This is a genomic window from Microbacterium oleivorans NBRC 103075 (assembly GCF_001552475.1).
GTDB classification, from domain to species: domain Bacteria; phylum Actinomycetota; class Actinomycetes; order Actinomycetales; family Microbacteriaceae; genus Microbacterium; species Microbacterium oleivorans.
Map to the genome: position 1 here is coordinate 56,715 of NZ_BCRG01000003.1, position 54,264 is coordinate 110,978.

The 54,264-nt window shown below is 67.0% G+C and carries 61 protein-coding genes and 1 tRNA gene (2 of these 62 running past the window's edge); 40 read left to right on the forward strand and 22 right to left on the reverse strand.

Annotated features, from left to right (window positions below; genetic code table 11):
• Together MO1_RS04665 and MO1_RS04670 are read right to left on the reverse strand one after the other, a co-directional pair.
• Window positions 1-729: the 5' portion of a PepSY-associated TM helix domain-containing protein gene (locus MO1_RS04665; RefSeq protein ID WP_255209219.1), read on the reverse strand. It extends 675 nt beyond the left edge of the window; 729 of the gene's 1,404 nt are visible here — the first part of the coding sequence; it begins with the start codon at window positions 727-729; the stop codon falls past the left edge of the window.
• Window positions 730-827: 98 nt separating this feature from the next.
• Complete coding sequence (locus MO1_RS04670; RefSeq protein WP_060915331.1) at window positions 828-1,421, reverse strand: hypothetical protein; 594 nt, start codon at window positions 1,419-1,421, stop codon at window positions 828-830.
• Window positions 1,422-1,537: 116 nt separating this feature from the next.
• Here MO1_RS04670 and MO1_RS04675 point away from each other — a divergent pair, with 116 nt between their 5' ends.
• Entirely contained in the window at window positions 1,538-1,822 is a 285-nt protein-coding gene (locus MO1_RS04675; protein WP_060915332.1) for a hypothetical protein, read from the forward strand.
• 59 nt (window positions 1,823-1,881) lie between these two features.
• Here MO1_RS04675 and MO1_RS04680 read toward each other — a convergent pair whose 3' ends face one another.
• Window positions 1,882-2,163: a HesB/IscA family protein gene (locus tag MO1_RS04680; protein ID WP_060915333.1), complete on the reverse strand. Its 282-nt coding sequence runs from the start codon at window positions 2,161-2,163 to the stop codon at window positions 1,882-1,884.
• A 183-nt stretch (window positions 2,164-2,346) separates the two neighbouring features.
• On the opposite strand from MO1_RS04680, the gene MO1_RS04685 reads away from it, so the two are divergent.
• Window positions 2,347-2,799, forward strand: a complete 453-nt coding sequence (locus MO1_RS04685) for a hypothetical protein (protein WP_060915334.1) — start codon at window positions 2,347-2,349, stop codon at window positions 2,797-2,799.
• Between the two features lie 4 nt (window positions 2,800-2,803).
• On the opposite strand, the gene MO1_RS04690 is transcribed toward MO1_RS04685, so the two are convergent.
• Window positions 2,804-3,694, reverse strand: a complete 891-nt coding sequence (locus MO1_RS04690) for an AraC family transcriptional regulator (RefSeq protein WP_060915335.1) — start codon at window positions 3,692-3,694, stop codon at window positions 2,804-2,806.
• Between the two features lie 120 nt (window positions 3,695-3,814).
• Here MO1_RS04690 and MO1_RS04695 point away from each other — a divergent pair, with 120 nt between their 5' ends.
• The 4 genes from MO1_RS04695 (at window position 3,815) to MO1_RS04715 (ending at window position 6,759) form a co-directional block, all read left to right on the forward strand.
• Window positions 3,815-4,603, forward strand: a complete 789-nt coding sequence (locus MO1_RS04695; protein ID WP_036312445.1) for an SDR family NAD(P)-dependent oxidoreductase — start codon at window positions 3,815-3,817, stop codon at window positions 4,601-4,603.
• Window positions 4,604-4,680: 77 nt separating this feature from the next.
• Complete coding sequence (locus tag MO1_RS14795; RefSeq protein ID WP_174520546.1) at window positions 4,681-5,247, forward strand: hypothetical protein; 567 nt, start codon at window positions 4,681-4,683, stop codon at window positions 5,245-5,247.
• A gap of 19 nt (window positions 5,248-5,266) precedes the next feature.
• Entirely contained in the window at window positions 5,267-6,163 is an 897-nt protein-coding gene (locus tag MO1_RS04710; RefSeq protein WP_060915337.1) for a TolB family protein, read from the forward strand.
• Between the two features lie 95 nt (window positions 6,164-6,258).
• On the forward strand, window positions 6,259-6,759 hold the full coding sequence (locus MO1_RS04715) for a hypothetical protein (RefSeq protein ID WP_060915338.1): 501 nt from the start codon (window positions 6,259-6,261) through the stop codon (window positions 6,757-6,759).
• Here the strand turns inward: MO1_RS04715 and MO1_RS04720 are convergent.
• Window positions 6,756-7,886, reverse strand: coding sequence for a GDSL-type esterase/lipase family protein (locus MO1_RS04720; RefSeq protein ID WP_060915339.1), 1,131 nt, complete (start codon window positions 7,884-7,886; stop codon window positions 6,756-6,758). The genes MO1_RS04715 and MO1_RS04720 overlap by 4 nt on opposite strands.
• Complete coding sequence (locus MO1_RS04725; RefSeq protein WP_060915340.1) at window positions 7,883-8,440, reverse strand: TetR/AcrR family transcriptional regulator; 558 nt, start codon at window positions 8,438-8,440, stop codon at window positions 7,883-7,885. The genes MO1_RS04720 and MO1_RS04725 overlap by 4 nt, the downstream gene beginning before the upstream one ends.
• Window positions 8,441-8,488: 48 nt before the next feature.
• On the opposite strand from MO1_RS04725, the gene MO1_RS04730 reads away from it, so the two are divergent.
• The gene (locus tag MO1_RS04730; RefSeq protein WP_060915462.1) at window positions 8,489-9,016 is read left to right on the forward strand and encodes a DUF2716 domain-containing protein; all 528 of its coding nucleotides are present in this window, start codon (window positions 8,489-8,491) and stop codon (window positions 9,014-9,016) included.
• Window positions 9,017-9,210: 194 nt separating this feature from the next.
• Window positions 9,211-9,627: a hypothetical protein gene (locus MO1_RS04735; protein WP_167542023.1), complete on the forward strand. Its 417-nt coding sequence runs from the start codon at window positions 9,211-9,213 to the stop codon at window positions 9,625-9,627.
• A 30-nt stretch (window positions 9,628-9,657) separates the two neighbouring features.
• On the opposite strand, the gene MO1_RS04740 is transcribed toward MO1_RS04735, so the two are convergent.
• From MO1_RS04740 to MO1_RS04750, 3 genes are all read right to left on the reverse strand, one after another.
• On the reverse strand, window positions 9,658-9,945 hold the full coding sequence (locus MO1_RS04740; protein WP_060915342.1) for a transcriptional regulator: 288 nt from the start codon (window positions 9,943-9,945) through the stop codon (window positions 9,658-9,660).
• Entirely contained in the window at window positions 9,942-10,340 is a 399-nt protein-coding gene (locus tag MO1_RS04745; protein ID WP_060915343.1) for a hypothetical protein, read from the reverse strand. Before MO1_RS04745 ends, MO1_RS04740 begins: the two co-directional genes overlap by 4 nt.
• A gap of 247 nt (window positions 10,341-10,587) precedes the next feature.
• Window positions 10,588-11,244, reverse strand: a complete 657-nt coding sequence (locus MO1_RS04750) for a hypothetical protein (protein ID WP_036311928.1) — start codon at window positions 11,242-11,244, stop codon at window positions 10,588-10,590.
• Window positions 11,245-11,328: 84 nt separating this feature from the next.
• Between MO1_RS04750 and MO1_RS04755 the strand changes: the two genes are divergently transcribed.
• Both MO1_RS04755 and MO1_RS04760 read left to right on the forward strand, forming a co-directional pair.
• Window positions 11,329-12,312, forward strand: a complete 984-nt coding sequence (locus MO1_RS04755; protein WP_060915344.1) for a hypothetical protein — start codon at window positions 11,329-11,331, stop codon at window positions 12,310-12,312.
• Between the two features lie 46 nt (window positions 12,313-12,358).
• Window positions 12,359-12,601 (forward strand): hypothetical protein, encoded by a 243-nt coding sequence (locus MO1_RS04760; protein WP_060915345.1) that lies wholly within the window; start codon window positions 12,359-12,361, stop codon window positions 12,599-12,601.
• A gap of 9 nt (window positions 12,602-12,610) precedes the next feature.
• Here MO1_RS04760 and MO1_RS04765 read toward each other — a convergent pair whose 3' ends face one another.
• Window positions 12,611-13,582 carry a CPBP family intramembrane glutamic endopeptidase gene (locus MO1_RS04765; RefSeq protein ID WP_060915346.1) on the reverse strand — a complete coding sequence of 324 codons (972 nt, stop codon included), beginning with the start codon at window positions 13,580-13,582 and terminating at the stop codon, window positions 12,611-12,613.
• A 258-nt stretch (window positions 13,583-13,840) separates the two neighbouring features.
• Here MO1_RS04765 and MO1_RS14440 point away from each other — a divergent pair, with 258 nt between their 5' ends.
• From MO1_RS14440 to MO1_RS04780, 3 genes are all read left to right on the forward strand, one after another.
• Window positions 13,841-14,653, forward strand: a complete 813-nt coding sequence (locus tag MO1_RS14440) for an HNH endonuclease (RefSeq protein WP_217995485.1) — start codon at window positions 13,841-13,843, stop codon at window positions 14,651-14,653.
• A 150-nt stretch (window positions 14,654-14,803) separates the two neighbouring features.
• Window positions 14,804-15,124: a nucleotide pyrophosphohydrolase gene (locus MO1_RS04775; protein WP_060915347.1), complete on the forward strand. Its 321-nt coding sequence runs from the start codon at window positions 14,804-14,806 to the stop codon at window positions 15,122-15,124.
• Window positions 15,111-16,856, forward strand: a complete 1,746-nt coding sequence (locus MO1_RS04780) for a DUF2075 domain-containing protein (protein WP_060915348.1) — start codon at window positions 15,111-15,113, stop codon at window positions 16,854-16,856. Before MO1_RS04775 ends, MO1_RS04780 begins: the two co-directional genes overlap by 14 nt.
• 15 nt (window positions 16,857-16,871) lie before the next feature.
• On the opposite strand, the gene MO1_RS04785 is transcribed toward MO1_RS04780, so the two are convergent.
• Window positions 16,872-17,687, reverse strand: coding sequence for an endo alpha-1,4 polygalactosaminidase (locus tag MO1_RS04785; protein WP_060915349.1), 816 nt, complete (start codon window positions 17,685-17,687; stop codon window positions 16,872-16,874).
• Between the two features lie 47 nt (window positions 17,688-17,734).
• Here MO1_RS04785 and MO1_RS04790 point away from each other — a divergent pair.
• Window positions 17,735-17,806 (forward strand) — tRNA-Arg (locus tag MO1_RS04790).
• A gap of 216 nt (window positions 17,807-18,022) precedes the next feature.
• Here the strand turns inward: MO1_RS04790 and MO1_RS14855 are convergent.
• Entirely contained in the window at window positions 18,023-18,331 is a 309-nt protein-coding gene (locus MO1_RS14855) for a tyrosine-type recombinase/integrase (RefSeq protein WP_255209220.1), read from the reverse strand.
• 247 nt (window positions 18,332-18,578) lie between these two features.
• Window positions 18,579-19,151: a phage integrase central domain-containing protein gene (locus MO1_RS14860; RefSeq protein ID WP_255209221.1), complete on the reverse strand. Its 573-nt coding sequence runs from the start codon at window positions 19,149-19,151 to the stop codon at window positions 18,579-18,581.
• Window positions 19,152-19,631: 480 nt separating this feature from the next.
• Between MO1_RS14860 and MO1_RS04800 the strand changes: the two genes are divergently transcribed.
• Both MO1_RS04800 and MO1_RS04805 read left to right on the forward strand, forming a co-directional pair.
• Window positions 19,632-20,849, forward strand: coding sequence for a DNA cytosine methyltransferase (locus MO1_RS04800; RefSeq protein ID WP_060915350.1), 1,218 nt, complete (start codon window positions 19,632-19,634; stop codon window positions 20,847-20,849).
• 33 nt (window positions 20,850-20,882) lie between these two features.
• Window positions 20,883-21,950, forward strand: coding sequence for a restriction endonuclease, SacI family (locus tag MO1_RS04805; RefSeq protein ID WP_060915351.1), 1,068 nt, complete (start codon window positions 20,883-20,885; stop codon window positions 21,948-21,950).
• A 247-nt stretch (window positions 21,951-22,197) separates the two neighbouring features.
• On the opposite strand, the gene MO1_RS04810 is transcribed toward MO1_RS04805, so the two are convergent.
• Complete coding sequence (locus tag MO1_RS04810; protein WP_060915352.1) at window positions 22,198-23,901, reverse strand: DUF262 domain-containing protein; 1,704 nt, start codon at window positions 23,899-23,901, stop codon at window positions 22,198-22,200.
• A gap of 391 nt (window positions 23,902-24,292) precedes the next feature.
• Between MO1_RS04810 and MO1_RS14865 the strand changes: the two genes are divergently transcribed.
• The 5 genes from MO1_RS14865 (at window position 24,293) to MO1_RS04830 (ending at window position 32,284) form a co-directional block, all read left to right on the forward strand.
• Complete coding sequence (locus tag MO1_RS14865) at window positions 24,293-24,823, forward strand: relaxase domain-containing protein (protein ID WP_255209222.1); 531 nt, start codon at window positions 24,293-24,295, stop codon at window positions 24,821-24,823.
• Window positions 24,820-26,952, forward strand: coding sequence for an ATP-dependent DNA helicase (locus MO1_RS04815; protein WP_255209223.1), 2,133 nt, complete (start codon window positions 24,820-24,822; stop codon window positions 26,950-26,952). The genes MO1_RS14865 and MO1_RS04815 overlap by 4 nt, the downstream gene beginning before the upstream one ends.
• Window positions 26,953-27,314: 362 nt before the next feature.
• The gene (locus MO1_RS14585) at window positions 27,315-28,031 is read left to right on the forward strand and encodes a hypothetical protein (protein ID WP_157526352.1); all 717 of its coding nucleotides are present in this window, start codon (window positions 27,315-27,317) and stop codon (window positions 28,029-28,031) included.
• A gap of 483 nt (window positions 28,032-28,514) precedes the next feature.
• Complete coding sequence (locus MO1_RS04825) at window positions 28,515-29,327, forward strand: Hachiman antiphage defense system protein HamA (RefSeq protein ID WP_060915354.1); 813 nt, start codon at window positions 28,515-28,517, stop codon at window positions 29,325-29,327.
• Entirely contained in the window at window positions 29,324-32,284 is a 2,961-nt protein-coding gene (locus MO1_RS04830; protein WP_060915355.1) for a DEAD/DEAH box helicase, read from the forward strand. Before MO1_RS04825 ends, MO1_RS04830 begins: the two co-directional genes overlap by 4 nt.
• Window positions 32,285-32,479: 195 nt before the next feature.
• Here the strand turns inward: MO1_RS04830 and MO1_RS14445 are convergent, their stop codons facing one another.
• Window positions 32,480-32,674, reverse strand: a complete 195-nt coding sequence (locus tag MO1_RS14445; protein WP_255209224.1) for a helix-turn-helix transcriptional regulator — start codon at window positions 32,672-32,674, stop codon at window positions 32,480-32,482.
• A 56-nt stretch (window positions 32,675-32,730) separates the two neighbouring features.
• Here MO1_RS14445 and MO1_RS04835 point away from each other — a divergent pair, with 56 nt between their 5' ends.
• Window positions 32,731-33,399: a hypothetical protein gene (locus tag MO1_RS04835; protein WP_157526354.1), complete on the forward strand. Its 669-nt coding sequence runs from the start codon at window positions 32,731-32,733 to the stop codon at window positions 33,397-33,399.
• Between the two features lie 454 nt (window positions 33,400-33,853).
• A complete protein-coding gene (locus MO1_RS04840; RefSeq protein WP_255209225.1) occupies window positions 33,854-34,246 on the forward strand; it encodes an oxygenase MpaB family protein in 393 nt (130 codons plus the stop codon).
• Window positions 34,247-34,363: 117 nt separating this feature from the next.
• Here the strand turns inward: MO1_RS04840 and MO1_RS04845 are convergent, their stop codons facing one another.
• Entirely contained in the window at window positions 34,364-34,858 is a 495-nt protein-coding gene (locus MO1_RS04845) for a MarR family winged helix-turn-helix transcriptional regulator (RefSeq protein ID WP_036311955.1), read from the reverse strand.
• A gap of 150 nt (window positions 34,859-35,008) precedes the next feature.
• Here MO1_RS04845 and MO1_RS04850 point away from each other — a divergent pair, with 150 nt between their 5' ends.
• From MO1_RS04850 to MO1_RS04880, 7 genes are all read left to right on the forward strand, one after another.
• Complete coding sequence (locus MO1_RS04850) at window positions 35,009-35,815, forward strand: MBL fold metallo-hydrolase (RefSeq protein WP_060915357.1); 807 nt, start codon at window positions 35,009-35,011, stop codon at window positions 35,813-35,815.
• Window positions 35,806-36,219, forward strand: coding sequence for a nuclear transport factor 2 family protein (locus MO1_RS04855; protein ID WP_060915358.1), 414 nt, complete (start codon window positions 35,806-35,808; stop codon window positions 36,217-36,219). The genes MO1_RS04850 and MO1_RS04855 overlap by 10 nt, the downstream gene beginning before the upstream one ends.
• Before the next feature lie 205 nt (window positions 36,220-36,424).
• On the forward strand, window positions 36,425-37,249 hold the full coding sequence (locus MO1_RS04860; RefSeq protein WP_370670635.1) for an oxygenase MpaB family protein: 825 nt from the start codon (window positions 36,425-36,427) through the stop codon (window positions 37,247-37,249).
• A 33-nt stretch (window positions 37,250-37,282) separates the two neighbouring features.
• Window positions 37,283-37,687 carry a VOC family protein gene (locus MO1_RS04865; RefSeq protein ID WP_060915360.1) on the forward strand — a complete coding sequence of 135 codons (405 nt, stop codon included), beginning with the start codon at window positions 37,283-37,285 and terminating at the stop codon, window positions 37,685-37,687.
• A 52-nt stretch (window positions 37,688-37,739) separates the two neighbouring features.
• Complete coding sequence (locus MO1_RS04870; protein ID WP_060915361.1) at window positions 37,740-39,050, forward strand: HNH endonuclease signature motif containing protein; 1,311 nt, start codon at window positions 37,740-37,742, stop codon at window positions 39,048-39,050.
• 222 nt (window positions 39,051-39,272) lie between these two features.
• The gene (locus tag MO1_RS04875; RefSeq protein WP_060915362.1) at window positions 39,273-40,094 is read left to right on the forward strand and encodes an SDR family NAD(P)-dependent oxidoreductase; all 822 of its coding nucleotides are present in this window, start codon (window positions 39,273-39,275) and stop codon (window positions 40,092-40,094) included.
• A 25-nt stretch (window positions 40,095-40,119) separates the two neighbouring features.
• Window positions 40,120-40,455, forward strand: a complete 336-nt coding sequence (locus tag MO1_RS04880; RefSeq protein WP_060915363.1) for a YciI family protein — start codon at window positions 40,120-40,122, stop codon at window positions 40,453-40,455.
• A gap of 53 nt (window positions 40,456-40,508) precedes the next feature.
• On the opposite strand, the gene MO1_RS04885 is transcribed toward MO1_RS04880, so the two are convergent.
• Both MO1_RS04885 and MO1_RS04895 read right to left on the reverse strand, forming a co-directional pair.
• The gene (locus tag MO1_RS04885) at window positions 40,509-41,345 is read right to left on the reverse strand and encodes an alpha/beta fold hydrolase (RefSeq protein WP_060915364.1); all 837 of its coding nucleotides are present in this window, start codon (window positions 41,343-41,345) and stop codon (window positions 40,509-40,511) included.
• Window positions 41,346-41,890: 545 nt separating this feature from the next.
• The gene (locus MO1_RS04895; protein WP_036311982.1) at window positions 41,891-42,175 is read right to left on the reverse strand and encodes a hypothetical protein; all 285 of its coding nucleotides are present in this window, start codon (window positions 42,173-42,175) and stop codon (window positions 41,891-41,893) included.
• A gap of 129 nt (window positions 42,176-42,304) precedes the next feature.
• Between MO1_RS04895 and MO1_RS04900 the strand changes: the two genes are divergently transcribed.
• Window positions 42,305-43,348 (forward strand): DUF1266 domain-containing protein, encoded by a 1,044-nt coding sequence (locus tag MO1_RS04900; protein WP_060915365.1) that lies wholly within the window; start codon window positions 42,305-42,307, stop codon window positions 43,346-43,348.
• A complete protein-coding gene (locus MO1_RS04905; protein WP_082724368.1) occupies window positions 43,345-43,743 on the forward strand; it encodes a GNAT family N-acetyltransferase in 399 nt (132 codons plus the stop codon). The genes MO1_RS04900 and MO1_RS04905 overlap by 4 nt, the downstream gene beginning before the upstream one ends.
• A gap of 21 nt (window positions 43,744-43,764) precedes the next feature.
• Here MO1_RS04905 and MO1_RS04910 read toward each other — a convergent pair whose 3' ends face one another.
• Window positions 43,765-44,061: a rhodanese-like domain-containing protein gene (locus MO1_RS04910; RefSeq protein ID WP_036311988.1), complete on the reverse strand. Its 297-nt coding sequence runs from the start codon at window positions 44,059-44,061 to the stop codon at window positions 43,765-43,767.
• Between the two features lie 51 nt (window positions 44,062-44,112).
• Between MO1_RS04910 and MO1_RS04915 the strand changes: the two genes are divergently transcribed.
• Genes MO1_RS04915 through MO1_RS04945 form a run of 8 tightly spaced genes read left to right on the forward strand, consistent with a single transcriptional unit; the run spans window position 44,113 to window position 50,814 of the window.
• Complete coding sequence (locus tag MO1_RS04915) at window positions 44,113-44,745, forward strand: LysE family translocator (RefSeq protein ID WP_060915366.1); 633 nt, start codon at window positions 44,113-44,115, stop codon at window positions 44,743-44,745.
• 42 nt (window positions 44,746-44,787) lie between these two features.
• Window positions 44,788-45,657, forward strand: coding sequence for an aldo/keto reductase (locus tag MO1_RS04920; RefSeq protein ID WP_036312452.1), 870 nt, complete (start codon window positions 44,788-44,790; stop codon window positions 45,655-45,657).
• Window positions 45,658-45,697: 40 nt separating this feature from the next.
• Window positions 45,698-46,024, forward strand: coding sequence for a hypothetical protein (locus MO1_RS04925; RefSeq protein ID WP_255209227.1), 327 nt, complete (start codon window positions 45,698-45,700; stop codon window positions 46,022-46,024).
• A 39-nt stretch (window positions 46,025-46,063) separates the two neighbouring features.
• Window positions 46,064-46,228, forward strand: coding sequence for a hypothetical protein (locus tag MO1_RS14705; RefSeq protein WP_036311993.1), 165 nt, complete (start codon window positions 46,064-46,066; stop codon window positions 46,226-46,228).
• Between the two features lie 36 nt (window positions 46,229-46,264).
• Window positions 46,265-47,065 carry an MOSC domain-containing protein gene (locus MO1_RS04930; RefSeq protein ID WP_060915368.1) on the forward strand — a complete coding sequence of 267 codons (801 nt, stop codon included), beginning with the start codon at window positions 46,265-46,267 and terminating at the stop codon, window positions 47,063-47,065.
• Window positions 47,066-47,107: 42 nt separating this feature from the next.
• Complete coding sequence (locus tag MO1_RS04935; protein ID WP_060915369.1) at window positions 47,108-49,435, forward strand: acyltransferase family protein; 2,328 nt, start codon at window positions 47,108-47,110, stop codon at window positions 49,433-49,435.
• A 26-nt stretch (window positions 49,436-49,461) separates the two neighbouring features.
• The gene (locus MO1_RS04940) at window positions 49,462-50,478 is read left to right on the forward strand and encodes a Gfo/Idh/MocA family protein (protein WP_060915370.1); all 1,017 of its coding nucleotides are present in this window, start codon (window positions 49,462-49,464) and stop codon (window positions 50,476-50,478) included.
• Between the two features lie 36 nt (window positions 50,479-50,514).
• A complete protein-coding gene (locus MO1_RS04945) occupies window positions 50,515-50,814 on the forward strand; it encodes a Dabb family protein (RefSeq protein WP_060915465.1) in 300 nt (99 codons plus the stop codon).
• 6 nt (window positions 50,815-50,820) lie between these two features.
• Here MO1_RS04945 and MO1_RS04950 read toward each other — a convergent pair whose 3' ends face one another.
• The 3 genes in view from MO1_RS04950 to MO1_RS04960 are tightly spaced (at most 30 nt apart) and all read right to left on the reverse strand, a layout consistent with a single transcriptional unit that may run on beyond the window.
• Window positions 50,821-51,912, reverse strand: a complete 1,092-nt coding sequence (locus MO1_RS04950) for an alkene reductase (RefSeq protein WP_060915371.1) — start codon at window positions 51,910-51,912, stop codon at window positions 50,821-50,823.
• 30 nt (window positions 51,913-51,942) lie between these two features.
• Entirely contained in the window at window positions 51,943-54,006 is a 2,064-nt protein-coding gene (locus MO1_RS04955) for an ABC transporter ATP-binding protein (protein ID WP_036312008.1), read from the reverse strand.
• Window positions 54,003-54,264, reverse strand: the end of a protein-coding gene (locus MO1_RS04960; RefSeq protein ID WP_036312010.1) for an ABC transporter ATP-binding protein. The gene runs 1,466 nt beyond the window's last position; 262 of the gene's 1,728 nt are visible here — the last part of the coding sequence; the start codon falls outside the window, past its right edge; it ends in the stop codon at window positions 54,003-54,005. Before MO1_RS04960 ends, MO1_RS04955 begins: the two co-directional genes overlap by 4 nt.

Here is a 54,264-nt window from a genome sequence, read left to right on the forward strand (position 1 = left end):
CTGCCCCCCGAAAGTCGACCACGTGATGCCGGTCGCCGACAGGAACACGGCGCCGAGCGCGATCCAGATGCCGAGGGACGTGTGCCAGCTGAAGAAGCGGCGGTACCCCGTGTGCTTGAGCGACGGCCGCACGAAGTCCTTCTTCGTGCGCGCGGTGCGGATGCGGATGATCCAGAGCGCCACGCCCGCGATCACGACGATGCCGAGCCAAGATGCCGCGAGCTCGCTGTACATCCGGCCGGGGTCGCCCAGCCCGAGGCTGCGGTGGAAGTTGCTGATCGTGGTACGCAGCGGCAGCGATCCGCTCGTGCCGTAGACGGTCTCGTCGCCGCGGATCTCACCCGTGCCGGGGTCGACGAACACGGCGCGGGATTCGCTCTCACCGAGCCCGTCTTGCGCGAACATGACGCGCGTCGTATCGCCGGGCTTGGGGGCGGGGCGCACGGCCGACAGGGTGGCGGCGGTTCCGACATGGGCCTCGGCGATCTCGACCTGTTGGCCGAGCGTGAGGGGCGCGTCGGTCACGGGTGCGTGTAGCTGACGCGCGTAGACGCCCTGCTCGATCGTCGGGGCGAGGGCGTAGAGGCCGCCGCTGAGCGCGGCGACGAGGATGAAGGGTCCGACGAGGATGCCGGCGTAGAAGTGCAGGCGCACGAGGAAGGCGCCGAACCAGCCCGGACGGCGGGTGGTGCGCGGGGGAGCGGGAGGGGTGGACAGCGTGGCGGTCATGATCGCTTTCGAACGGAGAGGAGGCAGCGGAAAGGCGCGCCGGAAGACGGCGCGGCGCACCGCGACATCCCTCATCGAGAGCGGGACGGCGGCGCGCGTCAGATCAGGAGTGCGCGCGGAGGACCGCGACCGGCGGCGACCCGGAGGACGACCGAGCGGAGCACCGGAACGACCGACACCGACGCGAGCGCGGGACGGTCGAGCGCTCCGAGTGCCAGGACGGCGACGAGGATGCGGCGACGCACCCAGCGCGCGACGTCGGCCGCGAGGGCGAGTAGGCGCTGCGCGGCGCGTTCGCCGCGGTGCAGGACGGTGACGGTCAGGAGTGCGGCGACGCCGTGCATCGCCCACATGAGGGGATCGGCGCAGATGGCGGCGGTGGTGCCCCCGGCATCCGTCATCAGGGTCATGTGGTGCCCGTGGCCCCCTGCCGTCGGCGTGACGGCGCCGAGGACGAAGAGGGTGTGAAAGAGCAGCTGGCTGCCGGTCACGGCGAGGGCGAGTCGGATGAGCGAGAGGCGCCGCCCGGCGAGGGCCGTGCAGACGGCGACCGACAGGACGAACGGTACGGCGATGCCGAGCCAGCCGGGGACCTGTCCGCCACCGGCGACGTGCGAGATGAGGGCCGCCCAGGTGGCGACGGATGCTGCGAGTGCACCGCGAGCAACGCGGGAGACTCGGGAGGGGCGCACGGCTCCATTGTCGCAGGGTCGGTGACGCAAACGTGATCGGCGTCACTGCGCAACCCCTGGGGACCACATCTCCTGCGGGATTACCGTGGAAGGACTTTCACCGGTCGGAGGACACCATGACGAACTACGCGCAGCGCAACGAAGCGGTCCAGCGGAAGCAGATGGGCTCGGGCGCGTTCATCGCGATCTTCATCAGCATCGTCTTCCTTGTGGTCGCGGCGGGCTTCGTGATCCTCGGGATGCTGTTCCTCACCATCCCGAAGCCGGTCATCGTGCTCGGCATCGTGATGCTGCTCGGCGCCGTCGTGCTTCTCGTCGTCGCGGTGTCGTGCATCGTCGCGTCGGTGCGTGCGCTGATGCGTCCGGCGCAGGCGAAGGCGCGCGTCGAGCGACTCGCCTGAGGCGAACGCACGAAAGCCCCGGACCGTTCGGTCCGAGGCTCTCGCGAAAGTCTGAGGTGTCAGACGGCCTGCGCAAGCGCGAAGCCGACTGATCCGTCCTCTTCAACGCGGGCGTCGAGGATGCGGTCGTTGAGCGCGACGCTCGCGGCCGGGTCGACGAAGACACGGGCACCATCGGTCTCGACGACGGTGTCCCCGTCGGCGGGAGCGGGTGCGAGAGAGAGGGCGTACCCGTTCTGCGGGTCGGATGCCTCGGCGATCCGGAGTCCACCGGTCTCGGTGGGGATCTGCGTAGCGAGGCTCTTGACGGCGGTGCTGGCGTTCTCGGTGAGTGTGAGCATGATGCTCCCTTCCGTGGAGTGCGTGCGTGAGCGGGCCACGATTCCGAGAATCGGATGCCGGTGCAACCTCCGACGCACCTTCGGCTCGCACTCACACGGTTTACGGAGGTTCATCCGCCCGGTGTACGCCGGGTCATCACTCGGGCCGATTCGCCCGCGGGCCGTGGCGGATTGACTCGAGCCATGCCTCACACCACTTCATCCCGCCGTCTCCGCCTCGCTGCGGCAGCGGGCCTCGTCGCTCCGCTTCTCGTCCTCGCGCTCGCCGCCTGCAACCCGATGGACGCCATCGAGAAGGTGCACTCGGAGGAGTTCGCCGACCGCGCCGCCGCGTCGAAGGGCTGGGTCGGGATTGCCCTGCCGTCGTGGATCCCCACGGACGCGAAGACGATCAAGAACACCGCGACGACGAACGAGACGAACGCGGTCATCTCCATCGAGGGCGGCAGCGAGCCGGAGGGGTGTACGGAGACCGACCGCCGAGGACTCCCGTTCGACAGTCGGTACGGCAGTCTCGGCGAACCGCTGCCGACGACCGTCTTCGCATGCGGACCCTACGAGGTCGTCGCAACCGAGACCGGCTGGCTCGGCTGGTTCAACGTGAAGAAAGAGGGGCAGACGCCCCAAGACGCGTGAGCGATCAGCTCGCCCGCATCCGTTCGCGCAGGTCTGTCGCGTCGGAGGCGGGGGAGCGTCCGTAGGCGGCGCGGTAGTCGCGCGAGAAGTGCGACGCGCTGATGTAGCCGACGGTGGCGCCTGCCTGCGCGGCGGTGTCGCCGTCGGCGATCAGCAAGCGCCGGGCCTCACCGAGGCGGAGCCGCTTGAGGTACCGCATCGGCGTGAGGCCGGTCAGTTCGCGGAAGTGCCGGCTCAACGTGGTCGGGCTGGCGCCGACGGATGCCGCGACGCCGTCGAGCGTCCACGGCTCGGCGAGCCGGCGGGTCAGTGTCGTGATCGCCGCGTTCACGATGTCGGCGTTCGCGTGAGCCGCCGTCCCGAGCAGCCGCCCCGCCTGGTCGCTCTGCAGCAGGCGCACGACGAGCTCGCGGTTGAGCAGCGGCGCGAGCACGGGTGCTTCGTCGGGCGCGTCGAGGAGGGCCAGCATCCGGTCGACGACGTCGGCGATCTCGGCCGTCATCGTGCCGAGGCGATCCGGTGCCTCCGGCGCGGCGGTGCGAGGCAGTTGCGCGGCGACCTCGGCGACGGCCGTCGGGTCGAGTTGCCAGTTGACCGAGACGAAGTCACCCGATGCGCCGGTCTCGGTGACGCGGGCGAACAGGGGCAGGTCGACGGGTGTGATGAGGAACCGTTCGGGCCCCCACTCCTGCTCGGTCGCGGCGTCGTCGCCCGAGACCTTGCGTCCCGTGAGCACGACCGACAGGCACGGCTTGTACTGGACGAACATCGTCGGACTCGGCGCCGTCGTCCGCCCCAGGATCAGCCCGAGCGCCTCGGCTCGATGCGGGCGGTCGATGTGACGTCGCACGCGTTCGGCGCCACGGTCGAAGCTCGCCCTGATCCGTTGATCCATGTGTTCATTGAAGCGGATGCCGGTGGCCGCCGGCCCGCCCGGGCGAACACGCAGCGGATCAGGCAAGCATCCGACCGGATCAGGCAACTCGATCGGGCTGTCGACCGTCAGCGTGGAGTCATGACCACGAATCTCCTGTCCCTTCCTCGCGACCAGCGTCTCGCCGGCCGCACCGCCATCGTCACCGGTTCGTCGAGTGGCATCGGCGAAGCGATCGCTCATGTGCTCGCGGCATCCGGTGCTCACGTCGTCGTTCACGGGCGCGACGTCGACCGTGCCGAGGCCGTTGCGGCGGCGATCACGGGTGGTGGGGGCGCGGCATCCGTCGTCACGGGCGACCTCGCGGAGAGTCCCGCTGCTGCGCGTGCGTTCGCCGCGCAGGCCGCCGAGGCGCTGGGCGGGTGGGTCGACGTGCTGGTGAACAACGCCGGAATCTTCCCGATCGGGCCGACGCCGGAGCTGTCCGACGACGATGTGGCCGCGCTCCTCGCGACGAACGTGCGTGTGCCCCATGACCTCGTCGGCGCTCTCGCTCCCGGCATGGTCGAGCGGGGGTCGGGCGCGATCGTGAACATCACGTCGTGGATGGCGCACGTCGGCACGCCGAACGTCGGGTTGTATCCGGCGACGAAGTCGGCGCTCGAGCATCTGACGCAGGCGTGGGCGGCGGAGTTCGGGCCGCGTGGTGTGCGGGTGAACGCGGTGGCGCCGGGCGCGACGCTCACCCCGGGGAACGCCTCGGCGCTGGAGATCTTGAAGATGATGACGGCGGTGTCGCCCGCGGGTCAGCCCGGGCGGCCGATCGACATCGCGCACGCGGTGCGCTTTCTCGCGTCGGACGAAGCGTCGTACATTCACGGGCAGGTGCTCAGCGTCGACGGGGGGATCGTCGCGGCCCGGGTCGGGTGACCGGCCGCCGGTCGTCGGGCGGGGTCCGCAGGTGAGATGGTTGTCCTCTCGACGAGAAAGAGGCGACCGTGGCACGGATGAGGATGCAGGCAGTCGGCGTGCTGGCGATGGCCGCTTTGCTGCTGGCCGGATGCGCCCCCGAGCCGTCGCCGTCGCCGTCGCCGTCGCCGACGGCATCCGTGTCGGTTCCGTCGCCGTCCCCGACGCCGACGGAGACTCCGGCGCCGAGCGACCCCGCGACCCCCTCGCCGACTCCGACGCCCACTCCGACGCCGACGGGTCCGCCCGCGACACGTCCCGTCGAGCCGCCGACCGACACCGATCCCGACGGTGATCCGGATGCCGCCGGGATGACCGCCGTGCAGGCCGGACAGCTTTGCGCCGCCGAGCAGACGAACGGGCAGGGAGCCGGCGATAAGCAGGTCGGCCAGCCGAAGGTCTACGAGCGGACGGTGTCGCCGCGCTGGTACGTCACCATCCTCGCCGAGAACGAGTTCGGGCAGTACTACCAGGAGTGCATCCTCGGCGGCTCGGTCGAGAACCCGGAGTGGTCGCTGACGCAGGGGACACCGAAGGACGAGATGACGCCCGCGTACATCGAGAAGCAGCGCACGCAGAACGAAGAGTTCGACGACGATCACTGACCGACGGTTACGGTGAAGCATGGCCATCACCGTTTTCCCGCCGCGCGACTTCGCCCTCGACGGGCAGCGGTGCCGCGTCCACGTCTACGACGTCGTGACCGGCTCCGACCGAGTCGTCTTCGAGACCGACGAAGTCCTGCTCGAGGCGCCGAACTGGGCGCCGGAGGGTCTGCTGCTGAACGGCGGCGGGGTGCTGTGGCTACTCGATCCGGATTCGTCGGGGGAGGACTTCGTCGAGGTGCCGTTCACTGGCATCCCGCCGATCAACAATGATCACGTGCTCGTGCCGAAGTCGGGCGACATCCTGCTGTCGGCGAACGACGGGCAGATCTACCGCGCGCCGCGGACCGGCGGTGAGGGAACGCGGATCACCGATCCGGCCGATCCGTTCATGCACTTCCTGCACGGGGTGAGCCCGGATGGGGCGTGGATCGCGTACACGGCGCTGTCGATCGAGGACGGCGAGGTGCTGTCAGCGGACCTCCGGACGGCGCGGATCGACGGGTCGGAGGACGTCCCGTTGACGACGGGTGAGGTCGCAGACGGGAGTGAGTGGTCGCCGGGTGGGTCGTGGATCTACCTGAACACCGAGCAGTTCTCCGAGACGCCCGGGCACGCGCAGATCGCGCGGATGCGACGGGACCGTTCGGGTCTCGAGCAGCTGACGTTCGACGACCGGGTGAACTGGTTTCCGCACCCGTCGCCGACGGGCCGCGACGCGGTCTACATCAGCTTCCCGCCCGGGACGAACGGCCACCCGGCGGATGTCGAGGTCGAGCTGCGGCTCGTCCGGGGTGGGCACTGGCGGCATCCCGAAACCGTCGCGACGGTGTTCGGCGGGCAGGGCACGATCAACGTGAACAGCTGGACGTCCGACGGGTCGCGGTTCGCGTACGTCGACTATCCGGTGGGCTGAGTCGGCGTCAGCAGTGGCTCGGCTCGGGAGTCATTGACGTGGACAACCGGCGGGTGTAATCATTCCTCAGACGCAATCTTTGGGGAGATGAGCGGATGACTGCATACGCGGTGGGGCAGCGAGCGGTACGGACCGACTTCTCGGTGCTCGACAACAACGAGAATGCCGTGGCGAAGTCGCTCGGCGTGATTACGGAGTTGATACCGGCTGAGGCGATCGCCGCGTTCCTCGCCCTGCGGTCGGCGATCGCTGCGCTGGGGCCGGAGAACGATGCGGTGCGGGTTCAGCTGGACGTGTGGGTCGCGATGGGGGTGGCTGCGCTCGTCACTATCGCGTTCGCGTTCATCGGCGCGGCGTCCGACCTGCGCAACGCGACGGATACGCAGAGGCCGAAGAAGATCGCCAAGGTCCTCGCTCATGGGATCGGGTTGTCGCTGCTGTTCGTCGTGTACGTCGCCGCGCTTCCTGCCAACCCCCTGCAGGCCCTCTACGGGATCGACCCGGCATGGGGCGGCCTGGTGGCGGTCGTGATCACGATCGTCTGGGGCGTCATCAAAGCGGCGATCGAGGCCGCGCGGCCGCCCGCGGGCGCCTAGACGGAAACGAGCGCCATCGCCGCGAAGCGCTCGCCGATGAGGCGGTGCGCCTCGGGGCTCGGGTGGAGCCGGTCGGGGAGTGGGTGGGCGGCGGCATCCGCTTCGCCGTAGAGGGCGAGGCCGTCGACGAGGTGCAGGTTCGGATCGTCGCGGTGCGCGTGGACATCGGCGAGGGCGTCGCGGATGACCTCGAGGGTGAGGCGTCCGCCGGCAGTGTCGCCGGGGGTTCCCGCGGCACCGAACAGCAGTGTGCCGGTGGCGAAGGACTCGGGGTCGATGGTTCCGGGGCCGGGGGTGTTCTCGTGGATGCCGCACCAGATCGGCGTGATGAGGTGACGTGGCGTGTCGGGGTGGCCGTCGCGGATTGTGTCGAGAAAGCCGTGGACGGCGGGGACGAACGCGCGCAGCCGCATCGCGTCGGCGTTCACGACGTTGATGCCGAGCGCGACGCTGATGACGTCGGCGGGGGTGTCGCGGATGACGCGCGCCACGAACGGGTCGACCTGGGCGCTGCCGCCGACGCCGAGGTTGCGGAGGTCGAGCCCGGCGCGGCGGGCGGCGAGCGAGACCCACGTCGAGCTCGGCTGCGTCGCGTTCGAGCCCTGGCTGATCGAGCTGCCGTGGTGCACCCAGCGCGGACGCGCGGTCGTGTCAGCGGACGCGGGGGCGTCGGCGCGCAGCGCGATGAGCTCGATCGTCTCGTTGTGCGGCAGCCAGAGTTCGACCAGCTTGTCGCGCGGGTCGAGTCCATCCACGGCGATGCGCTGGGCGGGTCCTTCGACAAGCTGACGGATGCCGGTGGCCGGATCGGTGTCGAGGGTGTCGCCGCCGTCGAGCTCGACGCTGTCGTGCAGGGCGCCGTCGATGCGGATGTCGACGCGCCCGCGCGGGCGGCTGAGTCCGCGGAGCGTGGCGCGCGTCGCACGGAGGTCGAGGTCGAGGCGGGACGCCGCGGTCCGAACCGCGATGCGCGCGCCGGCGGGCTGCGCCTCGACGCCGAGGAGCTGCGGCTCGGGGTACTGGGTGCGGACCCACGCGGGCAGGCGGTGCAGTCGCAGGCCGCGGTCGGTGGGTTCGAGTTCGGCGAGTCCGCGGACGGTCGTGGTGTCGAGGGTGATGTCGATCATGCGGGGTCCTTCGGCGTCCAGGTTTGGAGGGCGCGGTCGAGGGCGTCGAGCGCGCGGTGCCAGGAGGTGTCGATGGTCTCGTCGCGGTGCGCGAACGACGAGGCGGATTCGAGGGCGAGGTAACCGGCGATGGTGGCGCTCGCGAAGCGCACCGCGTGCACGGTCTCGCTCGCAGGCAGGGCGTAGTCGGCGAGCGAGCCGACGACGAGCGCCGAGATGCGGGATGCCGCCGGCCCGGTGATCTCGTTGCGTTCGACCGGCTGCGAGATCATCGCCCAGCGCGCCGGGCGCGCGGCGGCGTAGGCGCGCTGCGCGTTCGCCAGCTCGCGCAGGGTGGGCGCGTCGCCGATGGTGTCGGCGAGCTCGTGGAAGACGGCGGCCTGCACGGCGCCGCGGAGCGCGGCGAGGTCGCGGACGTGGGCGTAAAGACTGGCGGTCTGTACGCCGACGCGGCGCGCGAGTGCCGACATCGAGAGCGCGTCGGGGCCGTCGGTGTCGACGAGGTCGAGTGCCGCCCGGGTGAGGGCGTCGGGGGAGAGGTTCGCGCGGGGCACGAAGAGTTAACCTACACCCTTTAGGTTTCTAGTCGATAGCGTGTGAAGGTGATCGGTGCATGGGAACCTCTGACGGACGACGAGAACGATCGCGCGTGGGACGAGTTCGACGCGCGATTCCGTTTCGTCCCAACAGGCGGCGAGGCGCGACCCGCAATCGAAGACCCGGATCCGTCAATCACCTTCGATCTCGAGCCGCTCCGCGCAGCGGGAGCTCCCGGACTTTTTCGCGCCTCCTGGGACTCGGTGGAAGCGAGCGCGCGACGTGCCTTCCTTAGCGCCTTCGGGGATGACGTCGCGTTGCTGGTCCTGGACTGGAACCACAATGGCTACCGGCTACGCCCTGCCGAAGATGTTCCACCCCCGATCGCTCCGGACGGGTTTCCCCTGCTGCCCTCCGTCCTTCCCGATGGGGACTATTACATCCACGCGACCCCCGATCTCAAGGAAGGCACCTTCGCTCATCCGTGGGAGCCCTCGTTGTGTGTGTTCGGCCCGCAGATGGTCCGCATGCTCGGGGCGGAGCTGAGGACGTGGTTGCCTGTCCTTCGCGAGCGCGGCGCACAGGCGGCTTGATACAACGGCGCTGAGGCTGGCTGATCGCGCGTGCAGCAGTCAGGGCCACGGCGGCCTGCACGGCACGCCGACGCGGCGCGCGAGCGCCGACATCGAGAGAGCATCGGGCCCGTCGGTGTCGACGAGGTCGAGTGCCGCCCGGGCGAGGGCGTCGGGGGAGAAGTGTGCGCGGCAATCCGACCTAGGGTGGACTCGTGGCAGCAGGATCCGTGACGCGGTTCGTCTTCGCCGGCCTGATCGGCGCGGCAACGGGCGTGGTTCTCGCCGCTGTGACGGTTGTGAGCGTCTATTGGCCTGAGGCGACCCCGTGGGGAGTGATGCTCTATGGCGCCCCCTACGGCGCGGGGATCGGCGCGACGGTGGGCTTCGTCGTGTGGATGCTCACGCGACAGGCCGTCAAGGTCGGCGACCGACTCGGCTCCCGTCGGTCGGGTGCGTTCGTCGCCGCTGTCGTGGCCGCGGCGGGCTGTGCGACGCTCGGCTACGTCACGTTGGAGGCGGGCGTTACCGCCGTGGCCATCTGGACCGCGGTGGCTGTCGCGGTGGTGGCGGCGAGTGGTTCCCTCGTTGAGTCTTCGATCCGCATTCGCGAGGGCTGTAGCGCGTCGTAAACCTGCGGCGTGAAGATCGTGACCGATCGCTCAGCTCAGCCCGTACTTCCGTAACCCCTCGAGCAGTGCGCGGAACTCGCGGATGCCGTCGGGCGTCGCGCGGACGATGGTGTGGGCGACGCGGCCGGTGCGTTCCTTCCTGACTTGCACGAGTCCGCGGTCGGCGAGGAAGCCGACGCTCCGCGAGATGTCGGGGATGCTCAGCTCGGTGAACTCGACGAGCGCCGGGTAGTCGGCTTCTTCGACCTGGCAGAGGAAGCCGAGCACCTTGAACCGGGGGACGACGAGGAGTTCCCGTTCGTTGACCTCCGGCCTCACCGACGCATGCCTCGCATGAGAGCGACGAGGATTGCGAACAGGGCGACCGGCACTGCCGGCGCGAGCCAGGTGACAGCGGCCGGATGCGGCGCGAACTGGAAGAGGTTCCAGCCCGTCACGATCGTGATGACGGCGACGAACACGGCGGCGGGTTGGGTGATGCGGGACAGGCGCGGCTGATTCCGCCGCCCGGTGCGCAGGGCCGTGAAGGTGACCGTGACGAGTGCCGCGAAGGCGACGAGGATGAGTGCCGTGGCCGATCCTGTGGCGGCGCCGACCCCGCCGAGGTAGGCGACGAGCGGCATCCCGATCAGCAGGGTGAGGTCGGATGCCGACCAGCGCCACCGGGGCGCTGCGGGGATGTCGGCGGGTGTCGCGTAGCGGTGATCGTCCATGGTTCCTCCTTCCCTTCCACGGTAGGAAGTCACTTGCAGATGTGCAAATAGGCGACGGATCGACGCGTGACGGAATCAGCGCGCGAAGAACATCCGGGATGCCGCGCCTGTCACAGCGACCTCGTCCACCGGGTGGGTGTGGGCGGGCGCCGGCCTACTGGCGGTTCTGACGGCCGGTGTCGGCCTGGCAGTCCGCCGCCAACGTTCACCGGGAACAGGCCTCACGCGCTGAGCGGAACCGCGCCGGTCAGGTGGTGCCCGGCTTCCACGGGAACGGGTTGAAGATGAAGTTGGTCTCGAGGGTGAAATCGCCCTGCCGCATGCCGCTGTAGACGAGGTTGTACAAGTCCTGCGGCGGCGTGCCTACGTAGTTGTTGGGGAATGCCTCGGACAGGTATGCGTCGCGGACGACATCGAGGTAGCCGGCCGCGGCATCCTCGTCACCCCGGTCGAACGCGGCCTTCGCGGCCTGCACGTTCGCGAACTCGAAGTACGCCCAGATCCGGTTGGCCGTCGTGACCTCAGCCCAGTTCGGTCCGTCTTCGGGGCGGTCGTAGTAGCCGGGGTCGGCGGGGAAGGAGTACCCCTGGGGGAGCGGGAAGGGGAATGCCGTCGCCGCATCACGGTAGTACTCGAGGATGCCGTCGAGGTCGCGGTGCAGCATGTGGTGTGGGTTCGCCTGCATATAGGTGTGGGCGTATTCCTGAGGCGACACCGGCTCGGACGGCAGACCCTCCCAGCCGGAGAGGTTCGAGGTGGATGCGCCGCTCATGTCAGCGGGCTGCGCCGCTGCAGGGGACTTCTCGCTCGTCGCGGTGATCTCCATGGCGGTGCACCCACTGAGCGCACCGCTGAGTAGAAGCGCCGTCGCGGCGAGGGCGGTGGTCGTCGAGGCACGGCGCATGGGGTGAGTTTCGCAGAGGAGCCGAGCCAGCGCTACGCCCGATGAGATGAAAAGACGACCCGGCCCGCATGCGAGCATGGCCGCATGAACGAGGACGACGACTTCCCGCGGCTGCACGGCCAAGCGATCGACCCCGCGGTTCTGGCCGAAGAAGGTGAGCCCTTCGACGACCTTGTCGCGCGGCACGGAGGTGATCCGATTCCGGTTCCGCAGCCAAACGGCTGGCGGGTGCTGAGGCAGCGCGGTGACGCGGTGGAGATCGGGGCGCCGATCGACGCCGACCGGCGGCTGTGGCAGCTAGCGTCGGTGCGCCCGGGGGAGGAGGTCTGGCTGATCGAGAAGCCCGAGCCCCTGCGCGCGAGCTACGCGGAACGCCGTCGTGGACTGACCCTGCGGTGGCCGGCCGTGGTGCGGCGAGACGCGGGACCGGACGGCTTCGCGATCGACATCGTGAACACCGGTGAGGTCCGGTGGGAGCCGGAGGGTGATTCGTTCGACGTGGTCGGCACGGTGGCGGCGGTGGGCGATGCGTCGATCTACATCGGCTGGGCGACGATGGGAGGCGTGCGCGGCGTGCCGCTCGAGCCGGGTGAGTATGCGCGCGTGCCGGTGCGCATCGAGGAGTCCGCCTGGGCAAGGCTGGCACCCGGCGAGCATGAACTGCACGCGCTGCTGGTGCCGTTGACGGTGAAGAGCGAGCCGCTACGGATCGACGTCGCCCCGCAGACGATCCGCAGCGCTCAAATGTCGAACCGCTCGCGGGACACTGGGCGGCACCGGCGGGCGATGGAGGACGATCTTCGTCGACAGCGGGCGATCCAGGATGCCGCACCCCGCCTCGCCGACATCGTCGCCGCCATCCGCGCGCCGCAGACAGAAGAAGACGCGGTCTCGGCGATCGCGAACGTGCTCGGCGTGGACTCGGTCGCAGCTGAGGCGGTTTTCGAGGCATCCCTCAGCGACCTGCATCCTTCGTCGGCGGAGCGCCGGCGGGAGCGGATCGCGCACACCGAGCGGAGTCTCGAACGTGAGAGCTCCCGCGAGGTCCGCCGCACGGGGGAGGCGTGATGTCGTGCCCGCGGCTTAGCGTCGAGTCACGAGGAAGGAGCACGTGATGACCGAGCAGAAGAAAGAGACCCCGGTCGCGGTCTGGTATTTCATCGGGGCGACCTTCGCCGGCGCCCTGCCGAACGTGTTGTTCCGCGACCTGGATGTCTGGGTCCGCGTGCTGTTCGTCGTCGTAGCGGTGTTGCTGCTCTTCGCCGGGTTCGTGCAGTTGCGGCGGGAGACCGGGTGGGGCAAGAAGCCGACCGGTGAGTACCCGCCCTCACCCCCGGGGCCGCCGAACGACGCCTGAGCGCGTCCGTCAGGCGCCGGTCTGCGGGAGGCGTGACTTCTTGAACTGGCCGAGGGCCAGCAGCAGGAGGATGATGCTGGCGCAGGCGAGCCAGCCGGGCCAGCTCAGCGGGGATGCCGCGAGCGGCTGCAGGTCGGGCGTCGACACCAGGAACGCGAATCCCGCGGCGGCGTTGAACGCGCCGTGGCCGAGGACAGCGGGCCACACGTTGCCAGATCGCAGGCGCAGCCAGCCGAGGAGGATGCCGAAGCTGAGGCATCCCATCGCCATCAGGCCGACCCCGAAGAGGTTGGGCTCGGCGAAGTTGTAGCCGAGCAGGATGATCGGCGCGTGCCAGAGGCCCCAGATCACGCCGCTGATGAGCAGCGCCGGCCAGGTGCCGAGGGGGCGGAGTGCGGAGAGCAGCCAGCCGCGCCAGCCGAGCTCTTCGCCGAACGCCAGGAACGAGTTGATCACGGCGCCGACCGGGATGAAGGCGAGCTGGGTGATGACGAGCGCCGCCACCGGGATCTCGATGTCCGGCGTGCCGGCCGCCTCGAGTTGAGCGTCGATGGCCGCGGCGAAGCCCGAGAAATTCACGAGGTCGAGCTGCAGCGCGCCGGTCGCAGCGGCGATGAACGTGGCGAGCACCGGCACCACGACAGCGATGGCGAGTCCGATGCCGAGCAAACCGAAGAAGCGGCCGAGGGGCTTGATCGGGACGAGGGCGAGCAGGCGCCAGGCCCGCCGTCCGGCGGTGCGTCGCAAGAACAGGGTGACGATGAGCGCGGCGACCGCCGGCGTGAACATCATCACCGGCAGGAGCAGCGGTGCGATGGGGGTGGCGAGGCCGTCACCCGTCCAGAGGGGGAGCGTGACGAGCCAGGCGAGTCCGCACGCGATGACGGTGAACGCGATGACCGCGATCCACGGGACGGTCGTGGTTCCGCGGGTGCCCGGAGTGGTGGGGGCGGATGCCGCGGGTGTGGGGTCCGTGCTCATGGTGAGGTGGCCTCCTGGTGGCGAGGTGCTTCCGCCGGTGTGTTCGATGGGTGAGCGGTCCGGATTGGGTGTGCCTCCGGGCGCGTCCCCTCTCCAACGTAACGTCGATGGCCGATGCGCGGATGCAAGACGACGGCGGCTGGATAAGGTGAGCTGCTGATCCTCGTATCGGATGAGCTCTTCACAGCGGGGGATCTGATGGTTGTTTTGTCGACGGCGCCTTTCGATATCTGGGCAGTCGCACTCTGGCTGCTAGCTGTGGTCGCTGCGATCTTGCTCGTGGTCGGGGTTATCGCGGGCGCTCGTGCTGCTCTGCGACGACGGACACGCCGACGGGTCGCCGAGTCCAGCGCCGCTCTTGAGATGCTCGGGCGCTTGAATCACCGTTTCGAAGAAGCTGTTGCGCCCCTGCCGCCGATCTCGTTCTCGTTCGAGGTGCGGCTCGATTCAAAGCCGAAGTTCGACGCCTTCGATCTCGGTCGTCGGTTTCGTGAAGAAGTGCTCCAACGTGAGCAAGCCATCGTTGAGCAGATGGATGTTCGACGTCAGGTACTGCGCCATTACCTGGACTACGAAGCGCGAGTGGGTGCCGAGGCGCTGCCACGACTCGGTCGAAGCGAACGGGCTGATGTCGCGAAGACGCGCTTCGACGCGGTTGAGGAACAGCTCTTCACGGAGATACTCCTCGAGCGGCCGACTCCTCAGGCGCGGATCGTCGGAGTGGCGCGCTACACCAGCCCGCAGGGACGCAACTCGTATGAGAAGTCGTACATATGGGGTTTCGATGATCTGCGCCAGGAGCTGGGCCTTGCCCGCGAGGATCGGGAGAGACGCTCGACAACGCAGTTCCTTCGCGATCGCGAGCGATCTCTCCTAACGCCGAAGATACGCATCGACGTTCTCCAGCGAGATGGACGCCGTTGTCGCGCCTGCGGTGCCACCGCCGACGATGCGACGCTTCACATCGACCACATCATCCCTATTTCGCGCGGCGGCCTGACTGAGATGTCCAATCTGCAGGTTCTTTGTCAGTCCTGCAATTTGGGCAAAAGCAATCGTTTTGTCGGCTGAATAGGGGATCCAGTCCTTGCAAACGAAGCGAAGACCGACGCGGCACCCGATCAGGACGTTCGACGAGTTGCCAAGTACGCCGATGCGATTCCCGAGGCTGTCGTCCTGTACCGCTGACCCGCTCCGAAACTCGCTGATAGCGTCGGTCGTGTGACGAGTGAGCAGGTCAGACGTGCGCTGCACGAGTTCGTGGAGGAACGCGATTGGGCTCAGTTCCACTCGCCGGCCAACCTCGCGAAGAGCGTGTCGATCGAGGCGGCTGAGCTCCTCGAATGCTTCCAGTGGAGTGATGACGCGGATGCCGAGCGCGTTCGTGAGGAGCTTGCCGACGTCGTGACGTATTGCATCCTTCTCGCCGAGAAGCTGGGTCTTGATCTCGACGAGATCGTGCTCGAGAAGCTTCAAACGACAGCGCAGAAGTATCCCGTCGACCGCGCGAAGGGGACCAGCGCCAAATATGACGCCCTTTGAGATCGAGCGCTTCCCGTTCGCGAAGAACGCAGCGGATGCGTGGGCGCGAGCGGACGAGCGTCGTCGCAACTGGCCTGTGGTCTATGTGCTCGATGGCGCTGGCAAGGCGGGTACCTCATCCGTCTACGTCGGCGAGACGGTCAACGCGGGATCCCGGATGCGGCAACACCTCGCGAGTCCCTCGAAAGCGAACTTCCGCCAGGTGCGGGTGGTCTTCGACGAGACGTTCAACAAGTCCGCGTGCCTCGACCTCGAGTCGCACCTGATCAGATGGCTGGCTGGCGACGGTCAGTTCGAGGTGGTCAATGGTAATGAGGGGATCGTCGACGCTCGCTACTACGAGCGCGAGATCTATCGCGAGAGCTTTGCCGACATCTTCGACCAGCTCCGCTCGGAGGGCCTGTTCCGACAGACCATCCCCGAGATCGAGAACAGCGACCTCTTCAAACTGTCGCCGTTCAAGGTGCTCACCCCCGAGCAGGCCAGCGCCGTCGAGAACATCCTCGACGGGCTTTTCGAGGATCTCGCCGTCGGGGGGACCTCGACGAGCGTCATCGAAGGTCATCCGGGTACGGGCAAGACGATCGTCGCGATCTACCTCATGAAGCTTCTCGCCGACATTCGCGACTACAGCGATGGGGTCGATTTCGAGCCCGATTCGGTGTTCGCCGAGCACTTCGTTCCCGAGAACCGACAACTTCTCAGTGATCTCCGGATCGGCATCGTCGTGCCGCAGCAGTCGCTTCGCGAGTCGATAAAGCGGGTCTTCCGCAAGACGCCGAAGCTGAGCCAGGCGCAAGTGCTCACCCCGTTCGATGTGGGCACGTCGGCTGAGGAGTGGGACATCCTCCTCGTCGACGAGACCCACCGGCTGAACCAGCGTGCGAATCAGTCGTCCGGGGTGAACAACAAGCGATTCACGAGCATCAACCAGGACCTGTTCGGCGCGGACGATCTGTCGAAGACGCAGCTGGACTGGATCCGTGCCAAGAGCCGTCACCAGATCTTCCTACTCGACGCGGAGCAGACAGTCCGTCCCGCCGATCTGCCGCTTGCCACACTGCGCGGCATTCTCGAGCGGGCGAAGGCGGACAACCGCGCCTTCCACTTGATGACCCAGATGCGCGTCGCCGCAGGATCGGATTACGTGGCCGGCATCCGCGGCCTGCTCCGCGGTGAACCGTCGCCGGACGCGCTTCGCGAGCTCGGCGAATACGACCTCCGGTTCTTCGACGACCTGGGGGAGATGCGGCGCCAGATCCTCGCCAGGAACGGGGAGCACGGGCTCGCCCGACTTCTCGCCGGATACGCGTGGAAGTGGCGGAGCCGAAAGGACCGGTCTGCCTTCGACATCGAGATCGGCGACGTGCACCTGCGGTGGAACAGCACCGACAAGGACTGGATCAACCAGCCGACGTCGGTGAACGAGGTCGGATCGATCCATACCGTGCAGGGTTACGACCTGAACTATGCGGGCGTGATCATCGGTCCCGACCTTCGGTTCGACACGGCAAGCGGACGGCTCTTCGTCGATCGCACGTCGTATCACGACACCAAAGGCAAAGAGAATAACAAGCAGCTCGGCGTCGTCTACTCCGACGACGACCTGCTGGTCTTCATCCGCAACATCTACGGGGTCCTGCTCACGCGCGGGATCCTCGGAACGTACATCTACGTCTGCGACCCGGGCCTGCGCGAGTATCTGAGCTCGCACATGCCCGTCAGTCAGTGACCGGGCGGTCGTTTCTTACTCACACGTCTCGAACACGTACGCCGGGTCGTCCGGTGTGACGAGATCGCGATCCCGCAGAACGACAGATGCCGGTGTCTCCGGGTCTGCGCAGACCTCGTTCCACGATCGGGGGAGGTTGTCGGTGTACTCGATGGCGAGGACGTGATCGCCGTAAACCTCGGTGTAGGCGGCGCACTCCTCGTAAACCGCGCACTCCTCGACGACGGCGAAGTCGAAGCCGGCGCGCGAGCGGAGGAGGGACGCGTCCTCGGCGGCGTTCTTCTGTCCGGTTGCGAGTCCGACGTCGTGGGCGGTGTCGACGAGGAGAGTCGCGAGGTTGAGCGCGTCGTCGCGGCTGAGGGCGCCGTCGGTGCGGGTGTACGTGTCGAGGTTGTCGAACTCGACGGCGTCGAACCCGTCGGACGCGCAGTCGCGGATCCACGGCCCGACGATCTTCGCGATCTCGTCCGCCTTGCGGGTGTCGAGAATGACCTCGTCCGGCCAGTCCGGGTCGATGACGGGCTGGCCGTCGTCATCGCGGAGCAGGAGATCATCGGGCCAGGCGTCGAGTTCGCCGGGCTGCGTCTGGAAGCCGTTGACGTAACAGACGGAGTAGAGGTCGTCGACGGATGCCGCGGCCCGATCGCGCACGACGATGTCGACGCCGTCGGGTGGGTCGTAGGCGCCGCCGAGCTGATAGTCGAGCTGACCTCCGGCGGCCGGAAGCTGCGGCCCGGCGGGCGGGTCGTGCGGCGGCGGCGAGTGGCCGGTGCATCCGGCGAGCAGGAATGCGGTCGCGGCGAGCAGGGGGAGTGCGCGCCGGAGGGTCATGTCGCGAACCTACCGGACGCCGGGGGATCGGTAGACTCGGCAGGCCAGCCTCTGTAGCTCAATGGAAGAGCAGTTCCGTCCTAAGGAAACGGTTGGGGGTTCGAGTCCCTCCAGGGGCACAGCCGTTTTTCACTCTAACCAGGTATTTCTTCTGAGGCCAGACCACTCGAAGAGCCGTTTTGCCCGCTTCTTGCCCGCATTCTGAAAACTCTGAGGGCAGATTCGAGGCAAAACCAAGGCGCTTCACAGCGCGTCTTTCGACGTCCCAGAACGCTGAAAACGAGCATTTCGAGCGTCCTGTGCCTCGTCGAGAAGCTGAGCAATCTGCTCTCGGGTTACGTCGGTCGCGCGTAGCGGGTCTGCGGACCGGTCGGCAGCGCGATCAACGGCATGGCGGCGTTGAGGCGCGCCGCGACGGCATCCAGATCGTCGTCGAAGAGATCGGCGTAGGTGTCGAGCGTCATCGCCGCCGACGTATGTCCGAGCATCCGCTGCACGGCCTTCACGTTCGCGCCCGAGCTGATCACGAGCGACGCGGCGGTGTGGCGGAGATCGTGGGGAGTGAGCCGCGGAATCGACGGATCGACCGCTTGCGCACGCCGCACGGCGTTCGCGAACCAGCCCTGCGCGCCCGAGTTGCGCATGTGGTTGATTCCGTCGCCGAAGAGCAGCCCTTCCGGACCTTTGCCGGCACAGCCTGATCGATCATCGGAGCGAGTCGCTCGGGGTAGGGGACGGAGCGCTTCTCGTGGGTCTTGGGCGTGCCGACGTGGATCTCGTAGGCGATCATCACCGCGTTCTCCTCGATGACGAAGCGTCGACGCAACCGGTTCACGCTGCGCACCCGCAGCCCCGTAGCCTCGCCCCAGCGCAGACCGGTGTAAGCCAGCGTCAAGACGAGGGTCGGATGCGCCGAACACGCCGCCAGCGTCGCCACCTGGTCATGCGAGAGATAGACGCGACGCTTCCCGGGCCCGTGGCGGGGGGATTACGAATATGGCGGGCCGGATTGTTCGCGAGACGCCGATCGTCGATGGCGACATCGAGGATGCCGGCGAGGACTCCCAGCGCGCGAAGAACGACGGTACGGGACTTCTGCGTCGCGAGGTCTGACACCCAATCCTGGACTTCAGAGCGCCGGATCGAAGAGATCTCCCGGTGAGCACAGACCGGTGCGACGTGGTTCTTCCACGCCTGCTGGAGCGTTATGTAATACGAGGGTTTCGACATCGGCGGCTGCTTGGAACGTAGCCAGCTGTCGGCGAACATCTGGACCGGCACCCGCGACGACGCAGGATCGATGTACTCACCCTTCGACTTCGACATTGTGACCATGGAGAGGTAAAGCTTCGCTTCGCGCATCGTAGTGAAGCCGCGCCTCTCCGTCTCGGTGTGATCCGGCTTGCGATAGCGCACGCGGTAGCGGCGGCCCTTCACCGTCTCGTACGGGGTGATGGTGCCCATCTTGACGTCTGATTCATGCCGGGTTGACGGTCGGTACCGGCCCAGTCTCGGACACTGGTCAAGAAGCCGTTAACGAGGCCGATGAAAGATGCGGACTGATGGCGGAAGACGTGGTCAACTGGCGTTGGGCCAGGGCAACTTCCTGTGACGCCGAGAGTGCGGCGATTGATCGCGTCTCCGTTCTCGCCGCTCATTCTTCATACACTCGGGCTAGCGTGCTCCTCTACGTCTTGCTTGCGAGCTAGCACTGGGCCGCTACCAGGAGCTGAAGACACCGGAGAGTCGTGTCGGCACGCGTACCGCGACGAAGTTCCGCCAGGGCGAGGCAAAAGGCTAGCGCCGCGACCAGTGGGCGGATTGCAGTGATGATGCCAATCGCTCGGCTTTAACAAGCTCACTGGCGCGAGCCCAACTCTCCTGGCGTGATCTTCCGCGCCGCCGCCTCCGGCCGGTGTCGTTGGGTCGCGATACGATTGCTTCATGCCCATTGACCCGCCTGTCCTCGATTCGCCTCGTGGATCGAAGATGCCGGTTATCAGCCTTTTTTCCGGCGCTGGTGGGCTGGATCTTGCAGTTGAGCGCGTCGCCGACACGCCGTTGCAGTCGCCGGTCGTCCCGTCGAACGGCCCCTTTCGGGTCGCGGTCGCGACAGACTACTCCGCGCAGGCGCTCGACACGCTAAGTCTTAACCTTCCGGGGACCGCAACCTGGCCCGGCGACATCCGGGACACCCCCACGTCTGAGCTTCTCCGCGTCGGGTCGATGTCTGCGGGCGACGCAGCTCTCGTTGTCGGGGGCCCCCCGTGCACGCCGTTCTCGAAGTCGGGTTTCTGGCTTGCTGAGAAGCGTGAGTCCCGTGACCCGAATGCTTCCCTTCTCGAGGAGTACGTTCGTGTAGTTGCGCAGGCGCGTCCCGAGGCTTTCGTGCTCGAGAATGTGCAAGCGCTCACCTATAAGACCCATCAGAAGCACTTCCAACAGTTGCTAGCCGCATTAGCTGACCTGGGTTATAACCCACAGTGGAAGACACTTCTTGCCGCGGACTACGGCGTCCCTCAACTCCGCAAGCGCGTATTCATTGTGGGCCGCCGCGACGGCCAGGCGTTCCGGTTTCCCGAACCGACTCACGCCGGTCCAAGCGAGACGACGCGGTCTTGGGACACTTCGAAGCTGTTCCACGTGAGCGCGGAACAAGCATTCGCTGGACTGAAAACCGTCTCAGAATCGAAAGAGCTGGTCGAAGGCAAGTACGGCCAGCTCGCCGCCGAGGTGCCTGCGGGGCAGAACTACCTCTGGCATACCCCTCGGTTGGGTGGACGGGACGAGTTCGAGTGGCGGTCCCGCTACTGGACCTTCTTATTGCGGCTTGCTCCTGACAAGCCAAGTTCCACGCTTCAGGCGCAGCCGGGGCCGTATGTGGGCCCGTTTCATTGGGAGAATCTCCGAAACGAGAACGGTGATTTGAGAGCCCGTCGCCTTCGTGTTCCGGAACTCCTTCGGTTGATGACTTTCCCCGACGACTTCCAACTCATCGGACGCCGGGCGGATGTCCAGCGGCAGCTAGGAAACGCAGTGCCACTTGAGTTGGGGAAGGCTGTTCTTCGAGCGCTCACCCTGCAGCTCGGATATATTGATGCCGAGACAGACAGCGACGATCAACTCGTCCGGTCGACGAGCGATGCAGTCCTGATCAGCTGACGTTCACGACGGGCTGAGAAAGGCCCCTCCCAAATGAGCCTCGACTATCAGGCCGCCGAGCAAACCCTTCTCGAAGCGCTGGCAATTGCCAAGAGCGATGTGCGACTACCGGTGGAGTGGACGAGTCACGCGAGAGCGGTATTTGACCTGGACGCTAAGACCTGGACGCCGGCGTTCGTCACCCTGCTCCTCGCGAAGGCGACGAACGATCGCATCGACACGATGAGCTTGAAGGCAAGTGAGGGCAACCCGACCGCCTACAGCGCACGCGGTCTATGCCACAAAATCGTGGTTCCAGCCGCGGCTGAGTATGGATTCTCAATTCGAAACACGGGTCGAGAGCCAATGAACAATCAGCCCTTCTTTCGATACGACCGCATCGACCAACTGGACCGCGTAAGAAAGGCGGCCGACCGAGAGTTCTTCGTAGACGTGGCACAGCAGGCCAACCATCTCGACGCGGGCGGGGCAATCCAGGCACTCGCCGCCTTCTTGCGAGAGGCTTTGGCGGTCGCTGCGGCCACCAAGCGCATCGCAGTCAAGGCGAACGGCCTAACTGCTAGCGGTGCCGAGACCGCGGTCAAAGACTTCTTACGTTTCGACGCGCCCGACCGTCCTCAAAGACTTCAGGCTTTCGCTGCCGCGTGCCTTGGGCTCCTCTACGAACGTGTGCAAACAAGACGAATCAACGACCCGTCGCGCGACTTCCCCGGTGACGTCCATGGTGTCATCGGTGGCAAGGTGGCTGTTGCGATGGAGGTTCGAGGTAAAGCTGTCGGAGCTTCTGACCTCAGCTCTTTCGCTCGCGACTGCGAGTCGGTAGGACTTGGTCGAGCCATTATGTTCGTGGACGCGCCGCTGCAGAGCGAGTTGGGGTCGCACGTCGCGATCAACAATTACCACATTCGAACGACGCAGGTTGCCGCGTTTACATCAGCCCCGGAGTTGCTTGCAGAGTCATTTCTCTGGGCAAAACTGTCCCTACCGGATGCCATCGAGACCTTCACAACGGACTATCTCACGAAGCTGCGGGAGATAGAGGTCACGGTTCCAACGCTCCAAGAGTGGGCTCGGGCCGTGGCTGTGGCACAAGCTCACTGACCCGTCCGCGCTCGCGGTTGGTGGTTCATACGATGGTCCTGCCTTCGTTCGCGGGGTTACCTCAGAATCGCCGTTTGTGCCCGCTCGGCGCAATACTGTAGTTCCGTTTGCAGCGCGCGAGCTGACAGCAATCAATTAAGAGCGCGAGTTAGCGGCGCCCGCCAGCCTCCGCGCTCGCGAATCGTCAGCGCACAGAGGCCCGCCGCTCCTTGGATCCGCCATCCGCGCCTCCGCGTGCTGAAGCCGTCTAGAGGGGCAAGCGCCAAATTTGATCATGCGCGAGTTCCGCCAAGAGTCTTGTTCGAGCCGAGATCTCGGCTGCGGTCCACTCAGTGCAGTCGAGAACTCCTCCAATGTCGTAGGCCAACCCCGGTCCCGCAAGGATCGCTCTCTTGTCGGCGAAGCTCTTGTCGTCCAATCGGCCATTGATCGCTTCGCTCACGAGGAGAAGATTGCCAACGACTCCCACGGTGTCGATACTCGCCCCGCGAGCGATTTCGCGCTGTGGCATGATGTGCTCGATCGTGAGGTGCTCCGTCGTCGTCGCCGGACGAGAGTGTCGCAAGAATCTCTCCAGGACGTACCGAACCAGCTTGCTATCGCGCGTTTGCTGATTGGTGAAGTGGAAACGTTCCTCAAATGCGAGGACGAACTGTTCCTTATCCGGCGATCGAGAGATCAGCTTGTTCCGAATATCGTCGAGCGCATTCGCTCGCGCCTGGGCATCGGGTCCTGCAGAGCTGAGGTCGCGGGCGGCCTTTGCGTACATTTCTGATACTCCTCCGCTACTCCGCAACTGGCTGACCACCGTGTGCTGAAAGTGGAATCGCTCGATCACTTGGAGCGTCTTCTTGAACTGAGACGCTCCGAGCTTTACAGCGTCGGTTCGAGCTCGCATGAGCGAAAGGAGTAGTGGGGCTGGCTGGACTATGCCGAAGATGGCGAGTGCCTCGAGGCTTCGACGGGCATCAGCTTCTTCGGTTGGCCAAACTCTAGATGAGGGCTCGATAGCCGCTCGATACAGAGGAGCATCCCGGGCCAGGGAGTCGAGCCTAGCCTTAGCCATCGTCTTCGACTTGACTTTCTGTTTGACGGCCGGGAACAGTTTTCGCTCGGCGACGTACTCTTCTTGCGAAAGCCACCAGTGGAGGATGAACCGATTGGGGTCGATCCTCTTCCGCGAGTCGCTCGCCTCCAGAGCCCCCCGCATCTGGTCCCATTTGGTCCGTGCGGTATCCGCGGCTGTGTTGCCGGTTCCGCGGAGTCGATTGAGAAGATGGTTCTTCAGCAAGTCGACGACCTCGAGGTCTTTACCTCGGCTATTCAGAGTCTCGAAGATTACGTACGCATCATCCTCGCTGCTGTGCTCGATCCAAATAACACGCAGCCCGAGCAGTCGGTCACGAAAATCGCGTAGCCAATCGAGCGGATTCTGTCTCTTTTGCGCTTCGTCATCAACGAGTTGTCGGATCGCATCCAGCGCTTTTGAGAGTGCCTCTTCCTCTTCGGAGCTGGGTTCGACGGCCCGGTCTGGAGGGCGTTTGAAGATGGCTTGGCTAAGGAATGGAGATGGCACTTCGGTCTGCAGCGTGAATTGACGCTCGTTGTTGCGATCCGCCTTCTCGAGATACCTGTGCACGCCGTCCGCCAGGTTGTCCTCTCCGAGTTCCTCAAACTTGTCGCGCAGGACTGCAAACATGATGGAGATCGTTGTTAAGCGCTGTTGACCGTCGACCAACCGCCGGATGGGACTTGTCGGATCGTGCCAGGCCACCATCGGGCCGATGAAGTAGCCGACGCTGTTGTCGTAAACGACGTCGCGCCAGAAGTCGTCCAAGTTCGCGGCATCCCAGCTATAAGGACGTTGGAAGCGCGGAATTACGTAGTAGTCGGCGCCGACATAGAGCTCCTCAACGGTGCGCTTATCGGGCTGGAAGTCGATTTCTGGCATTCGCTCTCCTTATGCTGGCGGCCGAGTCGATGCAGCGTTGGACGGCAAGACTCGGAGGCGCGCGACGACACTCAGCGTATCGGCAGGATGCGTTGGACTCAGAGGGGGTGCGTTCCTTGGAGACTCACTCCTCGGAACGCGAGAGCACCCCGCCAGCAGACAACCGGGTCAGAACTAAACTCCACTGCGAAAGACCAACGCGAGATAGAACGAATTCGAGGACGAGAGATCGAGCAATGCACGCAGGCACCCGGGGTGGGCGGCGACCTTTGACGCCGTCGTGCTACAGCTACCTGCAAGGCGTAAAAATACCTGGATAACGCGGAAAAGCCAGCCTACCCTGGCGGCATGCGCGGAGGCCTGGAGCGATGGAAGCGGGGAGTCGGATCCCGTGGTTCTCGGAACGCCATCGCGTACGCGCTCGAGGGCACGTGCGACGCCCATCTGTCCTCCACGACGGGCGCCAAAGCGCCGGTTCATCGTCGACAACGGCGTCATCACGACCGACCATCTGAACGCCGGCGGCCTGCGCGTCTGGCTCTCGGGATACGACCCGATCACCGGAGAGGAGCGCGGCCACCAGCGGCAGAGCCCCGACGCGGACCTGCTGCTGGACGGGACGCTGAACCACCCGAAGGCGTTCAGCCTCGCGGCGTTGCTGCATCCGGAACTCGCGGACGAGTTCGAGGCGCTGCAAGACCGACTGCGCGCACGCATCCTCCTCACTTGGCAGACTGAGCTCAATGCGCGGCGCGGGCATGGGGGACTCATCCGTGAAGAGATCACGCGCATCGAGGTCATCGAGCTGCAGCATCGCCGATCGCGCGCGCTCGATCCACACATCCGCCGTCACCTGTGGCTGAACATCAAGGTGCTCGGCGTGGACGCAAGTGGTCGAATCTCGATTCGCGTGTCGCGATGAAGCTGCACACGGTCATCAACGCTGAAGGCGAGCTCGCCGCCCGCACCGACCCCGCGTGGATCGCTGCGCTCGCCCGCCACGGGTACACGCTTGACGACGCGGGAGAGATCACCGAACTTGCCGGCGCCGTCCGTCCTCTCTCGCGCCGCTCATCGCAGATCGGGGCCAACCGCGCGCGTTTGATCGCGAAGTGGACGGCGGCGCACGGTGGTTCGGCACCGAGCGCCGAGGTGCTGCAGCAGATCGCCCGACGCGCGTGGGCGGTCGCGCGGCCGAACAAGCCGGCCGACCTCGACGAGGTGTCGTGGAGCGCGACGGTTCGCGACGAGATCGCGTCGATCGATTCCAACCTGCTCGCCGCGCGGGCACCGATCACGATCGCTCCGACGGATGTGCACGCGCTCGATCTGGATCTGCTCGCCGCTGCAGCGATCGTCGACGCGGACGCCCGGTCCACCTCGTGCGGCGGACGGTTCAGCACCTTCGATCTGCGCGCCGGCGCACTGCGCGCCCTCTCGCGTACTGGCATCGTCGCGCCGCGCGAAGAACTCGACGGGGTGATCGCTCAGATCTCGACCCGCGCGACACAGGTGGTCCACCGGCTCGTCGGGGAGGTGGCGCCGGCGCACGTGAAGGCCTTTATGGCGACCGAGACCGTGCGAGGGAAGATCCGCCTCGCCGGACGCCTCGACGCGCTCGCCCAGGCGGGACGGTCACTCCTGCCAGCCGAGCTGCGGCGGTTGTCGGAAAGCGAAGACATGTCGACACTTGACGCGTCGCAGACCGTCGCCGCGTGTGCGATCGCGGGGACCGATGGCCTCGTGACTGTCACCGGCCCCGCTCGCACTGGCAAGACGACGATGCTGCGCACGGCATTCGCAGCTCTCCGGTCGCAGAAGCGGCGGATGCTCGTCGTCGCTCCGACCCGGAAAGCGGCGTCGGTGGCTTCCCGCGAGATCGGGGCATCGGCGTCCAGTATTCATGCTCTGCTCGCTGACCACGGCTATCGGTGGGGCTCCGACCGGGCCGGTGCGATGGTGTGGGCGCGGCTCCGGGTGGGCGAGCTCGATCCCTCGACGGGCGCGGTCTATGCCGGACCGACGCAGTACGCGCTGCACGCTCGGGATCGGATCGTGGTTGACGAGGCGGGCATGGTGGAACTGCAGACGGCGAACGTTCTCGTCGAGCTCGCGCTCGAGAACCGCGTGGGACTCGCGTTCGTCGGTGACCCGCATCATGCCCTGCCCGTTGGGCACGCGGGGGCGATGGGCTCGGCGATCCGGTACGCCAACGCGGCCGTGGAGCTCGATACCGTGCACCGGTTTCGCGATCCGGAGTACGCGGCACTCACGCTGCGGCTCCGCGAAGCGAGCGATCGCGAAGGCGCGCTGGTGGTCGCGGGCGAGCTCGCCGAGCGCGGCCATGTCGTGCGGGTCGACCATCTTGACGCGGCCCGTGAGCGGATGATCGACGCCTACTTCGAATGGCACGCGAGCGGCAAGCGGGTGACGTTGGTGTCCGGCACCAACGCTGAGGCCGATGCCATCAACGACGCGATTCAGCAACGGCGCGTCGACCAGGGCGAGCTGGATCCCCGAGTGGCCGCGTGGGGCATGGGGGAGCAGCGCCTCCTTGTCGGCGACAGCGTGCAGACCCGACGCAACGATAAGTTTGCGGGAGTCGAGAATCGTGCGCAGTGGATCGTGCGCGATATCCGCGACGACTTCGTGGACCTTGTGTCGGTGGGCGACAGCGGCGAGCTGAGACGCGTGTCGGCCGAGTATGCGCGTGAGCACGTGCAGCTCTCCTACGCGTCGACGGTGCACGGTGTTCAAGGTGACACCGCCGACGCGTCAGTGGTCGGGCCAGACGTGGATGCCGCGGGGCTCTACGTCGGCCTCACCCGCGGGCGGGTGCATAACGCCGCGATCGTGGTCGCGCGGACGGATGCCGCGGCTCGCGAGGGCCTCGCCGAGTCGATGCACCGCGGTATCCCCGAGTTGACGATGCAAGATGCCGTGCGCTCGGCGGCGGAAGAGATGGGGCGAGCCGCACGGGACCGGCAGTCGGAGATAGCTATAGACCAAGTGGTCGCGGCGCCGCGTGCGGCGCGTGGACTCGGGCGATAGTGGCGGCCGAGTGGCGCTCGTTCGGCGTCCATCCGTTACCGGTGGCCATACACGCGCGGTCGGTAGATTCGCGGCCACGCCCGCGTAGTCTCCTGGTGTAGACCCGTGCACGACCGGCCTGCGCCTGGTGTCGTTGCGGCTGTCGTCCGTGGCCAGCTGCTGCAACCACCTCCAGCTTGCGGGGTTTTGGGGTGGGTCGATACTGTCCTGCCAGAAATCCAGATCGTCATTCTTGGATCAGGGGGACCGGCGAGGTTCGCCTAGCGGGCCCCTCGTAGACTTCGGCTACCAACGCCGCCACAAGAGTGCGCTGGAGCGCGATCGCTCGCATCTCGCGCCGCCGCAAGTATTACGCTCGCGACGTGACTAATCCGCGAGAGCTCAGAGATGAAGCCGAGACCGACACTTGGGCTCATCTGGCGTGGTGGCCGGCTGACTGGAGTCAGTTCATACCTGACCTCATTAACACCGCAGTTGTGGGTCTCGTCGTGGGTGTCATCGTTTGGCAACTGCAGCGCAGCGCTGAGAAGCGTTCAGCTCGAGTAATTGCGCGGGGCGTCTGGACCCACGCTCGTAAATCGGTGCTACTTGCTGCTGCCGATCCTTGGGTTCGTGGTATCCCAGAACTCGACTTCTGGAAGATGCAAACCGAAGGCCTCCAATCGGCAGCCGGCGATCTCGACCTGGTTTCCCTGCGAACCGCACTCCCCAGCAACATCGAAATCAAAGCCCTTAGTGAGATCGTGAGCGATGCGCCAGCACTCGAGCAGGCGACGAATGCGCTGCGCGAGGGAGTAATGATTCAACTCGCTATGCACTGCCAAGGCCGCCCGACCCGTACCTTGCGAGAATCGCGCGAGAGGTATTACAGCGAGGTGCTCGGCCTCGGCGATCCGGACCCGTTCTTGGGGACTGACTCACGCATTCCCGCAGATGCACGTGCTGCCATGTCACAAACGCTCAAGATCCCGATCGCGACGTACAAACGCACGCTAGAGGATTTTGAGGCGGCCTACGCCGTCTTGCATCACGCCGCCAACCGCGGCAACCCCAATAGGAGCGGAACAGGAGCCGACTGATCGAGTGCTGAGTGGTGATCCGGCATAGCGCGTGTACCTCGACGAGCGGCAAATCGTGGGTCACCTCATGGGTCTCTAACGAGGGTCAACCGCGGGCGGTCCGTGTCGATGCCCGCAAGGCGCCGAACATGGCGCGGAGACATCTGAAGAGCATCCGCGATGTCAGGGACCGTCACAGTCGAGCGGTACTCAAAACGCCGGTGGGTGCTTGGCGCTCCCGTGTTTCCAGCGTCCGGCGCCACACCTCCCATGTCGAGCGAGCGGTCCGAACGTTTCGTTCCTGGCGTGGTGCAGGATTGTCGGCCGCAAATGCGACGTCACGTCGCGCTTGTCCGGGATGATGTCAGGGAATACTCGAGACAATCCGGCCGGGTGAAACGGCTAGACGGTTCGGTTCCAATGTAATGGTGGGGCAGCTTGCTCTGGAGCGACTTCAGCAGAAGTCGGCGCTCGAGCATTCCGGATGTTTAATAGGGGCGTGTGATGCAGGAGCTAGAGGTCGACTTCGGGGACTTTGGGGAGGTCTTTTCAACGGCGCAAACCTCGCCGTTCACGGTGATCGAGATCGATTCCGACCAGGCGGCCGCGTTCGCGGAGCGTCTAGGCGTTCCAGTCAGGCGCTGCTATATCTCAGACGCGGCGCTGAAGGCGCGAGTTCAGGAGACGTCGACTGCTGCTCACGAGATCGTCGGCTCGAAATTTCCGGATCGCGGATCGACGATGGCTGGGGACTTCGGTGAGATCCTGACGGCGCTTTTCCATGCTTCGCGGGAGCATCCGGCGGGTGTTCTGGATCCGAAGAAGTGGAGGCTGAAGCAGGATCGGACGAAGCCTGCTCCTGGCTCGGATGTGGTGCAGATGATTCTCCCCAACTGGCCGGCCTCGTCGACGAGCGATCGGATTATCTGTGCTGAAGTCAAGACAAAGTCCACCAACGGCGCGTCGACGCCTATCCAGAGCGCGATCGCGGACTCGGAGAAGGATAGCTCGCGACGTTTCGTGAAGACATTGAATTGGTTGAAGGAGCGAGCACTCGATACCGGACTGTCGACCATTTCGATCGAGCAGTTGGACAGGTTCATCCACCCCGTTGACCACCCGGAGGCGACGCGTGAGTTCCGCGCGGTGGCCGTTATCTGCGCGAGTCTGGTCGCCGACGAGTTAGTGGATGTGGTGGCACCCCCGGCCGAGGAGCGAGCGCTAATCGTGATCTCGGTTCCAAATCTGAAAGACAACTACGAGCGGGTTTTTGGCGCTGCGATGCTGACCGCGGATGACTTCGAAGGCGACGTATGAGAGAGAACCTGGGTCGATGGATTGCGGACGCGGAAACGCAGCAGACGATCGAGGACTTTCGGTTGACGGGGCACCTCGGGCAGCTCGCTTACCTCCATGACCGCACGACGGACTTGTACTACTCACTCGTTGGTGAGCTCTTCGACAGGGTCCGGGCGGGCGGCGGGGACCCGCTGGACTGGGCATCCCTTGGTCGTGCGCTTGAGACGGCGAGCCGGGATCTTCGGGACGGTGCTCGTTCGGACGCCTTGTTCTTCGCGGCGGTCGCGTTCTTCCAGGGCGGATATCCTGCATCGGCGGTAATGACTATGCGGCTAGCCGACCCGCAGTTCTGGGAGGTGCAGGCCCAAGAGGCGGCGTACGAGCTCCTCAGTCGGCCTGTGAATCCTGCCTCGAGCTCGACCCAGCAGCTGGTTGCCGCGGTCCGGATAGGGAACATGCGCGCCGTCGATGAGATGGTCGCCGCCGCGCGGGAAGAAGCGGATCGAGCAATTGATGTTGGCCCTGACGAGTGGGTGGCGCACCGCCTCTACGCGGCAATGATCGAGCGTTTCCAGCGGACTAACCTTCGTGCCGTTCTGCCCGATGGGGCGGCGCGCCGGTGGGATCCTCTTGTGGAGTCGTTTCTGGACCGCAGGCAGCCGGTTTGGGACTTCTTTCCGTCGCAGATGGAGGCCATCGAAGCGGGCCTGCTCAGTAGTGCTGAGTCGTACTCGCTGCAGATGCCGACGGGAGCCGGGAAGACTGCGCTGACTGAAACGCTCATCTTCGACCACTTGAGTCGATCACCCGGGAGCAAGGCAGTCCTGCTGGTGCCATACCGGGCGTTGGCGCGCGAGCTGCGCGGAAGCGTCGGTCGGCAACTGACGGCAATGGGATTGCGATCACGGACGGTGTACGGGGGGACGGTTCCCGGGATCGAGGAGAGCGACGATCTCGAAGATGTCCGCGTTCTCATCGCCACGCCGGAGGCCCTGACCGGGCTCGCTGGCGCCAACCCGGAACTCCTAACGGAGATCTCGTTGGTCGTTTGCGATGAGGGGCACCTCCTCGACAGCGACTCCCGGGGAGTGGGGTTGGAGCTACTGCTCGCACGGCTGAAGGCGCGAGACCCGAGCCCGCGGATTGTGTTCGTGTCGGCGATTGTTCCCAATGTAGAAGAGATCAACACTTGGCTGGGTGGCTCAGATGCCACCGTGGTGCGAAGCGACTACAGGCCAGCAATTGCGGAGTTCGCGGTGCTCCGACCTTCGGGGGCGGGCCGACAACGCAAGATCGGGCTGGAGCTCCACGAGCCGTCCACATCCGTGCCTTCTCACACCTTGCCCGAATTCCTGGCTCTGGAGGATTTCCAGTTCACGAACTCAGCTACAGGTCGGCTGAACACCTACGACTTCGGGTCCACGAAGACTCAGGCTGTGGCCGCTGCACGAAAAGCACTGGCGCTTGGCCCGGTCGCGGTATTTGCGACCGAGAAGGGCGGAAATCGAGGTGTGATCGGACTTGCCAACGAACTCCTAAAGCAGATCTCTGCCGGCCTCGATCTCCCAAGACCGCTGGCCTACATGACGGACGGCTCGGTGATCGAGTCGGTGGTGGCGTACCTGGTTCGGGAGTATGGCGAGGACTGGGTAGGGACGCGGGCGCTTATGGCGGGCGCGATCGTTCATCACGGTGACGTGCCGCAAGAGACGCGGGAGGTTCTCGAGGAGCTAGTGTCGGAGCGGCGAGTATCGATGGTGTTGTGCACTAGCACGTTGGCCGAAGGAGTGAACCTGCCGCTGCGGACGATGGTGCTCTACTCCGTGAAGCGCAGCTCCGATGGGAGTGCACCCGAGGCGATGCTGGCCCGAGATATCAAGAATCTCGTTGGTCGAGCAGGACGGGCGGGGAGCTCTACTCGCGGGCTAGTGGTCTGCGCGAATCCCGAGGACTGGGCCCTGGTCAGTCCTGTTGCGGAGGGTCAGCCTGGCGAGTCTGTTGCGGGAGCGCTCATCACCCTCGTCAGGGCGTTGGAGGGCGCGCTTGCTCGCCAACAGTTGCAACTCACTAACGGAGTGCTCGAGGCCAGTCCGGTGTTGTTCTCGCTCGTGGACGGGGTTGACGCTGCGCTGGTCGAGTTGATTCGAGATGAGCTTGGCGCGGAACGGTTCGCGGGCATCGCGGAAGCGCTCGCTGCTGAGACGTTCGCTGCGGCACGAGCCACAGAGCAGGAGCGGCAGTTGCTGTTCAGCGTGTTCCAGCTACGCGCGGAACGCCTTATAGAGATGCGCTCGTCTGGGCGGCTTGCGCTTGCCCAGGGAACGTCGGCGCGTCCCCGTTTAGTCGACGCAGTGATCGATGATCTCCTCCCTCGGTTTGAGGAATGGGAAACCGTCGAGTCGCCCCTAGACCCTGACCTAATCCGGCTTTTCGTCGGGTGGGCGCTCGCGCAGCCAGGTTTCATCGGGGAATCAGAGACCGCGTACCGGCGGACGGAGGTGACCGACCTCGCCGCATCGCTGTCGGCGCTGATACTCGCCTGGTTGCAGGGCAAGCCGTTCACCGAGCTCGCGTCGCAGGCGGGGGTTGGCATCGACGCTTTGCTTCGAATTCACGCCAAGCTCGTCTTGTTCGACCTGGTGACACTCATAGAACAAGCCGTCGCGATCCTCGAGCAGCACCTGAATTCGCAGGGCGTCGCGCTAGCGCCCGCCGTCGCCGCCTTCCCTGACTTTTTGCGGTTTGGCGTTCCGACCGCCGCGGCGCGGGAACTGATGGCCAAGGGCGTCCGGCATCGGAGTGCCGCAGTGCAGCTCGGTGCGCACTCCTCGATGAAATCGATGACGAACCTCTTTTCAAGCCCATTGATGATCGCCCGGGAGCTCCTCGCGGCCACCGAAGTATGGCTTCCGCAATTGGGTGATCTGGTGTATCAGCGAACTGTCTCAGACCTGGCGATCAGGCAGAGCACCTAGCCGCGCTTCCTCTCATGTGGATCGGGATTCGCCAGCGACGCCGCAGTAGCGGATGCGACGTCACGACCGAGGTGGAAAGCCGATCCGACGACGCTGCGCGTACGCCTCCTCCGATTCGCCGAGACTCCTTGCTTACAAAGCGCCGTCCGCGCGAATATCCCGATCTTGCGCCGCCGCCATACGCGCTTCGTCCACTCACTCCGACGATCCGTCAGGCGTTGATCCCGAACGCCCGGAGCAGGGGAATGCGGGGATCATTCGGCGCGGGCCGAGCTGGATGGTGGGGATGGTTCCGTTCTCGATGCCGAGCTTGATCGTGCGGCAGTCGACGCCGACCAGCTTGGCCGCGTCCTTCATCGTTAGAGCAAGCGAGTTGCTTGAATTGTTCATGTCCTTCTCCTCGTTGAGCAATGCATGTCACCACTTGCCCACACCGTACTCCTGTTGTGAGCAATCCGCGACATGTATTGCTCACGGATTCGAAATCGTGCCAGGCTCATTGCATGAGTGGTGTTCAAGTCAACGTGACCGACAGTGGGCGGATCGATGTCGGCGACGGCGTGAGTATCCCTAAGGCGTGGGATGCGGTCGCGACCGGCGAGCCGAACGTCGCGGGCGCCATCCGCCTTTGCGTGGTGTTCGATGAGCAGCTACGGCGCACTGCGGCCGTATCCGTGAGTCTCGATCGCGTGGGGGAGGGCGACGAAGTAACGGCTGCCGCGCTCCGCGACGTGCGCGTGCAGTACCTCGTCGCGGTCTCTTCGATGCGTGTGGTTACCGTGACGCGCGAAGGCGGGGAGCCCCAGCGCTTGAGCGAGTACCTTGAGGGCGTGAAGTCGCGTACCGATCGCAACTATGAGGAGGCGGTGCGCGAGGCGGTGACGCTTTACCGGATCGCGACGACCGTGAACCTGGCGCCGCTCAAGCTCGTGTCGGAGCAACTTGGTGTGAGCGTGAGCACGGCCACGCGCATGATGGCGCGCGCCCGCGAAGCCGGCCTCGCTGATGACTTGAGCCCGCGAGAGACGTACAACCGGATGCGCGCAGATGAGGACGCTCTGACGCGCCCACAATCCGGCTCCAGTTCTCCGGACCGGTCTCCGCTCGGACGATGAAGGCAAACTGGACCATCAAGCATCATTTGGGCGCTCGCCGGAAGAATCGCCGCATAGTGAGCAAAATGCTCAGAATAGACAAGATTCTCGCGGGTCCAATTTATCCGTGGCCGCATTAACTTCTGTAGGTGCCCGCAGACGCACTCATGGCCCGGAATTCTTGCCCGCTTTTTGGCCGCATCTTATTTCCAACTGGCTGTTTTCGGACGTTGTTGGATGTCGCCGCGGTATTCAGAACCCGCGTAATTCCGTGGTATCTGTCGTTTCGTGTCTGTACACAGAATGCTCAAATCGTTTTCGAGTCCCTCCCGGGTACTGACGTTTCGGTTGAACTGAGTTGGGTAACGTCCGGATCGCTGTTGAACGGGTGCTGACCCCATGATCCGGCCCCGCGTCACCGTGACGGTGGCACGCTGGAACCGTGACCCCCGCACCACCCGCTACCCCTCCGTACGTGACGCGGCTTCGCGCCCGTCTGCTCACCGCGCTCGCCGGTGACCCGACCGGGATGGCGCCCTACGTCCGCGCGCTCGCGGACGGCGACGACGCCGGATACTTCGTCGAGAACGGCCCCGCGTGGACGGTTCACGCCGGCATGGGCACTCTGGTCGCCGGCATCCGCGCCCTTCTTCTTCAGGCTCTGCACCCGGGCGCCCTCGCCGGCGTGCACGACTGGTCGCGCTACCGCGACGATCCGATCGGGCGCCTCACCGGCACCGTCCGCTGGGTCATCACGCTCACCTACGGGTCGACGACGCAAGCGGATGCCGAGACGGCCCGCGTCGGCCGTTTCCACCGGCGCGTGCAGGGGGAGTACGTCGCCGGTGACGGTTTCCGCCCGTCGTGAATCGCGCACGAACGCGACTCGATTCAGCAGGGCGAAAGCGTCCCTGATCGTTCCTTGAGCCCGGCGACCCGCCCGGGGCATGTCCCGCTTCTTAGTTAGCCGATCACAGCCGCACCGCTACGGCATCGCCGGCAACGCAGACGATGCGCTCTTGCTCAGCGCCCGCACACTCGCCGCGAACGATGGCTCGCTTCCGCTCGGCAGGGCCGCGATCAGATACCTCTCGATGTTCCGCGCGTGAATCGCTGACGCCTCCAGCAGCTTTTCCGACCCATGCTCGCTCAACCGCACGAGCTTCACCCGCCCGTCCGCCTCCGAGGGACGCAGCGTCACGAGTCCCTGCGCCACGCCCCGACTTACGAGCCGTGTCGCGCCGCCTGAGGTCACCACCTTCGCCTGCGCGATGTCCTTCACCGAGACACCCTCGTCGCCACGACGGGCGACGATCAGCAGCAGTTCGAAGATCGGATGCGTCAGACCGGTGCTCTCCTCCAAGTCCCGCGCGAGCAGATACTCCAAGCCGTTCGCGGCGCCCATGAGCCGTCCGAACAGCAGAATCCGGGAGTCGTACGCCGCGTCCACGGGCGTCGCGAAGGGGGAGGGATCAGCCATGGAACTCACCCTACGCACCCGCCCGAACCCTGCTCGCGAAGAAAGTCCCGGCACCCCGGAATAGCTGACGAGTCAGCTTAGTTACATCGAGCATGCCGCCATCGCGGCAGGCGCTCAGAAGGTCTGAACGTCTGTAGGAAGGAAACTCTCATGGCTCTGGACTTCACCGTTCTCGACCTCGACTTCCCCGTCGGGTCGAAGAATAAGGCCGCCACCCTCGTGACGGGCGACACCGAGGCTGTCCTCGTGGACGCCGGCTTCACCCGCGCCGACGGACACCGCCTCGTCGCAGCCGTCCTCGACTCGGGCAAGACCCTCACCACCGTCTTCGTCAGCCACGCCGACCCCGACTTCTACTTCGGCCTCGAGGTCATCGCCGACACCTTCCCGGGTGCGCGCATCCTCGCCACTCCGATCGTCATCGACCAGATCCAGAAATCCTTCGAGGGCAAGCTGAAGGCGTGGAGCGCCCTGGGCGCGAACCTTCCCACCCGCCTCGTCGAGATGACCCCCTTCACCGACGACGCGATCGTCGTCGAAGAGGAGCGCCTCGAATTGCGTGGCGGCTCCGAGATCCTCCCCGACCGCCAGTACCTCTGGAACGAGACCCACCGCGCCATCCTCGGCGGCGTCCTGCTCTTCCAGCAGGAGCACGTCTGGACTGCCGACACCTCCACCCCCGAGCAGCGCGCTGCCTGGATCGCCCTCCTCGACGGGATGCAGGCGCTCGCCCCCGAGCTCGTCGTCGCCGGCCACCGTCTGCCCGGCACCGCGGCCGACGTCAGCGCGATCGAGTACACCCGCACCTACCTGCAGGCGTTCGAAGAGATCGTCGCCGCATCCGCCGATGCCGCCGCTGTGACCGAAGCGCTCGTCGGGCGCTACCCTTCGTCGGGAATGCTCATCGCCGCTCAGATCGGTCCGAAGGTTGCCAAGGGAGAAATGACATGGGGCTGAACGAACAGAACCACTCCGACTCACCGCGCGACGTCGTCCGCCGCCAATACCTCGCGTCCGCCGCCGGCGACCTCGAGGCGCTCCGCGCGACCCTCGCCCCCGACGTCGAGTGGACAGAGATGGCAGGGTTCCCCCTCGCCGGAACGTACCGCACGCCGACCGTCGTCACCTCGAATGTGATGGAACGCCTGGGTCAGGACTGGGAGGGCTGGGCCGCCCACGACGACACGTACGTCGTCGACGGTGAGAACGTCGTGGTGCTCGCGCGATACACCGCCACGAACCGCGCGACCGGCAAGCCGCTCGCCGTCCGCGTCGCTCATCACTTCATCGTCCGCGGCGGACTCATCGTCCGCTTCGAACAGTTCGTCGACACCGCGAAGGTCCGCGACGCCGCGTCGTGACCCGACCCAGATGACGGATGCCGGTCGTCGCCGCGGCGGCCACCGGCATCCGTCATCTGCGGAGGAAGACGGCCACCGATCCGCCCCCGCGTCACTGTGACGGTGGCACGCTTAAACCGTGACCCCCGCACCACCCGCTACCCCTCCGTACGTGACCCGGCTCCGCGCCCGCCTGCTCACCGCGCTCGCCGGTGACCCGACCGGCATGGCACCGTACGTCCGCGCGCTCGCCGACGGCGACGACGCCGGATACTTCCTCGAGAACGGCCCCGCGTGGACGGTTCACGCCGGCATGGGCACCCTGGTCGCCGGCATCCGTGCCCTGCTCCTGCAGGCTCTCCACCCGGGCGCTCTCGCCGGCGTGCACGACTGGTCGCGCTACCGCGACGATCCGATCGGGCGTCTCACCGGCACCGTCCGCTGGGTCATCACGCTCACCTATGGGTCGACGACGCAAGCGGATGCCGAGACCGCCCGCGTCGGCCGCTTCCACCGCCGCGTGCAGGGCGAGTACGTCGCCGGTGACGGTTCCGCCCGCACCTACACCGCCGAGCAGACCGACCTCGTGCGCTGGGTGCACCTCGCCTTCACCGACGCGTTCCTGCGGAGCCACGAGGCGTACGGCCGCGCTATCCCCGGCGGCGCCGACGCCTACGTCGCCGACTGGGCCACCGCCGGACGCCTCATGCGCGTCACCGACCCGCCGCTGACCGAGGCCGCCCTGCGCGCCGAGATCGACGGCTTCCTCGACCGGGGTGAGCTGCGCCGCGACGAGCGCGTCGACGACGTCGTCCGGTTCCTCAAGAAGCCCCCGTTCACCGGGATGATGGGTCTCGCCTACCGCGTGCTGTTCGCCGCGGCGGTCGCGACCTTCCCTCCGCGGATCCGACGGATGCTGGGCCTCCGGCGTTCGTGGCTGCCGGTGAAGACGGCGACCCGCCTCATCCTGCGCGTGACCGGGCGTGCGCTGGGGTCCGGGCCGCGCGCGCAGGACATGGCGCGGCTGCGGTTGCGGCGGCTGGAGGGCTAGCGCGCGGGCGATCGAGCCCCGCAGGATGGGGTCATGGCCCTCTTCGACCACATCGGCATCAGCGTCCGCGACCTGGCGACCTCGACCGCGCAGTTCGACCCCGTCATGACGATGCTCGGATGCACGCGACAGGATGCCGACGGCTCGGTCTCGTGGTACCGCGGCGAAGAGGAGCTCATCCTCTACCCGGCCCGCGACGAGGAGAGCCCCCCGCATCGCACCGGACGCGTCGGGTGGCAGCACCTGGCCTTCGCCGTGGACTCCCGGGAAGACGTGGATCGCCTCCACGACGCCGCGATCGAGGCGGGGTGGACTGCAGTCCGCGACCCGAAACCGTACCCGCGGTTCAGTGACCGCTACTACGCCTCGTTCGTCGAAGACGACAACGGCGTGCGGCTCGAGTTCATGTTCAATCCGCCCCGGGAGAGCGCCGACTGACCGGCTTCGTGGGCGCAGAAGCGATGTCGGAGGCCCCCACCACAATGGAAGCATGACCTCGCTCGGCACCATCGGCACCCGGGAACGCTTCGCGCCCCTCGCCGACATTGTGCACGAGACCGCCATGGTCGAGAAGCTCATCACCCGGGCGCAGATCGTCCAGCTCCAGGTCCTCGCCCGCGCGGGTGCGCTCGCCGAGCAGCAGGCCGCCGAGTCCTCGGCGCGCGTGCAGGCGCACGACATGGCGCTCCGCGCGATCGCGGCCGAACTCGGCGGAGTGCTCCGCCTCACCGACCGCACCGTGCAACGACGCATCACCCAGGCGCGCACGATCGTCGAGGACTACGCGGCCTCGCTCAAGGCGTGGGAGGCGGGGATGATCACCCGCGGCCACGTCGACGTGATCGTGGATGCCGGAGCTGACCTCCCCGCCGACGTCCGGCTCGCCTTCGAGGCCGTCGCGATCCAGCGGTGCCGACGCGACACCCCCAACCGGGTGCGGGCCGAGATCGAGATCCTCGCGTTGCAGATGCACCCGCGGTCGTTCACCGAACGCCATCAGGATGCCGCCGCCCACCGCGCCGTGCGCCTCATCCCCGGCCGCGACGGCATGAGCGACGTCGTCGCGACGCTGCCGACCGTCATCGCCGAGGGCATCCACGATCGGCTCACCCGCCAAGCGCGCGCGATCATCGACACGCGGAGCGAGCGCTCAAACGAGGTCGTCGACACCGACGGCCGTACCGCCGACCAGGTGCGCGCCGACGTCTTCGCCGACCTGCTGCTCGCCGGTAAGCCCGCGCTCGACGACACGCGCGACACGACCGCCGGCCCCCTCGGCGCGATCCGCGCGCACGTGCAGGTCGTGGTCCCCGCGTTCGCCCTCGCCGGCACCGACGTACCGTGCGACCTCATCGGACGCACGCCGATCGACGCGGCCACCGCCCGTCGGCTTGCCGGTGACACCCCCTCGTGGGAACGCCTCGTCACCGACCCGATCACCGACACCGTGCTCGCCGTCGACACCTACCGCGTACCGAACCCCCTGCGACGACACCTGCAGGCACGCGATCAGCACTGCCGATTCCCCGGATGCCGCCTCGCCGCCATCCAGTGCGAAGTCGACCACACCCACGATCACGCCCTCGGCGGCGCCACCCAGGTCGGCAACCTGGCGCACCTGTGCCAGAGGCATCATTCGATGAAGCAGTTCACCGCCTGGAGAGTCCGACAACTGAAGGGTGGTGTCCTCGAATGGACCTCACCCCTCGGCAGGACGTATCGCGAAGACGCACCGACACCGGCCGTCGCATTCACCCCTGCCGAGCGGACCTGGCCCGCCGGAGACCCGGCGCCGTTCTGATCCGGGCGTCGGAACCCACGTTCTGAACCCCACGTTCTGAACGCGACGTTCTGAACCCCACGTTCTGAACCCCACGTTCTGAAGCCCACGTTCTGAACGCGACCTCCCGAGCCCTGCGACGCCTCAGCCCGCGACCGCATCGACCATCCACCACCCCGGCCACACCGCGACGACATCGTCAAGAGCCGACACGGACACAGCGAAGGGTGTGACACTCACCTCATGCGAACCATCGTCATCACCGGCGCCAGCGACGGGATCGGAGCCGCGGCATCCCGTCAACTCGTCGCCCGCGGCCACCGGGTCGTCCTCGTCGGCCGATCGCCCGAAAAGACCCGCGCTGTCGCCGAGGGCCTCAACATGCCGTACCACCTCGCCGACTTCTCCGACCTGGCGCAGGTGCGCCGTCTGGCGGACGAGCTTCTCGCCGCGTACCCGCGCATCGACCTGCTCGCGAACAACGCCGGCGGGATCTTCGGGCCGCGCAAACTCACGACCGACGGGTTCGAGCAGACGTTCCAGGTGAACCACCTCGGCCCGTTCCTGCTCACGAACCTGCTGCACGACCGGCTGGTCGAGAGCGAGGCATCCATCGTCCAGACCGCGAGTGCCGCCGCGCGAATCTTCTCGCGCTTCGACATCAACGACCTCAACGGCGCCCGCCGCTACTCCGGGCGGGTCGCCTACGGCAACGCGAAGCTCGCCAACATCCTCTTCACCCGCGAACTGCAGCGCCGCTGGGGGAGCGAGGGCATCTCCGCCGGAGCGTTCCACCCCGGCGTCGTCGCGACCGGGTTCGCGGGAAACCTGACCGGACCGTTCCGGTTCATGTACCACAACCCCCTCGCGAAGCGCCTGCTGACGACGACCGACGAGGGCGGCAAACGCCTCGTGTTCCTCGCCGACGGCACCCCCGGCACCGACTGGCTGCCCGGCGCGTACTACGAGAACGATCGCGTCACGAAGACGCACAAGCTCGCCACCGACGAGCAGCTCGCGCGCGAGCTGTGGGACCGCAGCGCTGAGATGGTCGCGCTCGGCTGAACACCGCCACGGAAAGGATGCCGCCATGCCGCAGTACGCCGTTCTGATCTACACCGACGATTCCGCGCACGCTCTCGACGCGTCCGATGAGCAGCTCGCCGAGCCCAACGCGCACGGTGACGAGCTCGCACAGTCGGGAGCGCTGCGTGCCGCCTACGCGTTCACGCCGCGCTCGCTCGCTCGATCCATCCGGGTCGACGGCGTCCGCAACGGACCGTTCGTCGACGCCGCGCAGGTCGTCGCCGGTGTCTATGTGATCGAAGCGGACGACGAGGACGCGGCCCTCGCGATCGCCGCCGCGAACCCCGCCATCCGTGGCAACGGCGGCGTCGAGGTCAGGCTGATCCACAGCGGCACCTGAGCCGTCGGCGAGCGCGGCGTGACCCACCCTGGAGCCACGCCGCGCGGCATCCGTCAGCTCTGGATGAACTCGAGGATGTCGGGGTTCAGCACATCGGCGTGCGTCGTCAGCATGCCGTGCGGGTAGCCCTCGTAGATCTTCAGCGTCGAGTTCTGCAGCATCTCGGCCTGCTGCAGCGCCGCCGCCTTGTACGGCACCACCTGGTCGTCATCGCCCTGGATCACGAACACCGGCACCGTGATCGCCGCCAGATCCTCGCGCTGATCCGTCTCGCTGAACGCCTTGATGCCCTCGTAGTGCGCGAGCGCGCTGCCCGTCATGCCCTGCCGCCACCAGTTGTCGATCACCGGCTGCGACGGCGTGACGCCCTCGCGGTTGAAGCCGTAGAACGGACCGGATGCCACGGCCTCGAAGAACTCGGCACGGTTCGCCGCGAGCGCCTCACGGAATCCGTCGAACACCGAGATCGGCGTCCCCTCAGTGTTCCAGTCGGTCTGCACCATGAGCGGCGGCACCGCCGCGACCAGCACGGCCTTCGCGACGCGGCCCTGCGGCTCACCGAACTTCGCGACGTACCGCGCGACCTGACCGCCACCGGTCGAGTGGCCGATGTGCACCGCATTGCGCAGATCGAGGTGCTCGACGACGGCGCTCACGTCGCTGGCGTAGTGGTCCATGTCGTGGCCGGTGCCGATCTGCGACGACCGGCCGTGACCACGGCGGTCGCTCGCGATGACGCGGAAACCCTTGCCGAGGAAGTACAGCATCTGCGCGTCCCAGTCGTCGGACGACAGCGGCCACCCGTGGTGGAACACGATCGGCTGAGCGTCCTTGTCGCCCCAGTCCTTGAAGTAGATCTCGGCGCCGTCGTCGGTGGTGATGAAAGGCATGGACGTGTCTCCTTTGTGTGGGTGGGGCGGTTCAGCCGAGATCGGCGATCGCGTCGGGGATGACCGTCACGACCCCGTCGGGGTGGGAGCAGCGGGCTCCGGAGCCAACGCGGCGCGTCGCGCGCGAAGAAAGCCGGCAAGCGCGAGTCGCTCCGAGCCCGGTGGATCAGATGTCACGCGAGACATCCTGCCCGAGTTGTGTGTCGGATGGGGGTCGGATGCGCCGGACGTCAGGCCCGCGCGGCGTGACCCTCCCCAGGGACACGCCGCGCGGCATCCCTCCGTTCTCAACGAACGTCGGGACGGCCACGGCCGTTGTCCCCCAGTGGACGATCGACTCGTGCAGCGTGAACCATCCCCCGGTCACGCTGCGCGGCATCGATCCGGATTACCGAACTCTGCCAGCGTAGGGACGCGCGCGAGTCGCCGCGATGGGGAGAACACCCCATCTGGCGCCCCGGCTCAGACCAGCTTCTCGAACACCAGCGTCGCGATCGTGTGCAGGCGGTCACCGTGGCGGTACGGATGCCGCGGCGAGAAGAGCCTCAGAGGTTGCCGTTGAGGATCAGCATCATCGTCGCGCTCGTCGAGATCAGCCCCGTGACGGCGGCGATCGCGCCGAGCGAACCGCCCACGAGCGCCATCGGCTTGGACTGCCCCCGCGTGAGCGCGTAGACGCCGAGCGCGAACGCCGTCAGTCCGAGCACGAGACCCACCCCGGGGACGATCCCGGTGAGGAAGGCGGCGATCCCGACGATCAGGGTCGCGATCGCGAGGCCGTTCTTGCGCTGGGCGGACGCGGCCGGTCGGCCCAGTGGTGTCTCGGACATCGTTCCCCCGTGCCGGTGGCGAAGTGGGCATGTGCCCGGAATCACGCTACCGCGAGCGAGGCGCGGCAGCCGAGGTCGTCGCCGACAGCGGTGACGCTCGACGCGTCTGACCGGTGCCAGGATGGTCCGGTGGCCCCTGCCGTGAATGCCCTCCAGAACCATCCCGGTGACGCCGAGTACCCCGTTCGGTCCCGATTGCGCTACGCCCGGGTGCTCGACGCGAAACGCAAGTCCGATCCCGCCGAGATGCGCCGCCGCGCGATCCGCGTCACCCTGGCCGGCGCGCCCCTCGGCATCGCCGCGTTCGTATGGTCGCGGCTCCAGGACGTCGACGACATCGTGCTCAGCTTCTTTGCCTTCCTCGTCGGGATGTCCATCGGGCTCGCAATCGCGTCGTTCGTCCTTGCGATCCGGGATGCCGGTGCTCCCCGCCGTGCCCAGCTCGCCTACATCGCGGCATCCGCTCGGCAGCCGATCACCGCGCGGCAGCAGCAGATCCTCGCACTCGACTCCGCCAGCGACTTCGCAACGCGCGGCTGGAACGCGTCGCTCGGATTCACGCCGACGTTCGCCGAGCTGCCTCAGGAGCTCCGCTCGAAGCACCGCGACGGCGAACAGGGTTCGCCCTGGTTCGCGCTGCCCGTCGTCCCCCTCAAGCAGCTGCGCGGCGCCCTCGACGAGCAGTTCAAGATCGTCACCAAAGCCGACGCCGAGCTCCTCGTCGCCGACACTCTCGCGCTCGGGATCAACTCCCAGCGGTTCGCCGAGGTCGTCCACAGCGACGGCGGCGAGCACATGATCACCCGGGTCGCCGGTCTCACCGACCTGGCCGTCTTCGACATTCAGGACCTCGCGCGCGGCACCGAGGAGCGGCCGGCGCGCCTGCTCCTCGCCGCCGACATCGAGCGCGGCATCGGTGGTATCCGCTACGCCTATGTCGCGGGATACCTCACCGCCGACGAGACGTGGGCGCTCCTCGAGCCTCTCGCCGAGAAGGCCTTTGCCACCTACCGCAGCTGGGAGGAGTACTGGCGCGAGGTCCTCATCGCCACGGCGTTCCGTACTGACTCGCTGCAGGCCGTGCAGAGCCAGCGCGATGCGCTCGCCGAGCTCCGTGCCTCAAAATGGCCGACCGCCTCGGCGGAATGGCCTGCCGTCGGAGCTCGCTCATGAGGGTCACCACGGACCTCGCCGAGATCGACCTCGACACCGTCCACCGTTGGCTGTCCGAAGGCGCCTACTGGGCTCTCGGCCGCAGCCGCGACGTCGTCGAGCGAGCAGCGCAGGGTTCGCTGAACTTCTGCGCGCTCGACGACGACGGCACGCCCCTCGGCTATGCGCGCGTCGTCACCGATCACGCGACCTTCGCCTGGCTCTGCGACGTCTACGTCGACCCTGCGGCGCGCGGCAGGGGAGTGGGCAAGGCGCTCGCCGGCAGCGTCGTCGACACACTCGAGCCGCTGAACCTGAAGCGCATCCTCCTCGTCACACAGGACGCGCACGGCCTCTACGAGCAGTTCGGCTTCGAGCTCTACCCGACACCCGAACGGCTCATGCAGCGCGGCTGACGCGTCCCGTCGCGAAGCGCATCACTTCTCGACGTCGCGACCCTCCGCGATCCACGCACCGGTGCCGCCGTCGACGTTCGTCGTCTCGAGGCCGTGGTGCTCGAGGAACGCGGCAGCCCGCGCGCTTCGGCCACCGGCCTGGCAGATGAGGTGCAGGTCCTCGAGTTCACGCAGCTCGTCGACGTGGTCGGGCACGGTCGAGAGGGGGATATTGCGCGCACCGGGCACGTGACCGGCAGCGAATTCATCGGGTTCGCGGACGTCGATGATGTTCGCGGGGGCGGCCTCGGCCAGCTGAGTCGTCGTGATGGAGTGCATACGTCGATGCTCGCAGATCAGAGCGGATGCCGGGCGCGATAACGTTCCCTCATGATCCCGATCGAGAACCTCGTCGCCTTCGCGTTGGCGTCGATGGTGATCATCGTGATCCCGGGCCCCGGTGTGCTCTTCGTCATCGGCCGATCCATCGCCCTCGGCCGCCGCGCGGGCGTCCTCAGCGTGCTCGGAAACTCCCTCGGCAACATCCCCGCGCTCCTCCTCGTCGCCTTCGGCGTCGGCGCGATCGTCGCGTCCTCGGTCATCGCCTTCACGGCGATCAAAGTCGTGGGTGCGATCTACCTCGTCTACCTGGGCGTGCAGGCGATTCGGCACCGGACGCGTCGGGCCGACCGGGGTGGGGGAGCCCCGGCATCCGTCACCACCCTGCTGCGACAGGGGTTCATCGTCGGGATGACCAACCCGAAGACCATCGCGTTCTTCGTCGCCGTTCTCCCGCAGTTCGTCGCCCGGGATGCCGGGCCGATCTGGGCGCAGCTGCTGATCCTCGGCCTCGTCTTCCAGGCGATCGCCCTCGTCTGCGACAGCACGTGGGCCGTCGCCGCCGGCACCGCCCGCACCTGGTTCGGTCGCTCGCCGCGACGACTGGCGACGCTGTCCGGGGCGGGGGGCTTCCTCATGATCGGCCTCGGCGGGGCGCTCGCCCTCACCGGCGCGAAAAGCTGACGGCCGGGAATGTTCCGGCGCCCCCGTGCGCTGCAACTCCCCATGACGAACAACACGAAGCCTGCACAGTCGTCCGGCACGTTCCGCATCGGCGGAGACCTCGAGGTCAACCGCCTCGGCTACGGCACGATGCAGCTCACCGGCCCCGGCGTCTGGGGGCCGCCGAAGGACCACGATGAGGCGATCCGCGTCCTCCGTCGCAGTGTCGAGCTCGGCGTCAACTTCTTCGACACCGCCGAGTCCTACGGCCCGTATGTCGCCGAGGAGCTCCTCAAGGAGGCACTGCACCCCTACGCCGATGACGTCCTCATCGCGACCAAGTCGGGATTGACCCGCACCGCCCCGAACGTCTGGCCGCCGCTCGGCCGCCCCGAGTTCCTGCGTCAGGGTGCCGAGATGAGCCTCCGGCGCCTCGGGCTCGAGCGCATCGACCTGTTCCAGCTGCACCGCATCGACCCGAAGGTCCCCCTCGCGGACCAGGTGGGCGAGCTGAAGGCGCTGCAGGATGAGGGCAAGATCCGCTACATCGGCCTCTCCGAGGTCTCGATCGACGAGGTCAAGGCCGCGCAGGAGATCGCGGAGATCGTCACGGTGCAGAACCTCTACAACCTGCAGCACCGTGACGCCGAGGCGCTCCTCGATTGGTCGGAGGAGCAGGGCATCGGGTTCATCCCGTGGTTCCCGCTCGCGACCGGCGGACTCACCGGCGCCGACTCGCCCCTCAGCGACATTGCCGAGCGCAAGAACGCGACGCCCGCGCAGATCGCTCTCGCGTGGCTGCTGAAGCGCTCGCCGGTCATGCTCCCGATCCCCGGTACCTCCAGCGTCGCCCACCTGGAGGACAACCTGCAGGGCGCGACCATCGAGCTCACCGACGAGGAGTTCGCGGAGCTGTCGAAGCTCGGCAGCTGAGCCCCTCGCGTCGCCCGCCCCCCTCTGACAGGGTGGGCGGGTGACGCATCACAGCCCCAGCGGGCAGCCCACAGTCCGGATGTGGACCGGCGTCGTCCGCACGGAGGACCGCGACCGTTACGCGGACTACGTTGAGCGCACCGGGATGAGCGCCTACCGCGCGACGCCCGGCAACCTCGGAGCCTGGCTGCTGACGCGCGATCTCGGCGACGGCCGCACGGAGATCACGACCCTGTCGCGGTGGGAGAACCTCGCGGTGATCGCGGCGTTCGCGGGTGACGACATCGAGCGGGCGGTGTTCTATCCCGAAGACGACGAGTTCCTCATCGAGCGCGACGAGCGGGTCCGTCACTACCGGCAGGCATGACGGTATCTTCTCCACGCGATCCCGCGTACGGTGAGGCTCATGTGGACAGTTCTCATCATTTTGCTCGTCATCTGGGTGGTGCTGTCGATCGTCGGTTTCGCGTTCGAGGGGCTCTTCTGGCTGGGCCTCATCGGCATCGTGCTCTTCGTCGGCACGGTCGTGTTCGGTCTTGTCCGGCGGAGCGCCGCCAAGAAGAAGGTCTGACCGGCGGCATCCCTCTCCGTGGTGCAGGCTAGAGCGATGGCCGCCGTCTCGGATCTTTTCCGCTACCCGATCAAGGGATTCACTCCCGAGCCTCGCTCGGAGCTCGTCGTCCAAGACGACGGCCGGATCGCCGGGGACCGCGTCCTCGCGTTCCGGTTCGCGGACGCGACGGAGCCCGAGGATGCCGACGGCCTCGAGTCGTGGCCGAAGAGCCGGGGCCTCGCGCTCATGGACTTCCCCTCGATCGCCCGCGTGCGCGTCGCATTCGACCCGGGGACCGGGCTCGTCCGCATGAGCGAGGGCGACCGACTGCTGGCCGAAGCAGCCCTCGATGAGCCGGGGCGGCGTGAGCTCGAGGCGGCCATCACCGCCTTCCTCGAGCAGACTTCCGATGCGCGGCTTCTGCATCGAGACGGAATCCTGCCGTTGCGACTCATCGGCGACGGTCGCTCAGCCCGATTCCAGGACCGTGCCAGAGGGTACGTGTCCCTGCACGCCGCTGCCTCCATCGACGCAGTGGCCGCGGTCACGCCTGCGCCCGTCGACGACCGGCGGTTCCGGTCGAACATCGTCGTCGCGGGTGTCGCGCCCTGGGCGGAGCTCGACTGGACGGGGCGCGTCCGCATCGGGGAGGTGGCTTTCGACGTGCAGCGGCCGATCGGCCGGTGCGCCGCCATCGCCGCGAACCCCGACACCGGTCAGCGCGACGCCCGCCTGCTGCGGGTGCTGACGACCGAGTTCGGTCAGGACGAGCCGACGCTCGGCATCCTGCTGCTGCCCGCGGAGGGCGGCGGCACCGTGCGTGTCGGGGACGAGGTTGTCGTCGACCGCGACTGACGCGGTGGGACCGATCCCATAGACTCTCCGTCGGCTCCCTCCATGGACTCTCCGATTTACACCCCCGCCTCTCCGCGCCGCGACATCCAAGGCCTTCGCGCCCTTGCCGTGCTCGCGGTGATCGGCGCACACGCTGCGGGGTGGCCCGCGGGCGGCGTCCTCGGCGTCGATGTGTTCTTCGTCATCTCGGGTTTTCTCATCACCGGGATGCTGCTCCGTGAGGCGAAAGAGACCGGCCGCGTCTCTCTCGTCGGGTTCTATGCGCGTCGCGCGCGACGCCTGCTGCCGGCCGCCCTCGTCGTGCTCATCGCGGTCGCGGTCGCCGGTTGGTTCATGTTCAACCGCATCCGCGGCACGCAGACGCTGTGGGATGCCGCCTGGGCTGCCGCCTTCGCCTCGAACTGGAACTTCGCCGCGCAAGGCACCGACTACTTCGCCGACACCGGCGCCGTCTCGCCCGTCCAGCACTTCTGGTCGCTGTCCGTCGAGGAGCAGTTCTACCTCGGGTGGCCGCTGCTGCTCCTCATCGCGCTGGCGCTCGTCGGTCGGCGTCGGCTCGCGGTCGTCGTCGGCGTGGCGTCGGCGGTGATCGTCGCGGCGTCGTTCGGATGGGCGCTCGTCCAGTCCGATTCGCAGGCGACGGTCGCGTACTTCTCGACGCTGACCCGCGCGTGGGAGCTCGGCGCCGGGGCCCTCGTCGCTGCGCTCGTGCCGGTGCTTCGCCGCATCCCGCGTGTGATCGGGGCGGTCGCGCAGTGGCTCGGTGCCGCCGGGATCGTCGCGTCGCTCCTGCTCATCGATCCGACATCGGGAGGCTTTCCCGCACCCTGGGCGGCCGGTCCCCTCGCGGCGACCGCGCTCGTGCTCGCGGGTGGGGTCGCCGGAGATGCGCGTCAGCGCCACCTCTTCCCGCTCACGAACCCGGTCGCCGTGTTCCTCGGCGACGCGTCGTATTCGCTCTACCTGTGGCATTTCCCGGTCGTGGTGTTCGCCGAGACGCTGCTCCCGGCATCCGAGTTCCGGCTGTGGATCGTCCTCGGCGCATCACTCGTCCTGGGGCTCGCGTCGTACCTGATAGTGGAGCAGCCGCTTCGCTACGCGCCGTTCCTCGGCGGGATGCCGCGGCCCGAGGCGCGCGCTGCCGAACCAGAGCCGGAGCCCGCTCCTGTACCCGTCGTCGTCGCAACGACTACGCGTCCGGCGGGCTGGACCCCGGGCACGCGCTACTTCCCCGGCTCCACTCGCCCGACCGTCGCGCCCGCGCGCGTCGAACCGGCTGCGCTGGCGGCACCGGTCGCGGCGGTGACAACTGCGCCCGCCCCCGCGCCTGAGTCCGCTCCAGCCCCCGCTCCGCGCGGCGATGCGACCGCCGCATGGCGCGAGCGGTTCGCCGCGCAGATGTTCCTCGCGACGGCGGGCCTCGTCGTGGTCGCCCTCGCGGGCGCGCTGTGGGCCACAGCATCCGGTCACGGTCCGAAGTTCGGGTTGCCGGAACTCGCCCCGGTGGCCTCGGCCCCACAGGTCTCGGGCGACCCGACCGCCGACCTGCAGGCCGAACTCGCCGCCGCGGCAGCCGCCGACGCCTGGCCCGACCTCAACCCGTCGCTCGATCGGGTGATGGCGGCGTCGTCAGGAGCGAACCCCGCGCACGATTGCTTCTCGCCGGGCGCGACGACCGCGTGCGGATGGGGGAGCGGCGACGCGCCCGTGCACATCTGGCTCGTCGGCGACTCGACCGCGATGGCCTACGCGCCTGCGTTCCGGCGCATCGCCGACGACAGCGCCGGCGGCATCCGCGTGTCCGCGATGGGGATGTACGGATGCCGCTTCACCGACGTCCTCGTCGAGAACGACGACCCGCAGGTCATGGCGGGATGCCAGGAGCGGAAGGCGGCCGTGCGTGCCGCGATCCTCGCCGACAAGCCTGACCTCGTGGTGATGTCGAATGCCTTCACGCTCGGTCGCGCGGCCGACGGCACCGACCTGTCGGCCGACGCGCTCATCGCGGCGCAGCGGCGCGAGGCGGCCTCGTACGGCATGGGCGAGCGGATGCTGCACCTCGCCCCGCCGCCGCAGGGTGTCAGCCTTGCCGCGTGCTACACCCCGACGTCGTCGCCGAAGGCGTGCGACAGCGCCGTCGACGGAACGTGGCGCACGATGGAGGCGCTGTCCGAGCGGGCCGCGACGAAGGCGGGCGACCACGCGATGTCGTCCCTCCCGTTCACCTGTGTCGACGGAGTCTGCCCGCCCTTCGCCGGAACGCTCCCGACGAAGTACGACCAGACGCACCTCACGGTCGAGTTCGCCGAGCACATCGCGCCCGCGCTGCGGCAGGCGCTCGACGGGGAGGGGTTGCTGAAGCCGCGGTGATCGCGGACATGCGACAGGATGGCGGGATGCCTCTTCTTCCCACGCCCCGCCTGATCGACCCCGCCGCCGTCCCGGCGCTCCGCTGGGGCGTCATCGGTACCGGCATCGCCGACCAGTTCGTGCATGCCATTCACGCGCACACTGCGCAGCGGGCGGTCGCCGTGACCGCACGGGACACGGCGAAGACTCGCGCCTTCGCCGACGCGCACGGCATCGGGCGCGTGCACGCATCCGTCGACGCGCTCGTGAACGACCCGGAGGTCGACGTCGTGTACGTCGCCACCCCGCATCCGCTCCACCGCGAACAGGCGCTCGCCGCGATCGCCGCCGGAAAGCACGTCCTCATCGAGAAGCCGATTGCTCTCAACGCGGCCGATGCGCGGGAGATCCTCGATGCCGGGCGCGCCGCCGGAGTCCTCGTCGCGGAGGCGATGTGGACCCGGTACCTGCCGCAGGCCGACGTCATCCGCCAGGTGCTCGATGCGGGCCTCCTCGGCGAGATCGATCTCGTCCGCGCCGATTTCGGATCGCTCGTCGACGTCGACCCGACGAGCCGCATGTTCGATCCGGCGCTCGGCGGCGGCGCCATGCTCGACCTCGGCGTCTACATCGTCGCGTTCGCCTCGTCGATCATCGGCCCGCCCACCACGATCCGCGCCGTGGGAACCCTCGCCGACACCGGCGTCGACGACAGTGCCACGATCGCACTGAAGACGGATGCCGGGGCTCAAGCCGCGCTCACGACGACGTTCGGCGCCGTCACGCCGATCGAGGCATCCGTCTTCGGCTCCCGTGGACGACTCGACGTTCTGAGCCCGTTCTACGGCCCCGTCGGACTCCGCCTCAGCGTCGACGGAGCGGATGTCGAAGAGTGGCGCGACGACGCCATGCCCCAGGTGCACGACGGCCTCAGCTACCAGGCGACAGCCTTCGCGTCGTACGTCGGCGAGGGCTTGAGCGAGTCGCCGGTGCACCCGCACGACGAGGTCGTGTCGGTGCTTGCGACGATCGACGAGGTGCGCCGTCAGATCAGTGCCGGCTGAGCCCCACGGCGCGACCCGGGGTTAGCCTTGGTCACCATGACCATTCAGCACACCGTCATCTTCGCCCTCCACCACGCCGAGGGTTCCTCCGAGGAGAAGACCTTTCTGACGGACGCGCAGCGGTCGCTCACGGCCATCCCCGGCGTCCAGCAGTTCCGCATCAATCGTCAGGTCAGCCCGAACAGCGCCCTGCGGTGGCAGTTCACGATGCTGTTCGACGACCAAGCCGCCTACGACGCGTATTCCTCCCACCCGGACCACGTGGCCTTCGTCGAGAGCCGATGGGCACACGAGGTCCAGGACTTCCAGGAGTTCGATTTCGTCGCAGGCGACTGACCGCGCTCAGCGCTCGGAACGGACCTCAGCCAGCGACGGGTAGTCCGTGTAGCCCTCGGCGCCACCGACGTAGAAGTACTCCGGACGCGGCTCGTTGAGCTCGGCACGCTGCTCCCAGCGGGTCGGCAGGTCCGGGTTCGCGATGACGGGACGCCCGACGGCAACGGCATCCGCCCAGCCCTCGAGCACGAGCTCTTCAGCTTCTTCGCGCGTCGTCACGACGCCGAAGCCCGAGTTGAGAATCGTCGGCGCGCCCGCCGTGTGGCGGATGTGCTGCACGATGTCGCTCTTCGGGTCGGCGTGCAGGATGTCGACGAACGCGAGCCCCAGGGGCGCCAGTCCCTCGGCGAGGGCCGAGTATGTCGCGCGCGCATCCGCGTCGTCCGCCTCGAGAACACCCGGGATCTGGTGCTGCGGTGACAACCGGATGCCGGTGCGATCCGCCCCGACGGCCTCGGCGACCGCACGGGTCACCTCGATGCCGAAACGCGCCCGGTTCTCGGGAGACCCGCCGTAGACGTCTTCGCGGACGTTCGACTCGGGGGAGAGGAACTGGTGCACGAGGTAGCTGTTCGCTCCGTGGACCTCGACACCGTCCATGCCGGCAGCGATCGCGTTGCGCGCCGCGCGCACGAACTCCTCGATGACGTCACCGACCTCGTCGGTCGTGAGGGCGTGCGGCACGGGAAGGTCGACCTTCTCGTTCGATGCCGTGCGCCCCTGACCGGGGGAGGCGATCGCGCTCGGGCCGACCACGAGGTCGACACCGGAGATCTCAGGGTGTGAGACGCGGCCGCCGTGCATCAGCTGCATGACGATCGTGCCGCCCTCGGCGTGCACCGCGTCGGCGACGCGACGCCAGCCGGCCACCTGCTCGTCGGTCTCGATGCCGGGCTGACCCGGGTACGACTTGCCGGCGACGACGGGCCACGTGCCTTCGGTGACGATGAGGCCGACACCGGCCCGCTGGCGGTAGTGCTCCACCATGACGTCGGTGGGCACGCCATCCTCTGTGGCACGGGTTCGGGTGAGGGGTGCCATGACGACGCGGTTGGACAGGTCGAGGGCGCCGAAAACGGCGGATTCGTACAGGCTCATGATGAGGCGAAACGATGCCCCACCGACGGATTATTCCGCCGGCGCGGCATCCTCACGCTGCACGTTTGCACCCTGCTCTTCGTGGGCATGCTCGTCGTGGGCCTGCTCGAACTGCGACCGGTACAGCCGGTAGTACGCGCCCTGCGCCGCGATGAGCTCCTCGTGCGTCCCCTTCTCGACGATGTCGCCGTGCTCCATCACGAGGATGAGGTCGGCGTCGCGGATCGTCGAGAGGCGGTGCGCGATGACGAACGACGTGCGTCCCTCGCGGAGCGCCGCCATCGCGTGCTGCAGCAGCAGCTCCGTGCGCGTGTCGACCGAGGAGGTCGCCTCGTCGAGGATGAGCACGGCCGGCTGGGCGACGAACGCGCGAGCGATGGTGATGAGCTGTTTCTCGCCGGCGGAGACGTTCGAGGCGTCCTCATCGAGGAGCGTGTCGTAGCCGTCGGGAAGCGAGCGGACGAACCGGTCCACGCGCGTCGCGACCGCTGCATCCACGATCTCGTCATCCGTCGCCGTGGCACGGCCGTAACGGATGTTCTCGCGGATCGTCCCGGCGAACAGCCACGGGTCCTGCAGCACCATGCCGGTCCGCGAACGGACGTCGTCGCGGGACAGCTGGGCGATGTCCTGCCCGTCGAGAAGGATGCGTCCACCGTCGAGTTCGTAGAAGCGCATCAGCAAATTGACGAGCGTCGTCTTGCCGGCGCCCGTCGGTCCGACGATCGCGACGGTCTGCCCCGGCTCGACGCGGAAGGAGAGATCCGTGATGAGCGGGTGCTCCGGGGCGTAGGAGAACTTCACGTGGTCGAACTCGATCACGCCGCGTCCGTCGCCCCGGGTGGGGGCGTCGGCGGCATCCGGCTCCTGCTCGTCGGCGTCGAGGAGCTCGAACACCCGCTCCGCCGACGCGGTGCCCGACTGGACGACCGCGGCCATGCCGCCGAGCTCCGACAGTGGCTGCGTGAACTGCTGCGAGTACTGGATGAAGGCCTGCACGTCGCCGAGGCGCAGCTGGCCGCTGGCGACCATGAGGCCACCGAGCACCGCGATGCCGACATACGTGAGGCTTCCGACGAAGGTCATGGACGGCATGATCATGCCCGAGAGGAACTGGGCCTTGAATGCCGCCTGGTAGAGCTCTTCGTTCTCCTCCTGGAACTTGGCCCGGGCATCGGCCTCGCGACCGAAGACGCGGACGAGGGCGTGGCCGGAGAAAGATTCTTCGACGCGGGCGTTCAGCCGGCCGACCTTGCGCCACTGCACGCCGAAGGCCTTCTGCGACTTCGGCCCGATGACACCGAAGATGATGGCCATGAGCGGGAGGGCGATGAGGGCGACGATCGCCAGCTGCCACGAGATCGAGAACATCATGACGAGCACGCCCACGACCGTGAGCACCGCCGTGAGTGCGCCGGACAGCGACTGCTGCATGGTCTGCGTGATGTTGTCGATGTCGTTCGTCACGCGGGAGATCAGCTCACCGCGCTGGACGCGGTCGAAGTGCGAGAGGGGCAGGCGGTTGAGCTTCGCCTCGACGTCCTCGCGCAGGCGCCACATGGTGCGCACCATGATGATGTTGATGATGTAGCCCTGGAGCCACGTCAGGATCGCCGAGACCACGTAGATGACGAGGACCCACGTGATGATGACGCGGAGGGCATCGAAGTCGATGCCCGTACCCGGGGTGTAGCTCTGCATCGAGCCGACGATGTTCGCGAACTGGTCCTGACCCTGGCTGCGGAGCAGCTCGACGGCCTGGTCCTGGCTCAGTCCCTTGAACGCCGGATTGTCACCGAGCACGTTCGAGAGGAAGCCCTCGAAGACGATGTTCGTCGCTTCGCCGAGAACCTTCGGGGCGATGACGGCGAGCACGACGCCGATGGCACCGGCGATCGTCACGAGGCCGAAGACCCACTTGAACGGCGCCAGCAGGCCGACCATCCGGAGGAAGCTCGGACCGAACTGCGATGCCTTTCCGGGCGCGACCGAGTCCCACGAGCCGCTGTTCAGGCGGGCCTGCTCGGCGAGCTCGGCTTCGAGCTTCTCTTCTTCGCTGATGTCCTCATTGAGATGCGTATCCTGCGCGCTCATGCGTCCACTCCCAGCTGCGATTCGACGATCTCCCGGTACGTCTCGTTGGTGGCGAGGAGCTCGTCGTGCGTTCCCACGCCGACCATGCGACCGGCATCCAGGACGACGATGCGGTCGGCGTCGGTGATCGTCGACACGCGCTGGGCCACGACGATCTTCGTCACCTCCGGGAGCTCGCGCCACAGCGCCTGCCGGAGCCGCGCGTCGGTGGAGAGGTCCAGCGCCGAGAACGAGTCGTCGAAGACGAGGACGTTCGGG

What these genes read in the sequence shown, in the direction of transcription:
- MO1_RS04865 (WP_060915360.1), top strand. Translation starts at nt 37,283, where the DNA reads ATGGCCCTCTTCGACCACATCGGCATCAGCGTCCGCGACCTGGCGACC.
- MO1_RS04870 (WP_060915361.1), top strand. Translation starts at nt 37,740, where the DNA reads ATGACCTCGCTCGGCACCATCGGCACCCGGGAACGCTTCGCGCCCCTC.
- MO1_RS14795 (WP_174520546.1), top strand. Translation starts at nt 4,681, where the DNA reads ATGAGGATGCAGGCAGTCGGCGTGCTGGCGATGGCCGCTTTGCTGCTG.
- MO1_RS04895 (WP_036311982.1), bottom strand. Translation starts at nt 42,175, where the DNA reads ATGTCCGAGACACCACTGGGCCGACCGGCCGCGTCCGCCCAGCGCAAG.
- MO1_RS14855 (WP_255209220.1), bottom strand. Translation starts at nt 18,331, where the DNA reads ATGCGCAACTCGGGCGCGCAGGGCTGGTTCGCGAACGCCGTGCGGCGT.
- MO1_RS04940 (WP_060915370.1), top strand. Translation starts at nt 49,462, where the DNA reads ATGCCTCTTCTTCCCACGCCCCGCCTGATCGACCCCGCCGCCGTCCCG.
- MO1_RS04765 (WP_060915346.1), bottom strand. Translation starts at nt 13,582, where the DNA reads ATGAGCACGGACCCCACACCCGCGGCATCCGCCCCCACCACTCCGGGC.
- MO1_RS04935 (WP_060915369.1), top strand. Translation starts at nt 47,108, where the DNA reads ATGGACTCTCCGATTTACACCCCCGCCTCTCCGCGCCGCGACATCCAA.
- MO1_RS04690 (WP_060915335.1), bottom strand. Translation starts at nt 3,694, where the DNA reads ATGGATCAACGGATCAGGGCGAGCTTCGACCGTGGCGCCGAACGCGTG.
- MO1_RS04905 (WP_082724368.1), top strand. Translation starts at nt 43,345, where the DNA reads ATGAGGGTCACCACGGACCTCGCCGAGATCGACCTCGACACCGTCCAC.
- MO1_RS04780 (WP_060915348.1), top strand. Translation starts at nt 15,111, where the DNA reads ATGACGCCCTTTGAGATCGAGCGCTTCCCGTTCGCGAAGAACGCAGCG.
- MO1_RS14705 (WP_036311993.1), top strand. Translation starts at nt 46,064, where the DNA reads ATGTGGACAGTTCTCATCATTTTGCTCGTCATCTGGGTGGTGCTGTCG.
- MO1_RS04680 (WP_060915333.1), bottom strand. Translation starts at nt 2,163, where the DNA reads ATGCTCACACTCACCGAGAACGCCAGCACCGCCGTCAAGAGCCTCGCT.
- MO1_RS14860 (WP_255209221.1), bottom strand. Translation starts at nt 19,151, where the DNA reads ATGGGCACCATCACCCCGTACGAGACGGTGAAGGGCCGCCGCTACCGC.
- MO1_RS04760 (WP_060915345.1), top strand. Translation starts at nt 12,359, where the DNA reads ATGACCGAGCAGAAGAAAGAGACCCCGGTCGCGGTCTGGTATTTCATC.
- MO1_RS04805 (WP_060915351.1), top strand. Translation starts at nt 20,883, where the DNA reads ATGAGCCTCGACTATCAGGCCGCCGAGCAAACCCTTCTCGAAGCGCTG.
- MO1_RS04910 (WP_036311988.1), bottom strand. Translation starts at nt 44,061, where the DNA reads ATGCACTCCATCACGACGACTCAGCTGGCCGAGGCCGCCCCCGCGAAC.
- MO1_RS14445 (WP_255209224.1), bottom strand. Translation starts at nt 32,674, where the DNA reads ATGAACAATTCAAGCAACTCGCTTGCTCTAACGATGAAGGACGCGGCC.
- MO1_RS04710 (WP_060915337.1), top strand. Translation starts at nt 5,267, where the DNA reads ATGGCCATCACCGTTTTCCCGCCGCGCGACTTCGCCCTCGACGGGCAG.
- MO1_RS04720 (WP_060915339.1), bottom strand. Translation starts at nt 7,886, where the DNA reads ATGATCGACATCACCCTCGACACCACGACCGTCCGCGGACTCGCCGAA.
- MO1_RS04815 (WP_255209223.1), top strand. Translation starts at nt 24,820, where the DNA reads ATGAAGCTGCACACGGTCATCAACGCTGAAGGCGAGCTCGCCGCCCGC.
- MO1_RS04920 (WP_036312452.1), top strand. Translation starts at nt 44,788, where the DNA reads ATGACGAACAACACGAAGCCTGCACAGTCGTCCGGCACGTTCCGCATC.
- MO1_RS04685 (WP_060915334.1), top strand. Translation starts at nt 2,347, where the DNA reads ATGCCTCACACCACTTCATCCCGCCGTCTCCGCCTCGCTGCGGCAGCG.
- MO1_RS04845 (WP_036311955.1), bottom strand. Translation starts at nt 34,858, where the DNA reads ATGGCTGATCCCTCCCCCTTCGCGACGCCCGTGGACGCGGCGTACGAC.
- MO1_RS04885 (WP_060915364.1), bottom strand. Translation starts at nt 41,345, where the DNA reads ATGCCTTTCATCACCACCGACGACGGCGCCGAGATCTACTTCAAGGAC.
- MO1_RS04875 (WP_060915362.1), top strand. Translation starts at nt 39,273, where the DNA reads ATGCGAACCATCGTCATCACCGGCGCCAGCGACGGGATCGGAGCCGCG.
- MO1_RS04745 (WP_060915343.1), bottom strand. Translation starts at nt 10,340, where the DNA reads ATGGACGATCACCGCTACGCGACACCCGCCGACATCCCCGCAGCGCCC.
- MO1_RS04825 (WP_060915354.1), top strand. Translation starts at nt 28,515, where the DNA reads ATGCAGGAGCTAGAGGTCGACTTCGGGGACTTTGGGGAGGTCTTTTCA.
- MO1_RS04695 (WP_036312445.1), top strand. Translation starts at nt 3,815, where the DNA reads ATGACCACGAATCTCCTGTCCCTTCCTCGCGACCAGCGTCTCGCCGGC.
- MO1_RS04755 (WP_060915344.1), top strand. Translation starts at nt 11,329, where the DNA reads ATGAACGAGGACGACGACTTCCCGCGGCTGCACGGCCAAGCGATCGAC.
- MO1_RS04675 (WP_060915332.1), top strand. Translation starts at nt 1,538, where the DNA reads ATGACGAACTACGCGCAGCGCAACGAAGCGGTCCAGCGGAAGCAGATG.
- MO1_RS04955 (WP_036312008.1), bottom strand. Translation starts at nt 54,006, where the DNA reads ATGAGCGCGCAGGATACGCATCTCAATGAGGACATCAGCGAAGAAGAG.
- MO1_RS04830 (WP_060915355.1), top strand. Translation starts at nt 29,324, where the DNA reads ATGAGAGAGAACCTGGGTCGATGGATTGCGGACGCGGAAACGCAGCAG.
- MO1_RS04945 (WP_060915465.1), top strand. Translation starts at nt 50,515, where the DNA reads ATGACCATTCAGCACACCGTCATCTTCGCCCTCCACCACGCCGAGGGT.
- MO1_RS04915 (WP_060915366.1), top strand. Translation starts at nt 44,113, where the DNA reads ATGATCCCGATCGAGAACCTCGTCGCCTTCGCGTTGGCGTCGATGGTG.
- MO1_RS04750 (WP_036311928.1), bottom strand. Translation starts at nt 11,244, where the DNA reads ATGCGCCGTGCCTCGACGACCACCGCCCTCGCCGCGACGGCGCTTCTA.
- MO1_RS04860 (WP_370670635.1), top strand. Translation starts at nt 36,425, where the DNA reads ATGGCACCGTACGTCCGCGCGCTCGCCGACGGCGACGACGCCGGATAC.
- MO1_RS04810 (WP_060915352.1), bottom strand. Translation starts at nt 23,901, where the DNA reads ATGCCAGAAATCGACTTCCAGCCCGATAAGCGCACCGTTGAGGAGCTC.
- MO1_RS04930 (WP_060915368.1), top strand. Translation starts at nt 46,265, where the DNA reads ATGGCCGCCGTCTCGGATCTTTTCCGCTACCCGATCAAGGGATTCACT.
- MO1_RS04785 (WP_060915349.1), bottom strand. Translation starts at nt 17,687, where the DNA reads ATGACCCTCCGGCGCGCACTCCCCCTGCTCGCCGCGACCGCATTCCTG.
- MO1_RS04800 (WP_060915350.1), top strand. Translation starts at nt 19,632, where the DNA reads ATGCCCATTGACCCGCCTGTCCTCGATTCGCCTCGTGGATCGAAGATG.
- MO1_RS04880 (WP_060915363.1), top strand. Translation starts at nt 40,120, where the DNA reads ATGCCGCAGTACGCCGTTCTGATCTACACCGACGATTCCGCGCACGCT.
- MO1_RS04850 (WP_060915357.1), top strand. Translation starts at nt 35,009, where the DNA reads ATGGCTCTGGACTTCACCGTTCTCGACCTCGACTTCCCCGTCGGGTCG.
- MO1_RS04950 (WP_060915371.1), bottom strand. Translation starts at nt 51,912, where the DNA reads ATGAGCCTGTACGAATCCGCCGTTTTCGGCGCCCTCGACCTGTCCAAC.
- MO1_RS04715 (WP_060915338.1), top strand. Translation starts at nt 6,259, where the DNA reads ATGACTGCATACGCGGTGGGGCAGCGAGCGGTACGGACCGACTTCTCG.
- MO1_RS04855 (WP_060915358.1), top strand. Translation starts at nt 35,806, where the DNA reads ATGGGGCTGAACGAACAGAACCACTCCGACTCACCGCGCGACGTCGTC.